Origin of the sequence: Dapis purpurea BLCC-M126 (assembly GCF_050015975.1) — a bacterium.
GTDB lineage: Bacteria > Cyanobacteriota > Cyanobacteriia > Cyanobacteriales > Microcoleaceae > Trichodesmium.
The window spans coordinates 1-57671 of record NZ_JBNHER010000260.1; the positions used below are offsets into that span (position 1 = coordinate 1).

Consider the following 57671-nt stretch of genomic DNA (forward strand, 5'->3'; position numbering starts at 1 on the left):
TTCCTTGGTCTTACCACAAATTAGGAACAGCTTTATTGGAACTAGAAAAATGGGACGAAGCTGTCAAAGTTTATCGTCGCGCTATTGAATTAAAGCCTAATTTATATTTGCCTTACAAAAATTTAGGAGATGCTTTAATGCAATTATCAAAATACTCGGAAGCAGTAACAGTCTATAGCCAAGCAATAAAAATAGACCCGAATATAGATGTAACTTACTACAATTTGGGTAATGCTTTAGTAAAACTTGAAAGATATTCAGAAGCAGTAGTAGCTTACCGTCAAGCCACAAAAATCAATCCTAATTCTTCTTTATCTTACAATCAATTAGCAGCAACATTAGTTAAGTTAGCCGAAGTAGACAAAACTAGAAAATTTGATATTTATACTGAAGCTGTTGCCTGTTATAACACTTTAATCAAATTTCAACCTAAGCAAAGAGAAAATCATCATAAATTAGCAGATATTTTGCAAAAGCAAGGAAAATTTGAGGCAGCAATTGATAATTATATACAGGCGATAGAACTAAAACCCGATATACCTTGGTCTTATAATAATCTAGGGGAAGTATTGGTTAAACTTAAAAGATGGAATGAAGCTATATTCACCTTTTTAATTGCCTTAAATATCGACCCAAATATGCCTTGGATATATCAAAAACTCGGAGAAGCGTTAGGGAAAATATCTCAAAGTAATTTAGAGAATAAAATTACTTATTATTCTCAGGCAATACAAAATTATCGGACAGAGATAATTAACTCTAAATTAGTGCTGAGTCTACCGCGAAATTCAGATTTATATCTATATTTAGGAAATGCTCTGACTGAAAAAGAGCAATATAAAGGAGCAGTGATTATTTATAATATGGCTCTGCAACTTAAGGTAAACGATCGAGAAATTACAAATCAACTCCAGAAAACTTTAGATAAACAAGTTGAGTTAGAACAAGAAGTAGAAAAATGTCATATAGCGATTAAAGAAAATCCAAAGTCTTCTAAATTTTACTATGATTTAGGAATAGCTCTAACTCGGCAAGAAGAGTGGGAACAAGCAAGTCTAGCTTTCCTCAAAGCGATTAAGTTAAAACCAGAAACAAATTGGTCTTATAATCGTTTCTGGAATTACTTAAAACAGTCAGATAAACTTCAAGAAGTCGTAAATTGTTACCGGAGAATTCTGCAAAAGAAACCAGATTCTATTTTCTCTAATTTAAACTTAGGAGAAGTTTTGACTGAACAAGGAAAAATAGATGAAGCTATTGCTTCTTATCGGACAGCTTGTTACCAGCAAACTTTCAAATCTCATCCTGATTTTGTGCATAAATATTGGCATCAGGAACAAGTAGCACATCCTAACTTTATTATTATTGGTACTGGCAAAAGTGGCACTACCTCTCTATATAATTATTTGACTCAACATCCTCAAGTTTTACCTGCCATTAAAAAAGAAATATATTTTTGGTCTCGATATTTTGATAAAGGAATAGATTGGTATTTAGCTCATTTTCCTCCTATTCCAGCAGAAACAAAATTTTTAACTGGAGAAGCAACTCCTACCTATATTAATAGTTGGCATACTCCAGAAAGACTATTTAGTATTTCTCCTAAAATTAAGCTGATTGTAATTTTGCGAAACCCAGTAGATAGAGCAGTTTCTCACTATTATCATGAAGTCAGATTAAAGATGGAAAATAAATCTTTATCAGAAGTAATTTATTCTCAATTAGAAAGACTAAAAAAAATTCCTACTTCTGCCCTCGGAGAAGCTTACTGGAATCATATATCTTATTATGTGAGTTATGGAGTTTATGTTGAATTTATCAAAAAATGGATGACTATTTTTCCCAGAGAACAATTCCTGATTTTGAGGAGCGAAGACTTTTATCAAGAACCAGAAACTACTATGGAAAAAGTTTTTAATTTTCTTGATTTACCAAAACATCAGCTCCAGGATTATCAAAAATTAAATTCTGGCTCTTATCCTAATATTCCTCCATCAATTTACTCTAATTTAAGTGATTATTTTCAACCCTATAATCAAAAACTTGAAGAGTATCTAGGTATGAAATTTAATTGGGAATAATCTATTTGTAAGCATTCAGAAGCTAGCTAGCCTCCTGCGGAGGAACTGCCTCTTGCAGAGGAGCTGCCTCTTACAGAGGAGCTTCGCTAACGCTAACGTTAACAGTTATTAGCTATTAATTAATTGCCTGATCAGCAGGAATTATTGTTGAGAAAATTAAAAGAAAAAAACTGACATTTATCAAGAGAAGTCTATATTCATTATGAATGCAGAACATTTAGGCACGGAAATGCTTATTTTCTTTTTTCCTATTTATTAAGTTAACTTATTCTGATTTGTAAAATTATATTCTGAATTCTGATGATCTGACTCCTGTAATCAAATTTACTGTAAATATTCAGCCTTTAGCTATGAGTCATTAACTCATTATTTTGTCAGGAGGAATTAGTCTCCAAGAAGAATTCAAAGTTATTCAAAAAAAGGTTATCAGCTAACCTTAATAGTTATTACTTTCACTCGTCTGAATACTGACTGGTAATAGTTTGTTAATAGTAAGCATCCAGCTATCAGCTATTAGCTATTAGCTATTAATTCATTACCTGATAAGCAGGAATTAGTTTCCAAGGAGAATTAAAAGTTATGTTTGTGCAGCATTCCGCAGAAAAGAATAAAGATCATTAGCTAACCGAAGTCAAGTTAAGTGCTTAGGCAAAATTAATTACCTAACTTTATTCCCTGTAAAAATTACAGCATTAGATTTGTCGCTGTAAAATATGTGTAATTAATTTTGCAAGCCCTACTTATTATCTTAAAAAGCTGAATGCTTACTTTTAATGAACCATTTAGCTCATATAATTTCTACATAAACTTCCGCTGAATATAAAGATCATAATGGTTATTGTAATAAGGTTTGAGCAGCAATTATTAAGGGCATTATTACAGAGAAATCGTATCAATAGACTCTTAAAGTGAACTGATAGATTTTTACCCATACTTTTAACTTTTTGAAAGCTGTCAACTGCTGTTTCTTCTTTTAAACGTAATGAAGCTGATAGCTAATAGCTGAATGCTGACAATTTACCTGTAAAAATTTACGAAATTCAGATATGTCTTTAAACCAAAATTCTCAATCTTTAGTATTGCCCAAACAACAAGAAGCTGAAATTTATTTATCCCAGGGAAAATTAGAAGCAGCTTATGAAATTTGTCAAAGCATCTTAGCAGATTCACCTAACTTTGCCCCTGCCTACAATACTCAAGGAAAAGTATTACAAGCAATGGGAAAAATAGAATCAGCAATTACCAGTTATCGCCAAGCAATACAATTAAATCCTCAACACATTGAAACTTATACAATATTAGGAGATATCTTAATCAAACAAAAACAATTATCTGAAACGATCGCCTGTTATGAAACAGCCATTAAACACAATCCAAAAGTATCATTCTTTCATCATAAATTAGGGTTAGTCTTCATGCAGCTAAAAAACTGGGATGAAGCAGTCAACTATTTCTGTCGTGCCATTCAATTTAATCCCAATTTTCCCTGGTCTTACTATAAATTAGGAGAAGCTTTAACCAAACAAAAAAAATGGCATCAAGCAGTTGTTGCTTATCAACGTACTATTGAAATTAAACCAGATTTATATTGGTCTTATCAACATTTAGGAAATGCTCTAATTAAACAGGGAAAAATAGATGAAGCGATCGCCTATTATCAAGATACACTTCAACGGCAACCCCACCTTGATATAATTCATAAATTATTAGCAGATGTTTTAGTCGAAAAAGATGAAATTGATGCAGCAATTACTAATTATCTCAAAGCTATTCAGTTAAATCCAGATTCTCCTTGGTCTCATATATGTTTGTGGGAAATCTTACTCAAAAAAAACCAATGGGATGAAGCAATTATTACTTATCAAGAGGCAATTAAACTTAACCCTAATGCTTTTTGGTTATGGACTTACTTAGGAAATGCTTTGGTTAAACAAGGAAATTTAGAAAGGGCAATTACTTGCTATCAAAAAGCTCTTAAAATTCAACCAGAAATATATGAAGTTCATAAATTATTAGGAGATGCTTTTGTTAAAAATGATCGATGGGAAGCTGCGGCAAACTCTTACTTGCAAGCCATTTCCATTAATCCCGAAATTTCCTGGGCAGATAGTGGATTATCAATACTATTAAATGTCTTACATAAAACGAATAAGTTAGACGAAGCTGCAAAACTCTACCAAAAAAAAATTGAACTTAATCCCCAATCTATTTTGACTTATATAAATCTAGGACAAATTTTAACTAGCCAAGAAAAAATTGATGAGGCAACTATTTGTTATCAAACTGCTTGTTACCAAAAAATTTTAAAGTCTCACCCTAATTTTGTGGAAAAGCACTGGAATTTAGAACAATTTCAAAAAGCAGTTAGAAAACCTGATTTTTTAATTATTGGAGTAGGCAAAGGCGGAACAACTTCTCTTTATACTTATCTAACTCAACACCCACAAGTTTTACCCCCTCTTCTCAAAGAAATAAACTTTTGGTCTGGCAATTTTGAGAAAGGAATAAATTGGTATTTATCTCATTTTCCTCCCATTCCTAAATCAGAAAATTATTTCACAGGCGAAGCAAGTCCCGGATATTTTGGTAATTTGGAAGCTGCAACTAGAATTTTTAGTTTCTTTCCCAAAATCAAGCTAATTATTCTTTTAAGAAATCCTATAGATCGAGCAATTTCTCACTATTATCATTGGGTGAGATTAAATAAAGAAAATCGCTCTTTAGAAACGGCAATAAATTATGAATTAGAGATTTTACAAAATTTTCGGTACAACTCAAATTTTTGCTTAAATCATTGGCAGCAAAATTTGTATTATTTAGCTCCAGGATTTTACATAAAATTTTTGGAGAAATGGATGGCTATTTTTCGCAAAGAACAGTTTTTAATCCTCAAAACTGAAGACTTTAATACTAATCCAGTAAATGTTATGCAGCAGGTTTTAAAATTTTTAGATTTGCCAGATTATCAAATTCCAGATTATCAAAAATTAAATGTAGGTTCTTATCCCGATGTCAAAGACGCTATCCGGCAAAAAATGAGCGATTTCTTTCAAGATTCTAATCAAAAATTAGAAGAGTATTTAGATATGAAATTTCATTGGGAAACTTGGGGTGGATGACTAGGAGTTAGGAGGAAAATTTCTGGAACAACAGTTAGGTGAAAGGGTTGCTTTCTCTAACAACTATAAACTGTGTTGAAGCTCTGAAGTTCTGCCAAAAATTATTATGAAATAGAGTCTTTTACTTTCTCGATTTATAGCAGAAGACAGAAGGCAGAAGGAAAAATCTTGCGTTGTCTGAGTTTTAAGCGATCTGTCCGCGCCCTTTGCTTCGACTGCTATATCAAATTGTCAAACATTTTCATTTTATGAAGCTTCTGAAAAAAATCGGCGCCCCAAAGGATTTTCGGTTGCACCACACAAAAATTTTGATATACTAAAATTTACTTGCTTTTACTCGCCTATACACATGAATTTTTATTCAACGCTATTTCCCTACTTCCAGACAATCGAATATTTAGGAATTTTACTCAAAAGGATATGGCAGCAATTTCTCATCCTGTGAAGCTCTCATATATAAACTTATAAGCTTATTCTTTCTCCAACGGAATCTTTACATCTATAAATCCTGAGTAGAGAAGCACCAATATTTTCATTTTATGAAGCTCCTAAAAAAGTCGGCGCCTCAAAAGATTTTCGGTTGCATCCCCACAAAAATTTTGATATACTAAAATTTAGTTGGGTTCATTTGCACATATACATGATTTTTTATTCAACATAGTTTCTTGACTCAAAGATAATAGAATATTTAGGAATTTTACTTAGAAGCAATAGTGTAAGCTTTCAGCATTCCTCGTTTATTGCATTTGGAGTTTTTTCTTAGAAAAAAATTGTTGTATTAAGTACCCACTAATCCTGATATTTACGACTATTTATAGCAGTTTTCATTAACATAGAGTACAGAGATTTTACTTAAAGCCAGAAAGCAGAAGTTTTTTATACTATCCCTTAATTTAATAATTCTGAATTCTGAATTCGTGCATTCTAAATTAATAACAATAAATTTTGTAGTCTACCTTTGTGAAAACCGCTATAATGCTATTTTTTCTTCTTTACTATTTACTATTCCCTATTCCCTATTCCCTGTTCCCTTTTCAATCAGACCCGGTTTCCACATCCCAAATAAAAATGCTATAGAGATGAATTACTACGAATTAGGAGAAAAATTCCTAGAACAAGAAAAGTGGGAAGAAGCAGTTACTAACTACCGCCAGGCAATAAAACTAAACCCTAATTTTTCTTGGTCTTACTATAAATTAGGGCAAGCTTTAACTCAATTACAAAACTGGGAACAAGCCATTATCACTTACCAAAAAGCTATCAAACTAAATCCCAATTTTCCTTGGTCTTATCATCACCTCGGAAATGCTTTACTGCAACAAGAAAAATGGGAAGAAGCAGTTAACGCCTACCAAAGTTTTCTTCAACTTAATTCCGATAATTATTGGACTTACCATAAACTAGGAGAAGCCTTATTCAAACTAGGAGAATTTGACCAAGCAATTCTTTCTTATCACAAAGCAATTCAACTCAAACCAGAAATCAAAGGAACTCATCAAAAATTAGCAGATATTCTCTTTCAAACTGGAAAACTAGAAGCAGCAGAAACAGCATATCGTCAAGCAATAAAACTCAATCCAGAAGTAGTTTGGTATCGCCAATGTTTAGGAGATGTTTTACTTAGACAAAAAAGATTAGAAGAGGCGATCGCTACTTATTTAGAAGTTGCTCAAATTAATCCTAATCTAACCTGGATGCACCTAAAGTTAGGAGATGCTTTTGCTCAACTTAGTCAGTCAAATTTAGACAAAACTATCAATTATTATTGCCAAGCTATTAAAAATCCAGATCGATATCCGATTTATCAAAAATCACTATATCTCATCAAATTTAATCCAGAATTATACCTGGAATTAGGAAATTATCTAGCACAAGAAAATCAAATTTATGGAGCAATCATTATTTATTACCTTTTGCTAGAAATATTACCCAATCAAATAGATATTTATCAGCAACTTGGCAAGATATTCCGAAAAAAAATTTACCTCGAACAACAACTAAATTCATTTTATTCTACCGTTGAAACTGACGGAGATAGTCAATCTTACTATCACCTGGGATTAGCATTAACCAAACAACAAAAATGGTTAGAAGCTACCATTGTCTACCATCGTGCTATAGAACTTAATCCTGATTTTGCTTGGTGGTCTGATATTCGTCTGTGGGAAACTTTTGAAAAGCAAAATAAACTGCAAAAAACAGTTAATTTATTTCAAAAATTTATTGATTATCCAAATAACTCAGTCTGTCGTTATCTCAACTTAGCTGAAGCTCTAACTCAAGTAAATAGAAATACTGAAGCAATAGAAATTTATCAAACTGCTTCTGAACAACAAATTAAACAAAAATATCCTAAGTTTTTTCTAAAATCTCAAAACTTGGCTAAAATATCTGCCCCTAATTTTATCGTAATTGGAGTCAAAAAAGGGGGAACTACATCTATTTATCATTATCTAATTCAACATCCACAAATCTTACCAACGATTAAAAAAGAAATTGATTTTTGGTCTTTCTACTTCCATCGAGGTTTAGATTGGTATCGGGCGCATTTTCCAGCAATTCCAGACTCAGAAAATTTCTTAACTGGAGAAGCAAGTCCTAGTTATTTTGATGCTCCAGATACTCCCACTAGACTATTTCATTTTTTCCCAAAAATTAAACTAATTGTTCTATTAAGAAATCCAGTAGATAGAACTATATCGAACTATTATCACGAAGTACGTTCAAAGGCAGAGAATATGTCTGTTGAAGAAGTAATTAATTCTAAGCTAGAAAAACTGATAAAAATTTCATCTAGTCTCGTCAACGAAAAAGATTATTGGAATTATCAGGGAGATTATATAGCTTCTAGTGTCTATTTAGATTGGTTAAAGAAATGGTTGAATATTTTTCCTAGAGAACAATTGTTAATTTTGCCTAGTGAAGAATTTTATAGTGACCCTAAAACTACAATGAAGCAAGTTTTCAATTTTTTAGGTTTGCCAGATTATCAAATACAAGATTATCCAAAATTAAATGCTGGTTCTTATTCATCTATTAGTGAGTCAGTTCGACAAAAATTAAGCGATTATTTTCAACTTCATAATCAGCGTTTAGAGGAATATTTAGGTATGAAATTTAATTGGTAGAAGTAAGGAAGAGGGAAGAGGGAAGAAAGAAGGAGGAGTAAACATTGAAAAAAAAAGGTAAAAATGATCTAGATAACTGTCTAATATGAATTGAAGCAGCTATTTTTAAGCATCTCAGATCAAAGAAATAATTTCAGCGATAATGCTCCGCATCCCTGTCGTGATCGCCTCTCTTTCTTCCCTGAAAAAAATTAGTTTTGTGCTTCATAACTAAAGACATTTAGATATTATAGCGGTTTTCATTAACATAGACTACAGCAATAGAAGTTAAATTAACTCTAGAGAGAAATGTAGTTTTTTTCTACATAGTCTACCTTTGTGAAAACCGCTATAAGTATCTTAGATAAATACCTTATATCCATCATTTTGTCAAATTAGACAATTTCTTAAATATTTGTACTTATCTGAATTTTGTTTTTTTGAGCTTACTTTTCCTAAGCTAAAAATTGCTAAATTTGAGATGTAATTAACGATAATACTTGATTGTAGAGCTTTAAAGTTAGTCTTTTTTGAGGTTTAGATACAAGATTGGCACAATATCTTATGTACAGGGTATGATACCAAATCTCTGAAATAACGCAAGCTCGTGAAATATTTTGTCACAATCTTGGAAAAATGAGGCTGATTAGATTTATAAAAAAAATTTTAAAAGCTAAGTTAATAAGTAAAACTTATATTAAGCCTTCACTATAAAAGTCTAGAATATAAGGGTAGTGGGGGAGTAACTTTTTTGCTCTTGTCTGCCAAAAATGCTAACTTTTTGAGCGTTTTAGACTGAAAATATGGCACTTTTTTGAAACAAAAAAAGGCTAAAGTCTTTATCTATAAATGCTTTGAGAATTAATCAGCAAGCCATAATGATTCATACTTTTACTTCTCTCCCACTCTCCTACTTGGGTGAGTGAAAAAACCTGTGGGGAACATATAGCTAAAAGCCTTACTTAATGGTGATTTTTTGGATACAACGCTCTCTATCCCACGCAAAATTTCGTTCACCCCTCCTACTCCCTACTCCCTTTAAAATTAGTAACTTTAGCAATTGCTTCTAACTTCATTCCCAAGGGATAACTACCTTCTATTTTGACACGTTTAATTTCCGCTTCTGAAATATTCAGTTTCAAATATTTAGCTATTCCTCGCACAATATCACTTCTATCAATTATTCCTGCTACTGCTCCGGAAGGTGAAAGTACAGTTATTTGCTTTTGTTGATGAAATTCCATCCTCTTAATAACTTCCAATAAACTAACTTTTTCTGACACAGTAACCATCTGATTTAGAGGGCAAATAATCATCCTTAAAGTTTGAGTATCCCGATAACTTCTTTGAATATAACGAATAGCATCATCATAAACTAAACCAAGATAACGACCCATATCAGCAGCAAAATAAATTGAAATTTTAGAACTTTTTAAAAGGTATTTATCAGCAAACTGACTGAGAGTTAAATTTGCATCTACTACACGAAAATTTTGGGTCATTACCTCTACAGCTTTAATATTCATTAACGCTGACTGTAAATCAGTTATGCGCTGATAAATTCTGGCATTACGCAGAGCAAACCAGCTAATTAAAGCAATCCAAAAACTACTATAATCTCTAGTTTTAAAAACTACTATCAACCCTAAACTAATTCCTAACCATCCTAAAGCTTTACCACTTTTAGCTGCCAATCTTATCCCTTGAAAATGACTACCAGTTATTTTCCAAACAGTTGCTTTTAATACTTGTCCGCCATCCAAAGGTAAACCAGGTATTATATTACAAATAACTAAAATTAAATTTATTTCTGCTACTCTATTCATTAACTCCCCAACTAAGCTTGATGTGGGGAATAGTAAACTTGTTAAACCTAATAAAAAGAATAAAACTAAACTCACCAAAGGTCCAGCAATCGCTACTTGAAAAGCCTCTCCAGGATTTTTATAATCTCGATCTATTGAAGCAACTCCACCAAACAAAAATAACGTTATAGAATTAACCTTCATTCCTTGAGAAATAGTAACTAAACTATGACCTAATTCATGTAAGACTACGGATAAAAATAGTAGTATAGCAATTACTAATCCAGCACCCCAAGATAAAAAAAGCCCCCTTTCTTGGTAATCTTGACTATTGATATATGTTGCCCACAATAAAATAATTAACCACGAGTAATCCAGAAATAAAGGGATACCAAATAAATTGCATATTTTCCAACGTGCCTGCATGAATTTTTTTTGATTTTTTCTGAAAATTAGGATTTAATCTATTCTCCTAATAAGAATAACTAGCCATAACTGATTTATACCAAGCGTGACAAAATAATGTTATAAGTAATCAGGGTAATTAAAATAATTTGATTAGGTTTGCCTTTAATTAAAAAGGATCTTCAACCAAATAAGTACTCGTGCAAAATAAATTTCCTAGTTGAGAGAGGCAACAGGCAACAGCAAATCAGTAGGATCTGTGATTAGTTTTGCTTATGCACCTAAATGATGTTTAAACTAAATATTCCTGATTCCTATCTCCTGACTCCGTAGGCGATAACTTTTTTCTTTCCTGCGAATGCTCCCCAAACATAACTCTTAATTCTTCTTAGAGACTATCCTACTTGCAAGATAATTAAGTTAATAACTCATACCTGTTAATCTATTTCTGAATTAGGAGGCTAGCTAATAGCTGACCACTGGCTTACAAGCATCAATAAGTTACAAACTAAAAATGGGGGATTCTCTTTTGTAACAATAGAGAACCCCCTGTATTTTTAACTAAAATCAGGTTATATCTATCTATAGCATACCAGCACTACCAAGCCCTAAAATTATTCCTGCTCCTAAAATATGACCAAAACTTGTAGTAGCTAATAATTCTGGTATTCCAAAGCCAGTAAAAATTGCTGGTAACGATACGGGTAAATCTGGCCCTTGTCCACGATTTTGCTTTGAAATAGCATAGTAGCCGATGAAAATTGCCACTAAATTACAAGTTATCATTATAATTGCTACTTTTGGTGACCACTCTGCAGAGAGAGGATGAGATTGTGCTGCTAGAATTAAACCAGAGTAAATCAAGTTCTTATCTCCTTAAATTAAAAAGATTTGTAGCAAATTTAAAATACCTCGCCTGATTGGGTGGTGTTTAAATCAACTTATGTTTTGCAAATTATCAAGAAACTTTAGCTAAAAGCTACAATTTGTTTTAATAATTAACAATAATTTTAAGTTTTGATACAAAAATCTAAAATTTAGTTAGTAGTAGGTATAATTAATGCGCGTCAAAATTTGTGGAATTACAAAACTAGAGCAAGGACAAGCGATCGCTCAGATGGGAGCAACAGCTCTAGGATTTATCTGTTTTCCTAAATCACCTCGTTATATTACTCCAGAAAACATCATAAATATTGTCGAGAAACTACCAATAAATATTGACAAAATAGGAGTATTTGTTAATCCTGAAATAGATTTGTTATTAGAAGTAATTATTAATACAAAATTCAATGGAATACAACTACATGGCAATGAATCTCCAGAATTTTGTCATCACTTACGTCAGTCAATACCAAATAGTATAGAAATAATCAAAGCCCTGAGAATTAAATCTTCTCAAGATTTAACAAGAGCAAAAATTTATGAAAATTATGTCGATACTTTACTTTTAGATGCTTATCATCCAGATAAATTAGGAGGCACTGGTCAAACCTTAGATTGGAAAATACTTGAAGAATTTTACCCTACTTTTCCTTGGTTATTAGCAGGTGGTTTAACCCCAGAAAACGTCACAGCAGGAATACAACAATTCATATTAGATTCTGAACCTAAAATAGAATTTAATCATAATTTTTGTGGCATCGACTTATCTAGTGGTGTAGAAACAGCGCCTGGAGATAAAGATTTAGTTAAAGTCAAAAAATTATTTGATAGTTTAGCGCAACTTAGGGTTAAAGTGTAGAAAAAGTACCAAGTATTATATCTGGTACAAGTTTATAGCAGCTTCCTCAACTATCCATAAGGAGTTTCCTTTGACTTTCAGAAATTAATCTAAATCTTGACAAAAAAAATATAGCTAAAATATTCAGGTTTTTATTCTTTTTAATTGTGCATAAATTATAACTGAAATAATACTCCAATATATCGGAACAAAAACATATTGGATAAAAACTCTTTGCCAATCGTTTACCATTTCTGCTTTAATCAAAGTAGATGTGATAATTGTTAATGGAAATATTATCAAAAAGCCAACTGCAAATAAAATCAATTTAACTCTGGTAACTAACCAAAAATACCCTTTAGTCAACTCCCAACTATACCTCATTCCATTTACAGGTGAAACACCATCAATTATAACAGTATGCCAATAAAAACCAAGGCGCGTCCCAATATAAAATATTGGTAGAAGAAGTAATAGTAAAAAAAGCTGAATTGGCATTAATTCAATCTCTGGCATAAATGTAATTGGAATAAATATAATTAAAGGCACAATTAATATCGGAAACCACCTTTTTATACCTCTGCAAAATGCTTCTATTAATGTCACCTTGTTTCCATTCAGATATCCCCAAATATAAAAATAACGAATTGCGAATAACCAGGGATTAACAAATCCTATCATAATTCTATATAGCCAATAGTATATCCTGCTAGATTCTGGCAAAAAAATTATAATTATTGCTAATATAATAGCTGGTAAACCTATAATTAAAAGAGGTAAATATATAGCAATAATAGTTTTTAAAGTTTCCTTGAGCAAATTTATATAACTAATATTTCTGTACTCCATAAACTGATAGATTAACAATTAAATTTTATGAAAGAATTCAGCTCTCAGCCCCCATCCCCCAAATTCATAACTCAATCAAGTAGGAATTAGCATTAAGATGCTAAAAAAATTACAGTAAAACTTAAGACATATTAGACTAAGCATTCGCTATTAGCAGTCAGGATTTCCTAGATAATTCTACACAAACAGCTTTTGAAATAATAAAGCAATTACTAAAGTTAGCTAATGAGCTTTTTCTTAATAACTTTTCATCCTTTCTTCCAAAATAATGAATTAATAACTCATAGCTGATAGTTGATAGCTAAAATTTGAATTCTTAAATATTAGCTAATTTTAACTATCCATAACTAATATAAGTTTTTAGTCACAAAAAAATCTGAATATTTAACATCAATAGGAAACAAAATAGTTGAGTTTTAAGTCACGAGTAACTTGTAAGGATAACAGGATATTGAACTCAAAAATCAAATACCAAATATCAAAAAACACAATCTTAAAACCTAGGATATTTGTGTATTTTTCTACAAACCTTACTTTTTCAAATATCCAATGAATAATAATATAGGAGTATCCAAATAATATGGCAAATATTTCAGGAGATAACAATGATAACCTGTTAATTGGCTCTCCAGAACCTGATTTTATGGAAGGTTTTGGTGGAAATGATACTATTTTTGGTGAAGGAGGAGATGATACTCAAGATGGAGGAGAAGGAGAAGATGAAATTTTTGGTGGTATTGGATCTGATTCTTTAATTGGTGGTGAAGATGACGATTTCTTGCAAGGAGAAGATGGACGTGACTCAGCATTAGGAGGTCCAGGAGATGATAGCATTGAAGGTGGTCCCGGAAATGATTTTTTATTAGGAGAAGATGGCAACGACTCTTTATTTGGGGAAACTGGAGATGATTTAGTAATTGGTAATCAAGGATTTGATTTAGTTACTGGAGGAGATGGTAACGATACATTAAGAGGTAGTCAAGGGGATGATAGTTTATTTGGAAATATTGATGATGATGTAATATTTGGCGACCTAGGAAATGATATTGGCAATGGTAGTATTGGTAATGATTCTCTTTTAGGTGGTGAGGGTGATGACTCTTTAGATGGAGGTAGTGGTGATGATACTATTTTTGGAGAAGCAGGGAATGATTTGCTATTTGGAACTATTGGCAGTGATTTTATTAATGGTAATAGGGGTAACGACCAAGTTTTTGGTGGAGAAAATGTAGATAATCTTCGTGGCGGAAAAGGTGATGATACGATATTTGGAGAACAACAGAATGATTCTCTCTTTGGTGACTCAAATAACGACTTAGTTATTGGTGGTATTGGTGAGGATACATTGTTTGGTGGAAAAGATAACGATACCCTTCAAGGTAGTGATGGTAATGACTCTTTGCTGGGCGATCGAGGCAACGATATATTATTTGGAGATGCTGGAGAAGATACATTAACTGGTGGTGAAGGATCGGATATTTTTGTGCTACCTGGAGAAGTAGGTAATATTGATGTAATAAATGATTTTAATCCCTTAGAAGATTTCTTGGCTTTAAGTGGTAATTTGACTTTTGAAGATTTAACTTTTGAACAAGGAACTGGTTTAAATTTCAGAGATACATTAATCACTATTGATAATGGCAGATTATTAGCGATATTGTTGAATGTTCCAGCTTCCATAATTTCAGAGGAAGATTTTGTAGATATTAGTCAACCTTTACCTGAAGTTGATTCTAATAATACTGATGAAGTTCTATAATTCAATTCTCAAGAATTATCAGACCAGTTTTCCAACAGATAGCGTAATCTTAACCGGGGAATATAAGGCCAACCTCCCTTTGTTTCAATATCTTTGAGTAAATTGTAAAGTGCCTGACGATTATCTGGCAATGTTTGTTGAAATGAACCTTCTCTGAGTTCCTGATGTAAGCTTTCCAGAGTTCGTAGAATAGCCAATATTGCCATTGGATCATCCTGGTGATTTTCGGCTATAGCCTTTACTGAATTTACAAAAGATTGTAAATCACTGTGTAAATTTGTTGACTCATTTTCTATATTTGTGTCCATATTACCATTTTAAGACAAACTTAAATAATGCTCAGACTAAAGCCAGAGCAATTATAGGGTGATACTAAACAATAAGATAAATCAGCTTTGCTTAGTTTCTTCACCCACTAACCAAAGAAATATTCTTTATTCTTTGGGAACTCCTCAAAACTCCCCCTGGCTATCCCTCTTTTCCCAGTCTATCTATTATTTCTCTTTGGGCTTGGTTTCTACTCAAGCAAATTCCAAATTCTAGTATTAGGCTTGATGTTGATCAATAGTAGATGTTCGATAATCAGTTAAATTCAATTATAGCAATATATTAACTGTAAGTATATATACTTATGTAATTTTAATTTATAAAACTGAATTTAAGAAAAAGTAACTAGCAATGTAGAATATTATTTTGGGTTAATACTAAAGATAAATCTACTCTCACACCAAGCAAATTGAGAATGTGAAGAATAACTTTATCCTAATTGCCCTAAGTTTATCATCAAATCTAAAATCTAAAATTAGATTACTCATACTGCGTAAAGATATAACGCAGTAGCAATGTTAAATATTGAATGTTGAATCTTGAGGTTGACAATGAGGTATCGCACTTTAATTGCGGCACTATTAGCTGTGTGTTTGAGTTTTTTAACCGCCTGTTCAGAGGGCATTGATAGTAATAAACCACTTACTTACGAAGATATTGTTAATACTGGCTTGGCCAACAACTGTCCTGGGTTACCAGAAACAGCTCGTGGGTCCATTGCCCTTGACCAAGATGGGTCTTACATTTTGACAGATTTGTGTTTGCAGCCAACTACCTATTTCGTTAAGGAAGAACCAACTAACAAACGCCAAGAAGCAGAATTTGTTGAAGGAAGAAAATTAACAAGGTATACTTCTACCTTAGATCAAGTAACAGGTGAGCTTGTCTTTAATGAAGATAATTCTTTGACATTTAACGAACAATATGGTATTGACTTTCAACCCATCACTGTTCTTTTACCAGGTGGAGAAGAAGTTCCATTTCTGTTTACCGTTAAAGGACTTACTGCTAAGAGCCAGCCTGATATTACTGCTATCAATACTTCTACTGATTTTAAGGGAATATACAATGTTCCTTCCTACCGAGGATCTAGTTTCCTAGACCCTAAAGGTCGTGGTGTGACTTCAGGATATGATAATGCAGTAGCTTTACCAGCTAGCTCAGATGATAAAGAGTTTGTCAAAGCTAATGTTAAGTCAGCAGATACTCTTCTCAATGCTGGTGAAATGTCCCTTCAAATTACTAAAGTAGACGGGGAAACAGGTGAAATTGTTGGCTTATTTGAGGCGGTTCAGCCTTCTGATACAGATTTAGGCGCAAAAGAAGCTGTAGAAGTAAAAGTTCGTGGTACTTTTTACGGTCGAGTAGACACAGTTTCTTAGACTAATTGCCATACTTCCCCGACAAATCAAAGATTGTGTCGGGGTGAAATATACTAACCTTCTTGGCAAAGAAGCATCTTGGAATTAAATATCGAAATGTATTTAGCTCAAGTGAACTCGCAGAAGCATAAATCCTAATTATTAAAATTTTCCAGTCTTTACCCTGAAGAGCACATAGTTTATACTAGAGGTGCTTAAGAGTCCTCTATTTTTGTAAAAATATACTTGAAGTAGCTATTAAATAAATAGCGATCCAAAATTAATTAATTACATATACTCTAGAGCTGAAAAGCATAAGTTGTAAAAACTACAAATAAGCTCCAACTAAAACTCTAATTAAATAGTTGTGTTTAATATCACACTCCAGTATTTCTCAACTCACAGCACTTATTATATATATCCGTCAATATAATCTGTATGTGATCTACCATCAGTGGTTGGCTCTCAAAATCATAATATAGCTATGTCTACCACCATCACTCAAGAACTAAAAAGTGAAAACCTAAAACTGTTGTACCAATATCAACAGTCTCCTTCTCATCAACTCCGGAACCAATTAGTTAAACTTAATGTTGGACTTGTAAGAAAGGAAGTTTATCATTGGTTAAATCGATGTACCGAAACCTACGATGATTTACTCCAAGTAGGATGTATTGGATTAATTCGAGCAATTGAACGATTTGATATATCGAAGGGACGAGCCTTTAGTTCTTTTGCTACTCCTTATATCAGAGGGGAAATTCAGCATTATTTACGAGATAAAAGCCCTTCTGTACGCATCCCCAGAAATTGGTTGGCTCTGGATCGGCAGGCCACAAAAGTAATACAAGAGCTGAGAATAAAGTTGAAGCGGAAACCTACAGAGATAGAGGTGGCTTCCGCTTTGGATATTTCTCTAGACCAATGGCATGAAATTCAAATTGCCTGTCGTAACCGTGCCCCTCTAAGTTTAGATGCCCCAGTTCAAGATGAAGCTGATGGAGCTACTTGTTTGGGAGAATTAGTCCCGGATAGTCAGTATCGTAGTTTTCAGTTAGCTCAAGAAGACCAAATTCGTTTGCAGCAAGCATTAGCTAAATTAGAAGAGGGTACTCGTAAAGTTTTGGAGTTTGTGTTTCTCTGTGATTTGACTCAGAAGGAAACAGCCGAGCGAATGGGAATTAGTGCTGTTACTGTTTCTCGGAGAGTCAAGAAGGGCTTAAAATCTCTGCAAAAGATCATGCAATAGCACTTGATGGCTTAAAAGTAAAATTATACTACTAATCACTAAATAAAATATATTGGCTTTATGTAAGCATTAAGGTATTAGCTATTTTCTTGCAGATGAACTGCGTTGACAGCAGTCAGCAATAAAAATCAAGTCAGTTATTGGGTAATTCAGTCTGGATATTTTGTAGAGATTTTTTGGTAAATCTCAGTTTAGGGAATCTACTTTATGTATTTCAATACTTTTAATTCTTGGCCTCTTCACTTATCCTGATGCTAGTAACTGATAGGTAATGAGTGATGGCTGAATACTTACAGCTTAATTAATTAATTATAGTTTTTTTATCATTGCCTAAATCCTAATACTATAAACCCCGCCCGTATCTAGTAATTGGGTGGGGTTAGTTTTTAATACTGACTATATTCCAGTCTTTAGTGAAAGGCATATATTAAATTTTGCCTTTCATCCAGTGCTTGAATAAATTCTCTTTAACCATACTTTGCCGCAACACTTCAACTAAATATTCTTGAGCTTCTTCCCGACTCAAGCTTTTAACTTCGTCCCGTAGAACTTGTAATTTGAACTGTTGCTCCATAGTTAAGCTGCTAGACATTTCCATAGTTGACTCCTCCTTGTTTAGAGCATAGATATTGGCCAATATATTAAGGCCATCACTACCCTAAATGTATATATTTCCTAATATGTAAATTATCGTAACATTTACTTGACATACTGTCCATCATGTACATTATAGAATTAATTTATTCCACAAAAGTTAACATTAATTTAATAAAACTTCGTTCTTAAGGGCAGGGTTTAAATAAAAGCTAGAAGTTCTATGATAATTAGGTTAGGACTAATGTCCTATGAAATTCAAAAATGGAGAAGTGGCTAATGGATGCAATGGAATTTTTTCAAAGAAGTGCTGGTAAATGGCGATCGCAACGTACAACCCATCACTTAGCCTTTAGACAAGCGGAAATGGGCAGCTCAGATATTGAAGTAACCAGCTTGGATGCTAAAGATCCAAAAATAGTAGAAATCTGCAAAATGCACGAAATTGATCCAAATTTGGCTGCTGGAGGAGCTTTTGTAACTTGGGACGGTTCTATGGCATGGGATAAAAATGATGAAAATCATAAGGGGTCAACTGTATTTGCTATTGTTCCTGACCCAGAAAATCCTAGAAAAGGTAGAATGTTGCGAGAGCGTGGCTATGCTGAAATTGTCCCAGTGGTGGGACTGTTTGAGATGGATGATGAAGATGGGCTAAATTTAATTACAGAATATGAAACTATGAGTTCTATTGAAAGATTCTGGTTTCCTAGCCCTAATCTAAGGATGCGAAGCAGTTCAGTGAAGCGGTTTGGTGGATTTAATACTTCTACTTTTTGCACCGAAGTTCGACTAGAAGAAAGTAGCTCAGACTCAGAGCTAGAAACATCAGAGGATGCGACACAATTTTATTCTGCTTTTGGCTGGTAAGTATACCGGAAGTCATAAGTCATAAGCCATAAGTCATAAGCAGGGGAAATGGCTATTCCACCGTACATTCTTGCTGTAACTATATTTGAGAGTCGCGAGAATGTCCTAACTGCCCTGGTGACTACTATAGAAGTTAGAAGTCAGATGATGAATCTTAGACTAGGAAATGTTTTTCTAACTGTTCGCTGTTCCTTGTTCCCTGTTCCCTGCAATATCAAAAATATTACAGATTGTTGCGTAAGTTAATAAAAGTATGATTTGGATCGCCTCAATCCCTTAATCTAAAGGTTGGCTATTGATGCAATTTTCTGAATCACGGTAAAGTTTAGTGTGCTATGGCCACACTTGATAAATCACATTTAATAATTTTAAGGAGATTCTGACGTGGCGATTCCATTATTAGAATACAAACCCATAAGTCAAAATTCACGGGTTGCGGGTTATGAAGTCCCTGGTGACGACCAACCAATTATTTATTCTGCTGAATCTTTACCTTCTGGTTCAGAGTGGGATGAATTAATTTGGGCAGCTTATCGCCAAATTTATAGTGAACATCAGATTCTGAAGAGCGATCGCCAAACCTTCTTAGAATCTCAGCTAAAAAATGGTCAAATTACAGTTCGAGATTTTATTCGGGGTTTGGTAATGTCCGAGCCATTCCGTCGGAATAATTACGAGACGAATAGCAATTATCGCTTTGTTGAGTTATGCGTTCAACGGGTGTTAGGCCGTGATGTTTACAGCGAAAGGGAAAAGATTGCTTGGTCTATTGTTGTAGCTACCAAGGGTATTGAAGGTTTCATTGATGAGTTGCTTGATAGTGAAGAATACTTAGACAACTTTGGCTTTGATACTATACCTTACCAGCGTCGTCGGGTTTTACCCCAGCGTGATGGAGGAGAAACTCCTTTTAATCTGAAGACACCTCGTTATGAGTTCTACTATCGGACTATTCTTGGTTTCCCTCAAATCGTTTATCAAAATGAAATACGTCGCTTTACTCCTCAAGAAAAGAAGCCTCAAGAAGGCGATCCTTCTCGATTCTTGAATTTGGCACGGAGTCTTGGTGTACAAGGAAAATCAGCAACAAAACCAAATCTAGGTAGTATTAACCTGAGTATGGTGCCTTATCGTAAATAAAGTATAATTTACGGCTTGGCTTCAACACTTCTGTAGAGTGGAATTAAGTTTTGTAGGAGTGGAGTATTTGTCCAGAGTATTTAGTAAATTAACCAAAATAGCTGGTGTGAATATTCTGCGCCTACAAAATTTTATGAGTTTTGTAATTTCCTATAAATCTGCATTTTTAAATATATGAACTATGGATAAATAGGAGTTATATAAATGGTATTTAGCGAATAATTAAGTTCTAAAGTTTCTATTTTTAAGGAAAAAAGCAGTCGTTTAGCTAGCGCTAAACGCCATATCCAATCGACCAAGAGAAGAAGAAAAAAACATTTTGGTCAATCCTATCCATTTTAAGTAGAAGTAATTATTAATTGTTAATTATTAATCATTAAATTATATTGTTGATTTAAAGAAGAGAAAAACTTAACTCAGAAAATGGAAAATTACCAATATATTTTACAGATAGGTTTGAAGTATAGATGATTTAGTTTAACTATTTTGATCTAACTATGAAACTCCTAGCAACAAGTTTCAAAAAATGGAAAATTACCAATATATTTTACAGATAGGTTTGAAGTATAGATGATTTAGTTTAACTATTTTGATCTAACTATGAAACTCCTAGCAACAAGTTTCAAAATGACACTCCTTATTCCAGCAGATCAGATCAGAAAAGTTAGTATGTTTCAGTAATTATAAATAATAAGTTTACTAAGAGAGAGCTAGTAAAAAGCTTTGGCTAATATTTTCCTGGGATTTTGAATAGCTTAAATTATTTTCAAGGTAAGTTTGAGTACCTTTACTACAATCTTGATTAAAAAAAACTATACGATCACGCCCCTTTTCTTTGGCATGGTAAAGTGCTTCGTCTGCTTTGGCAATTAGAGATTGTGGAGACTCTAGTTTTGTAGGGATGACACTTGCAACTCCCATACTTATAGTAACATATTTACTTATTCTAGAAGCAGAATGATTAATGTGTAGTTTGTGAATAGCTGTACGAATTAATTCTACTAATTTTTTTGCATTTTTATCAGATGTATTTGGTAAAATTATCGCAAACTCTTCCCCCCCATAACGAGCTACCAAATCTGCAGAACGTTTAACAGTTTGTTTAATCGTTTGAGCAATTTTTCGTAAACAATCATCTCCTGCTAAATGACCATAGCAATCATTGTAATATTTAAAATAATCTACATCACATAAAATTAGAGATAAAGGTGATTTTGTTCTTTTCAGTCTACGCCATTCTTTTTCTAAATATTCATCAAAAGAACGACGATTAGCAATACCTGTTAAGCCGTCTAGTTTGGCAACTTTTTGTAGTTGCTGATTAGCAACAATTAAAGCTGCTTCGGCTTTTTGTAAAGCTAAGTTTTGCTTTGTTAGTTCTGATTCTACTTGTTTTTGAGCTGTAATATCTATAATTAAACCTTTAATTGCTAATACCTCGCCATCGGAACAGTAAACTCCTTTACCTTGTTCCCAAACCCACTTTAGTTCTTTTTTGGCTGTAATTATCCGATAAATTAACTGAAATGGTTGATTATTGACTAAAGCTTTTTGTCTTTCTTGCCAAATATATTTTCTATCTTCAGGGTGAATTAATTGGTTGTAGATAATTTTATTTTGAATCAATTCATCGGATTGATAACCAGTCAGACTGTAAAAATTTTCACTGATAAAGTTCATTTTTAAATTACAATCATTACTACTATAGTAAACCATTCCCGGTAAATTTTCTATTAGACTTTCTAGCATTAATTTATGCTCTTTAAGTTCATTTTCTACCTTTTCTCTTAAATATATTTCTTGTTGTAATTTTTGATTCTGAGATTCTAGTTGTTTTTTCAAAGAATGTATTTGAAGATGGCACTTGATTTTTGTTAAAACATCATCTGCTTGTATAGGCATACTAATATTATCTAAGTTTTCTATATTTTCGATATTTAATTCCTTGACTTGATTTATTTCATTTTGCTTGGCTCCCATGAGAATTATCGGCATATTTTTTGTTGATTCTGAAGTTTGTACAAATTGCCAAATCTGCGATTTCTCTTTTGAGGTCAAATTTATCAAAATTAGATCTACCGATATATTTTGTAATGTATTTATAGCTTCTTCTGCACTATGAGCTACTACAAATTCATAGTTATTCTCTCTCAATAGAATAGATAATAACTTGAGGTTACTATAGTTATTTTCTACTATACAAATTACTTTTTCAGGAGATGCTTGTAAATTTTTCATTTTTATAAAAATCTGAAATTATTAACAATTCAATATATTTTATATAAATATAAATAAGAAAAAACCTCTTGCAAAGTTTGAGGATGATTGTATCCTTTAATCTTTATCTTTCAACAGCACAGATTTTCCTTCCCCACCTAATTATTAAAGGTAAAATTCAGGCTGAAAAATTAAGCAAGAGGTTTGACTTTAGATGCTCCTGATGTACTAACTCCCTAGATATTTCCTACACCCCAAAAGGAGTGGGTTGTAGGATAACTGAACTTACAAAGGTTTTTAATAAGCTTCGTAAAAGTTCATAGTTTGTCTGTACTCTTCTATAATAATACTCTTTTTATCAAATTCACCTGGGTTATTACAATAGCCCGATTTTATTCTATGCTTTCATCAGAGTTAACAGGTAATCTTGAATAGTATAATTTACCTAACAGTAAAATTACTATATAGCAATCCTATTTCAGTTGTAATATTTTGGTGGTAGTTGGTGGTCAAGTAGAGTAGCTACCAGATTGGCGACGTGTAGGAGTCAGAATTTCAAAGGCTTCCAGTTAAAATTAACTTTTGTAAAAAGTTGCACGAATCATTTCATATTGCTATATATAATTAAGAATACTATTCCTGGTTTAATATTCGCAACCATATAACAACTGTAGTACCACTATTAATTGCTAAATCTTGCTCTTTTAAATAACTGGGTAACCATTGAGTATCTACAGGAGAATAGACTTGAATTTTACCTTGCATTTCATCTATCAAATTACGAGCAATTACTAATCCTAATCCTGTTCCTGGAATATTTGTTTTAGCTTTTTCTCCCCGATAGTTTCGTTCAAATAAATGTTCTAAATCTTCTGATGGAATGCCATAACCTGTATCACTGATAGCTATTGCCAGCATTGCTTCTGTTTTACTATGAATTGATTTATGATGATTTAGTTGGGGAGCTAAAGTTGCTAATTTAATATAAATATTTCCTTCTGTTGGAGTATACTTTAAAGCATTATCGATAATATTACTTAAGACTTCTCGCAAAGCTTTATAATTAGCTTTTACAATTGGTAAATCATCAGGAAAATCAACTTGTAAATCTATATTACTTTCATCAGCAATTGCTTTAGCAGAAACTAATAAAGGTTCTAAAACTTGTTGTACAGAAACTGACTCTAAAAAATTAGTTCCAGGTAGAAGTCGCAGAGGTAATAGTTTTTGATTAGTTTCTTGATGAGCATCTATTATTTCTTCTGTATCTTCATTTCGAGTTGTGCTTTGAATATACTCACTTTGAGCAGTAATACTCAATATGTCTTCCCCAACATCAACAGTTTCATCAATTTGTTCAATTAGTTCTGTAAGGCGATCGCTTTCCCGTAAAATACTATTAGCTATATTCCAGTTTTTATCTTCTGATAAAAATCTTTTCAGTAATAACTTACTAAAAGTTCGTAGTGCAGTTAATGGACTTTTCAACTGATGCAGTATATTGTGCATCGTATCAAACTGTTCAGATTGCAATTGTTGTTGTTGCTGAAATTGCTGCTTTAACCATTCAGAACGTTGATCTAAAATGCAGGCTATGGCAATAGTATGAGCTACTTGTTGAATTTGAGTTTTTTCTTTTTGATTCCAGGGTCGGTCTTCTCTTGCTGTTACTAGTAATCCCATGACTACTCCATCATGGATTAAGGGTAAAACAATTTGACGTTGTTGCCAAGGATAATTTTTTTCCCATCCAGGATTTGACTCTGTTGTACCGTTACTTACTTCTAAAATCGGAGAATTTTTCCCGATCGTTAAGGATGCTGCTGATAATTTCGGAAGGTTATCTAATGTTTGTATTTCTGGGGTGACTTTTAACGCCGAAGTTGTTTCTACACCTAGGGGTATTTCTGGATCTGCGATAATGGGAATTAGCTTGGTTTCACCCCCTTCTGCCAGTTTTTCTGTCAAGTAAACTATGCTTAAGGTCGCACCCCAACTAGATATGAGAGCGATCTGGGATCTGCAAAGTCCAATAAATTCTGTACTTGTGGGCATTAGCATTGGAGCTATTTGTGGGATTGTCAACTGGACATCAGTTTGTTTTAGATTTTAGATAACAAAGTGTATATTTTGTATCAAAATATTAAAAACACTTGAGTTTTTCAGCTAAAATTTATATAATCTTATCAAATTTGGTAGCCATAACTACACCCATCGGCTAACACAGGAGGTAAGGAAATTGGCTAGAAGACGTAAGCGCAAAAGTCGTCGTAGACAAGAAGGACGCAGGATTCTTGAGCAAGTGGCTCAGTATAGCATTGAAAGTGGTGAAGATAAACCAGTTACTGCTGCTCGTAAGTTTATTCATGCACAAGGTATTGTTCCACCTGCTGTACTTCTAGTTAGAAGAAATGAGCATACCACAGATCGGTACTTCTGGGCGGAAAAAGGTTTATTTGGAGCCCAATACGTTGAAGAAAATCATTTCTTGTTTCCGAGCTTAAAAGTTTTGATGGAACTTAAGACACCCGATAAAAAACCGGTACTTAGTTCTACTCCAAGTATAAATCAAGTTTAAGGATGTTGTATGAAACGTTTTTTTTCTGGGTTATCTAGAATGCTTTTTTTGAGTTATGACCAATAAGTACCAGGTGCTACATAAATTAAGCAAGCCGGTCATGCTTAAGTAGCATTCCCATTTTGTTTAATTTATGTAGTTATAATCGCAGATTTTATTGCCCTTGAAGGCTGAAGTAACTAGGATTTTAAGTTTCCATCTGCCAATGGATTTGAAATCTTAGTTATTTTTATTTTTTATAGCTTACCAAAATAAATTACCAATACTATTTTGATAACATTTTTTAACAAAATGCTATAGAAATGCCCAAGGATGGGTTTGGTTCTCTCCCAAATGTCTGTGGTAATTTTTCAGAAACTCTTTCATTTTTTTTGTCTTGGTTATCAGGATCTGAAAAACAGAGAGATTAATTAATTCCTTGAATCACTCTTAGGTAACTTATCAGGATAGAGGTTAATGTCTGGCCTATTTTTTGCCAAAAATTACTATGTACCCAGGAATCTTAGCCACAAGGTAAACTCTTGATGTTTGTTAATTTTTCTTACTCAATAGGCAAAAGTTAATCAATACCCTAAACTTTTATATTTTTAGTTTTATTCTTGGTATGCTTTCAAGTTTAGAGCTGTTTGTAAAGCTGCTAATTCATCTCTATGAGCTGTTATGGAAAGTAAACTTTTGGTTTGAGAACCCTCGGTCAATATTCCTTCCAACTTCAGATCGACTTGTTCTGGACGTTTAGACTTTTGCCAATAAAAAATACCTGCTAGGGGCGATACCAAAACTAGCCATATAAAGTATTGACTAAATTGAGGAACTAACATTGATATAGCTAACCCAAAACATAAAGCACCTAATGCTGCTAATAGAGTCAAGAAAAATGCTAAGAACCAACTAGGACGAACTATTCCTTCAAATGTAAGTTGATTCTGAGCTGCATTAACATTAACAATTCGGTAAGCCCGATAGCTAAAATATTCTTTTAAAGTAGTTAAAAGTGAGTCAGCTTCCTGTTCAGCTATCAGTTTCAGATTTTTAGTCCGAGCTTTGACTGATGCCTTGATAAAAAAAACTAGACCAATGGTAGATAAGAATGTCAGTATAAATGACGATATTAGAGCTGTATTATTCATACAATTTTAGATTTGAATAGTTGTTTGATATATTCTCTTTTACAATAGTTTACAAGATTAAAAAAAAAACTAGCTGCTTTGTGACTAACATCAGCTAGGGCTTATATTTCTATTTAGATTTTATAATTGAAAAATTGTCACAGAAAAATTGGCAACAAAAACACTATATTTTTTAGTCTTTGGCCAAAAATAGCAGCAAAGTTGCCCCCACCTATCCTATAGAATTTGTTTACAAGCTGGATGGTTGAATTTGAGGCCGAATATGAGCATGATTAGTATATTCATACCACAGTCTTGACAAATCTATAGCTTGAGGTCGCCATTGGGGAATAATTTGATACATTCTCCGTGGACGTCCTCTTCCTTCCACCTTTTTCCAATAGCCAATAATTGTCCCTTGGTCCTCCAGAAATTTCAGAGCGCTATACAACACAGTGTCAGAAAGTCGATAAATAGGATAGTCCCTTTCTAATTGACCAATCAATTCAGTTCCATAAGAGTCTCTTTGCAATAATACAGATAGGATATAGCACACCGCTAGTTCTTTATTTAGATAGACCGGAGGGGGACTTTGGAAAAATTGATAAATGTCCTCGAAACAAGTCATCTGAATTTACCCACTCACTCTACCTTCCAATCTATCGTGCTAATCATTAGACTGACCACTCATTCTCGGATTAAGTCAAAAGTCAAAAGGTAAAAAACAAAAGTCAAGATGTGCTGCAAGCATTCAACTGTTATAGTAATCCTAGATGATTTTGGAGAAAGGTTTTGTGTCAATACCTTACGCTGTCTAGAGTGCTTCTCTATTTTCATTTAGGACTACTATAGTTATCAGTTATTAGTTTCTGAGCATATATTAAGGATGTCTAAATCAATATTGAAATACTGATGGATAATTAACAGAATGAGTAGAAGAACATCGGTTTACCGGAGGTTATCTACCAAAAACATTCTAGATTTTTTTCGGAAGAATTTTAGAAACTGATATGACTTCAACCAATTTGTATTTCATTTTTCTTGCTCAGGTGCTAATAGCTAATAGCTGAATGTTTATGTTTTGAGGTTAGTTAAATTGGATTTATGCCTAACATAGCTTGTAAAGTTAAAGTTAGGAAAATAAATGTCCCAATAATTAAGCCAATGAGAGCGATTGCCGTGATAGGTTTATTTAAAAGTGGTTTTAGTTGGTCGAATAGAAAGAAGAATATGCCAAGGGTTATGGTGATAAAGTACCTTGGGTAGCGGGAGACATTATTAAAGAAATCTTGCATGATTTTGTTAGATAAAAATTCAACTCTAAACAATGTTATTAGTTTAATATCTGCTTAGTCAATTTGTGACCAAATCCAATATATCCATCCTTTTACAGTAGAAGCTCGTCTGTCTATTGTTGTATTTTTGATTTTTAAATTACTTTCAGACATGATTTTAGTAATTTGTTCTTTTGAGATAATATCCCCAGTTTTTAAGGATAACTTAAATACTTGATGAAATATTTCGTGTACCAAAATTTTTTCAATTAATTTTAAATATTTCAGTTTGTGTGGTTGGCGCAAAAGATATTTTGCTTCATGGGTTAATGTAAATATTTTTCCCTGCTTTTCTATGAGTCCTAAATATTTTCCAGCACTTGTATAGTAATCTGTTTGTCTCTTATCAAATTGATAATTTTCTGTAATATTATTTGGAGTTAAATCATTTTCTAGTAGCAAGGAGATTAAGTCTATTAGTCTGTCAAATTTGTCTGCTTGTGGAAATGGTATTTTTTGCGGTTCGGGAATTATTTTAATCTGAGTTAGTAGTAATTCTACCTCACTTTTCTGTATTTGTTCTGAAGCAATTTGATAATTTTTCTGTTCGACCAAAGTGATCGAGTTATAGTCTGATATATCTGAAAATTCATAAATAAAAAAGCTGAAAATGTCGTTAGAGTATGTCATTAATACTGGTACAACTTTTTTACTTATTTTTGTAGACCATAATCTACAGGGATAATATAGTTGTCTAATTAAAAAATCCTCAACTCTGTAGTTTTTAGCCTCAATTAAAATTAAACAATCATCAGTTTCAAAACCTCCATCTATTTCACACTGAGAATTAGTAACATTAATTGAATATGACTGGTTATTAATAGAATTTTCAATGAAGAAGTCAAAAGTTCGAGTAGACATCCTACCTGAGACGGTGAATTTAGTTTTTGAGTCTACTAAATCATCAATAATACCAATATTAAATGCACAAAGTAATGCAGAACTTTCAGAATATAAATTAGTGTAATCTATAGTTTCTATTTGTCTGGGAAATTGCCAATAAATAGTTTGAATTTCCAGATTGTATCTGACTGGTAAGTGTGTATGAAAGTTACCGATAATATATTGAGAACGAGAAAGTGGTAGGATTGATAAATTATTATCTCTGAATATTTTTGGCAAGTTAACAATATGGTCAAATTTTGCCATAAGTCTACTTTCTCGTTCCTGATTAATTTGAGATGCTTCTATTTTGAAACAGCCGTTTTTATTGACCTTCTCTAATATTTGATATTTCTCGAATAGCTTTTCCCATGCTTCATCATTTTTAGTCATCTGAAAAATTTAATACTATAATTTCATCAATTTTTCCTCTTTTGAATCCTTTGGAATTAATATTTCTTGCTGCCCTTACTATTTTGATTTTATCTTGATAATCTTGATACAAATCCATAATAAAATCTGTTTGAGAATTGCTCAAAATAACCAGGCAACCTCTCTGTGTTAACTCATCAAAAACTTCCTTTAATCTTTTCTGTTCATTCCTGTTAAAACCATTGGCATCATATCCAGTGAAAGATGCCGTATCAGAAATAGGATCATAAGGAGGATCGAAATAGATAACATCACCTTTTTTTGCATTTTTAACCGCCTCTTCAAAATCTATATTTAATAATTTCACTTGAGATTTGTTTAAATAAATACTCACAGCTTTTAAAACAGCTTCATCTAAAATATTAGGTTTTTTGTACCTACCAAAAGGAACATTAAACTGCCCCTGAGAATTTACTCTAAATAAACCGTTATAACAAGTTTTATTCAAATAGATAATTCTGGCTGCCTTTTTTACTTTTGAGAGTTTTTTATATTCTTTTGGTGAACGGTCTAAATCTCTAATTTCATAAAAATAATCGGCACTATTATTTTCTTGATGGTTTCTTAACTCCTCAATCAAATCATCCAATGAATCTCTAACTACCTCGTAACAGTTGATTAATTCCTGATTTTTATCATTAATAACTGCTCTGGTTGGTTGCAATTCAAATAGAAGCGCACCTCCACCAATAAAAGGTTCATAATATCTACATTTTTTGAGGGATTTTTGATCGATATATTTGATTAATTCAGGTAATAATTGCCTTTTGCCTCCTGCCCATTTCAAAAAAGGTCTAACTATTGAATTTTTGCGCACTAAAAAATACCTCTATTCAGTTATCAGTTATCAGTTATCAGTTATCAGTCAATCTGCCTTTTTACGCAGCATGACCTAGGAAAGCCAGAGGCTTGAAATATTGAATATAATATCTTTTCATCCCCTTGAAAAGTTTTCTGAAAAAGCCTTATATTTTTCTGCCCTTGTCTGCCAAAAATGTTAACTTTATGCAGCTTTTTAGACATACGCCCCTACTATTATTTTTGGCTTTTCGGTCTATTATACCAATTAAAAAATAGTAAGTCATTGCGACTGGAACGGAGTGGAAACAAGCAATCTCAGAGTTTGCCCGATATTGCTTCCTATCGTCGCAATGATAACAACTCCAACTCATTATTTAAGTAGGTAGGCACAAATAAACGCCACTATTAAAGGAAATGTTTAAGCAGTTAAAATCCTTTTTTGAGATTGCTTCCTTCCACGGAGTGACCGTCGCAATGACAGAGTTTTTTTGTACTTCTATTCTCTGGTTAAAAATATAGTAAGGAAATATTAAAGCAGTTAAAACCCTTGAGATTGCTTCCTTCCACTCCGTCACAGTCGCAATGACAGACTTTTTTTTGTACTTCTATTCTCTGGTTAAAAATATAGAAGAAGTGAAAAGAGTGCTTGCTTAATTTATTAAAAAATAGTCCTAACTGATAACTGATAACTGATAACTGATAACTGATAACTGACTTACAACCCATTTCCAATTAACAGAAATGGTGCCCAATAATAGGGATGACTATACTCACTATTAATCATAGAAATTTGTGCTTTTTGTATTGCCGCTGCCTTGCTTGCTCCATTCTTCAAAGCTGCATAAAAATCATTCATAAATTCTTGAGTACCTTGATCATCAACTCGCCATAAAGTTGCAATACTTGCTTTTGCTCCAGCTTCTTGTATTTTATAACCAAAACCAAGTATTTCTTCTCCATTTCCTAGCTTTTTTCCCAAAGCAGTTTGACAAGCACTAAAAATGACTAATTCTACATTATTTAAATTCCAATCTTCCACATCTCGTAAAGTAGCGCGATCGCCATCTCCAAATAATATAAAAGATTCTTCTGGATGACCACTTACAAAAGCAGAATGAGTAGCAAAATGTAGAATATTATAGCTATCCAATTGTGCTTCTATAGCTTCTTTAGTAAAAGCATTACCTAATAATCTATTGGTTTCAGGAAATACCTTTTGTATCTCCTTTACCTCTACTCCTGAAAAGGGCAATGATTCAAATTGAAATTGGCGCTGACCCACCTTAAAATTATAACTTCCTTCTGTTAAAGCACCTGCTAAAATTACAGGTTCAAATTTACCCCTACGTTCTAATTCCATTAAACTTGCAGCAGTAATATTATTAATTTTAAACCTTTCTGCCAACCATTTTTTTCCATCATGTAGCCCTGCTAAAGGAATATAACGTAGTTGACTATCAGGTGCATAAATAATTGTTTTAGCTTGAGTAAGTTTTAGGTGAGGTTCAATAGGTTTAATTAACCAATTGTATAGTTTTAATCCTGCCTGCATAACTCTTTGGTCAGATTGATTTCTATTTGTTAATTGTCCTCTTAATCGAAAGATAGTTTGATTAAATTCTTTCTGATTTACTAAAACAGTGCGATGAAATGGAGGAGAATTAGCAGTAACTAATATTAATTCTAGTCGCTCTTCTAAAAGTAATGGATATAAGACTACAGTATTTTGAAGGTTATTTTCCTTTAGTTCAGACTGTAGCCAAACTGCTATATTTGAAGTTAGCTTTTGACTCCTAGAATTTTTCTCTAATTCTGAAACTATAGATTTGACTTCTTGACTATCAAAAAATTGCTCAATTTTTACTAATTGTTCCTGTAAGTTATTTGGATTTTTACTATGGCTTTTAGCAGCTTCATCTATTAGCTGAGTATACTTTTCCCAAAACACCTGTTCTGGCTCTAGTAATGGAATTTCACTATATTCATAATCATCGGTTTGTAAGCTCCCAATATATTCAAATGTCTCTTGTATGTGCAGTAAATCTAAAATTTGGTGTGCTTCTAAAGCCCGTTTTTTTTGCAGCAATAAGTCAGCCAAAGTGCGATATATTTCAGCATTGTTTTCTATATATAAATTTTGCTGTTCTACTGGTAATTTTTTCAAATCTTTCCGAATATTTTCAGTAATATTAACTGATTTTTTATAGAAAATTATTGCCAATTCATCCTGATTTTTTCTTTCTAATAATTTACCTATATCAGCAAGAATAATTCTCTCTCTATCTTGGTTTCCAAGCTGTTGTGCAATAATCAAAGTATTAGTAAAAAAAATTCGAGATTCTGAATGTTGATTTGATTCTCGATGAACTCTGCCAATATGATGAAGAGTATCTGAATTATTATGTCTATCGCCGATTTCTTGTTGAATAGCTAATGCTTCCTGATGATATTTTAATGCCTCAGAATATTTCTCTTGTTCTCTATAAATTACACCTATATTATCTAGAGTTTTGGCAATACCAATATTGTCTTTATTTTTCCGATTAACCTCCAAAGCTTGTTGATAATATTTTAAAGCTTGAGGAAATTCCTTTAAGTGATAATAAATTGCTCCAATATTATTTAAAAGTTTCGCTTTTTCTGGATAATTTTTATTTAAAGCCTGCTGATAAAAATTTATAGCTTGCTCATACTGCCCTAACTGGGAATATACCAAACCAATATTACTTAAAATAGCACTGATATTTTCATTATCTTTCTCCTGTTGAGCATTTTTCAAAGCTTCTTGATAAAATTCTAAAGCTTTAAGATATTTACTTTGAGCATCATAAACAACAGCAATTTTATTTAAAGTCCTGATAAATCCAGAGCGATCACTCTCTTGAGTATAAATTTCTAATACTTGTTTGAATTTTTCTAGAGCAACTTCAAATTGACCATTATTAAATTCTTCTGTTGCCTGTTGCTCAAGTTGTTGTGCTTCAGTTTTTAGATTGTTTTGTGAAATGGAATAACTCTCATTTTTTGTAAGTTTTGCCAGTGCTTGTGAATTTATTTTCACCTTTTTCTCAACTACTATAAATGGAGGAATCATTAATAAACATATAGTAGGTATAATTAAACTCAAATTTTTCCAACTTATCATTTTACTAACTAAATTTTTTGTGTGTCTTGATTTCTATTATATATAGATATGAGTTATATTAAATTCAGATGAATAGTCATAAAATTTGATATCGGATTTTTCATACAGTTGAGGTATATAGTTTTCCTTCCCTCTTGTTAATTTTTCCTTCTTCCTTAGCAAATTATACCAATTACCAAAAAAATTGCTATACCTGAATTTTCTATTTAGAGGTTGGTGAATTAAAGATAGATCCCTTATATATCAGAGGTTAAAATTATAAAAAAGTCCCATGAAATTACTACAAACAGCTCACAAACTGGGAATTTTTGCCAAAATATAGAGAACAGAAAAAATACTGTACCTCATTAATATGATAACCACTATATAATTATATAATCAAATCAATAAAATCAAAAAATAGGGAATTGAGCTATAAATTTACTTTCCAATTCCCTCAAAATTTTTTATTTGTTATGATGAATTTTTTGCTTTTTAGCGTGTTAAGTTGTGATATTACTCGTCTACCGACTTATTTTTACTCTCCTTGGATAAATCTGATGCTGAATTATCAGCTTCACTTTTTTCCTCAGCAGAAACAGAAGTAACTTTTTCTTCCCCATTATCACTATCTCCAGTAGTTATTTTTTCTGGTGATTTTAGGTTATCTTGAACTTCAGAAACTTCTGCATTTATTGGAGTTTCTGCAATAGCTTTTTCAGTAGATATAGATTCTGCTTCTGAGGATAAAGTTGGTTCTTTTTCAACTTCTGCCAAAGTAGTTTCCTCTACCTGAATATCAGATATGACAGACTCTTCTTTTTCCATTAAAGATTCTTGCTCAAATTGAGTATCTTCGGTCTGACTAATAGTCTCATTAATTTCTGAAGTAACTTCTTCACTAGACGTTAATTGCTCACTATCAGCTTTAATTTTTGTAGATGTTGAGTCAGAATCAGTATTTTTAGTATCTCTACCTTGAATGGCATTTTTAATATTGCTCAAGATTCCACTCACAGGTGTCAATAACTGAGAAAAACCACTAGCTTTTTTAGATGAACTTGTTTGTAATTCCTGAGATGTTTCTGATACAGTTTGGGAATCAGTTAAAACATTATCTTCTGTCATACTTTCAGTTGTATCTGCTTCAGACTTTTCTGTCACTTTGCTGGAGTCCAAAGTAGTTTCATCTGATAATAATTCCGATTTATTTTCTCCTGCTTTAACTTCATTAACAAACTCTTCAGTAGTAATATTTTCTAACTGTTGAATAGAAGTTTCTGTTGACTCAGCCAAATCTAATTTAGGCATAGTCTCTACTTCTGGTGTAGATGTTGTCTGAGGAAGAGTTGTTGATTTTTCCTGAGTATTATCTTGAGTACTTTTCTGAGTTGATATTTTGGTTTGCTCTGCAACTGGAGTCACTTGGCGACGCAACGTCAGGGTTTCCCAACCAAACCAACCTATTAAAGCAACACCTGCCACTTGACCTAATAGCACTGCACCTGTAATTCTACCAGCACAGAACCATAATACTAGGGCATAGAAAAGACCTACACCACTCCAGATAAAATCATTTTTCCGATGGACTTCTGGAAAGAAAAAGGCCACCATATATAAAGCTAAACTACCAAGACCAACAGCTAAGGCCAGTATGTTTGTAAGCATAAGTTTAGGTACTCCCACTATACATTTGTATATGGCGTCATTTTATCGTTCAATAACTCCTAATAACTTCTGCATTTTCAATTTCAACCCATCATAGCTAACTCAGTAGAGAATATGTAGTGAGATAATGCCCAGTTTAGAACTTATTGTTTGACTAATCACATTTTATATACTAGATATAGTTCAGAGTTAAAGATTTGTTAATTCAATCGTGAGTTTAATCACTTTTTTACCTACTTTCAAGTCACAGACGATTACTAAAGTTGTCTCTTAAGATGTCAGTGTTAGAAAAGCCTCAAAATAAATTGTTCTATATTTTCATCAAAATGAAAGGAGGGTGTGAAATGTGGGAAAAAATTTTGTTAGCTGCTGCTGTTACTTTCTCTTTACATATTTTTGCAGGGATAGATTTATCTGATATTAAGTCACCTGTTTCCTCTTTATCTCCTTCTGTAACTACCGCAGACAATAAACTGCCAAATTTATCTTATGTTGAAGAAAGTTTTCAGTTTTCAACTATGACAAATCTCAAAACTTTTATCGACCAATAATTTAAGATTAATATAGTATTTCTGAACTTCTAATAAATTAGAATAAATGTGTTTGAGATATTACTAATTTTTTTGATAGGCATAACTCCTTGCCTAGTTTCTTTATGGATTCTCCACAAACTTGAAGCAAGGATTACAGAAAGACTTAACTCAATCAGATTAGCTGTAAACTATAGAGAAATAACAGCTATATCTAGCCAACCAGAACAACAATATATTCAAGGTGTAGGATATATAGTAGGAGACATAACTTGTAAGTTTAATGCTAGGTCTTCTCAAGTCCGTTGTGCTGTTAATCCCCTTGGCCCATGTAAAGATTGTCGTGATTATCAGTCAATAGATATTGATTAATTGAAGTCATTTCCTAGTCTTTTGATGATTTTCATTTATTGTGAAGGTAGAGAACAGGTAACAGGAAATAGAAAATACCTCTAATTATAAGTTTTAAAGCAATAAATTTTGTCAACTACTTAAATTTTTTTTAGCATATCACTACTTATACACCACTACCAGTAATTTAATATCAAATTCCCACAAAGTAGTTACTTATAGATTTATTATTTATGCCTACAACCTAACACTTTATAAATCATATAAATTGTTAAAATTAAATATTTTTATTCTTTTTGTAGATATTTAGCGACAAATTAAAGTTTAAAGCCTCTCCTTGGCTATGTCACTGGCTGTCGCCAATATAAAAATTATTAATTATTGAACTTTTCTCTGGCTATAGCAATATTTTATGAAATTGGTATAACAGCCCAACAGATAGTACGATTCAAAATTTAGACTTGTGGAAATATTCTAATCCTAAAAATATAGCTGTCACAGTTCCACAAACACTTATGTCTCCCATCAAAACTCTCTGAATAACCTCAGAAACAGGTATTAAAACTACTTCAATTTCTTCTGTAATATCAAGATCTTGTTGTTGAGACTTAATAACATTTTCAGCAATAAATAAATGAATAGAATTAGTATCTTTAACCGGATTATCATATAAAGTTGCTAACTTAATTAATTTCTCAGCAACATATCCAGTTTCTTCAGTTAATTCTCTTGCTGCAGCAACTTCCCCAATTTCTGCTTTAGGGTTAAAAGATCCCGCAGGTAGCTCTAATAGAACTTCACTAACTCCATGTCTATATTGACGGACAAAGACAATTTCTTGTTGAACAGTTACAGGAAAAACAAGAGCAATATCTGGTCTAACATTAATAAAAAAATCATCTATAATTGTGCCATTCGGTAACTCAACTTCATCCTGTCTTACCTGACACCATTGATTATTAATTACTAACCTAGATTGTAAAAGATTCCATTTTTTCAACTCAGTCATAAATCAATAGATATGAGTAACCATTTAATCAACTCAACTAGACTAACTCAAGAGTTACAAAAAGTAACCTCAGACTTGCATCAAATTAACTCCTTTGCTGGACTACTTCGCTTTCTTGTATTAGGTTTTGCCTTCCTCATTTTAGTCATAATAGCCTGGTCAACATCCAATAACTATTTATTTTGGGGTACTAGCATTTTCGCGGGACTCTTGTATGCTTTCTGGCTAATTTGTACCCATGATATGACTCATCACACCTTAACTGGGTGGAGATGGTTTGACAGTATTATGCCTCGACTAATAAGTTGGCCGATGCTGTGGCCCTACAGTGTTTACGCTGTACTGCACCAACTACATCATGGATGGAATGGTAGTGACTTACGAGATCCAGAAAGGGTGCAGTGGACATGGCAAGAATATCAAAATTCTTATCCTCTTGTGCAATGGTATGTGCTTCATCAATGGAGTATTGATATTTTTCTGGCAGGAGGAGTGGGTTTAATTTTGAAAACTTTTATTCATGGTTGGCGCTACCGAAAGTTAGTTTCTCGTCTCCCCCAACAAATATTTCTAGATTTAGGAGGAATGGTATTAGTGCATGGAGTTATGCTAAGTTTTGCGATGATAAATGGGGCATTATTACGCTATTTACTGTTTTGGTTAATATTAGAAAGAGTAATTGGTATCGTGATGCAAACCCGTGACCATCTAGAACATTATGGACTTTGGAAAAAATCAGAAACTTATCAACTTACTCAACTTTATGCTGCTCGTAATCTTCAGGCAAGTTATTTTGTAGGATGGTTGATGGGAGGGTTAAATTATCATGCAGTTCATCATGCTTTTCCTGGGATTCCTTTCAATAATTTGCCAGAGGCTTTTCAGCGTATTCAAGGAGTTTTGAAGAGTCATAATTTACCTTTGATGAAAGTGGATGATGGTTATTGTCAGAAAACTTGTTTTTTGAGTATTCATCCTACTTTGATTTGTGAGGGTAAGTCTTCTGAGATTAGAGAATATGATCAAATCATTTTGACAATAAATAATGTTGTTTCTAATTAATATGTTTTCCTATTTTGATTCTAATTATTGGCTATAAATTAATCTACATTTGTATTGTGAAGAGTAAAAATAATTAGCCTAGGTAACAGGGAAAGACTTTGAAGTCGAAGGGCTACTTTTTATAGTTATATAAAATCTGGTTGTACCATTTATCAAAAACTTTTCTAGATTTTCTTTAGCCGGGAATTAGGGTCGGAGGGACGTTGGATGCAACGTCTGTACAGAGTAGTAAACATAAGAATAATTAACACGCTTGGCTAATTGCTGATAGCTAACTTCTGAATAATTACAATTATTCTAGCTAAATAAAAAACCCTAGAAACACTAATAAAATTACCGAATAATTAATAATTATGAATTAAATATCTTGGTTAAAAACCTCCCCTTGCAAGGAAAAAAAAGAAATAATATTTCCTGATATTCAATTCCCGTAGGGTTTTAACCAGAAGTAATTATCAATTATCAATTATCCATTATCCATTACTTAGTTCCTACTATCAATTAGAAATTTAACCACTGTATTACCATCTTTGGTGCGGGCAATAAAATCATTACCAATAAACCTAACATTAACAATCCTAAAAAGTCACGTTTATTATCTAGTTCACTAACATCATTAAGAGCAGGTTCATCAACAAGAGGCAGTAAAAATAAAAAGATTGCTAAAAATAAAAATTCCTTATTTATAAAAGCTAATAGTAATAACAAAAAACGGGAAATTTGACCAATAACCATGCCAGTGCGTTGACCAAACATGGCGTGTACTATATGACCTCCATCAAGTTGCCCAATAGGCATTAAATTATATGCGGTTACTACTAAACCTATGTAACCAGCTACTGCTACTGGATGTAAATCTATACCTTTGTTATAAGTTAATTCTGTACCTAATGCTAATTTACTTAATACAGCTAATAAAAAAGAAAAAGTCGGATTTAATGAATCTATAGATAATATTCCTGAATCTTCAGAAAGAGGCACAATACTAGAGTGAGATAAACCCCAAATTAATAGAGGTATTGTGACTACTAATCCGGCAATAGGGCCTGCTATACTAACATCAAATAAAGATTTACGATTAGGTACAGGACTTTGCATCCTAATAAATGCGCCAAAAGTTCCTAAGAAAAACGGTACTGGAATAAAATATGGTAAAGTTGTACGAATTTTGTATAATTGAGCTGTTATATAATGACCGAATTCATGGCATCCTAGAATCAAAATCAGAGCGATGGCATAAGGCAAACCTTGGATTAATAAATTAGGGTTATATTTTATGGCATCTTCAGAAATACCAGCTATTTCTCTCGCCCCTACTAATGTAGTAGTGAATAAAGTGATTAATAATAATCCTAAAGCCAACATTACAGGTTTTTTATATTCTTCAGACTCTTGAGTTTTATTATTACTACAACGTGGGTTAGGAACTAGAGCAAAGAAAGGTTTACCTTGAAAGCTATTTTGAAATACCACTAAGAAGCGATCGCCAAATTTTCCTTCTACATTTTCTCGTACTGTTTGATAAGCTTTTTCCGGGTTGGATCGTAACTGACCTCGACAAATAACTGCTTGAGCTCTATACTCTAAATTCCGCAGATAGTAGACTGTCCAAGGAAAACAATTTCGTAAGCCAGCTTCTTCTGTTTTGTCTATTGCTAGTTTTGGTGGAGTTTGGTTGATAATTTGAGTAGGGTCAATTTCTGGTTTACTCTGGGAGTTACTATTTTCTATTTTTGATTTATCTGATTTACTTGGAGCATAACGTCCCTGCTGTACCAATAACCAGTATAGGTAAGGACAAAAAATAAAAGGGATGATAATTAATCCAGGAGGTAGTTGTTTTTGACCATAGATTAATAACCAACTCGTCCAGATTAAAGCAGGTGTCATCATTACTAGCCATAATATCCAAATAGGAGTTCTAGTAATTTTACTTACACTACGCTGCAATATAAAGTATGTAATCAACCCTAATAAAATTAATAAAAAGAGCATAATAGTTTACTGAATTCTGTCTATTTCTAATTAAGTAAGAATACTGCCTTGACACAACAGCCTTTTGTCTCCAAACCTCCCCAGTTTGTCCTAGAAAATATTTTTGCTTTTTCCCCAAATCGGGATATTTTAGGAGGAACTTCTTATTTTATTGTAGAGAATCAGATCAACATTCTGATTGATTGTCCTGCCGATAATGAAACAAATCTAAAGTTTCTCATGGAACACGGAGGAGTAAAGTGGTTGTATATTACCCATCGTACTGCTATTGGCAAAGCAAAGGAAATTCAAGCAGCCTTCAAATGTGAGATTCTGATTCAAGAAGAAGAAGCTTATTTGTTGCCTGGGCTAAAAGTAACGACTTTTGAGCATGAGTTTAATTTGAGTCCACATACTAATGTTCTCTGGACTCCTGGACATTCTCCAGGTTCATCTTGTCTATACTATTCGGGGAATGGAGGTGTATTATTTACAGGTCGTCATTTGTTACCGAATAGTCAGGGGGAACCTGTTCCGTTGCGTATTGCTAAGACTTTTCATTGGCCTAGACAGGTTCAAAGTGTTAAATTTTTGATTGAGCGATTTTCTTCAGAAAATTTACAGTATATTTGTCCTGGTGCTAATACTGGTGCTTTGAGAGGTAAGCGAGTAATTGACTCAGCTTATGATAAGTTAGCATCTTTGAATTTAGATACTTACTCTCAAGTTAAATCATTGTTTTGACTGTCTTGAGGATACGTCACACCTTATGGAAAGTCACAGATAAATTTTTTTGAAGATAAAACTGATATTCTCAGGCATCAAGATAATAATTTTATTACTTAAATAATTGAGACAGGCTGAGGTTTAACCTATTTAAGTTTTGCTTTTGAAGTTCTGGATTTTTTTTAATTAACGAAAAAACTTTTCTTTATATTAATCATAATACTTTTTCCCCAGACTCTGGATATCCAAAAATTATAAGATATTTTGGTGGTCTTAGTCCTTATTTGATTTTGATGAATTGACCCGGCTATTATGGGAGCTATACTTTAAGCAAAATAATCTACCATGGATATTTTTTGTCAAAATGAGGGCTAGGTTAACTTAATAATATTAATTCTGACATAAATTGCTGCGACGCTTCAATTTGAAAATGAAATTTTTTTGAGGACTTGGTTCCCTCAGTTGGTAAAATAATACTTAAGTATCTAAGAACTAAAAATTACAATAGCCTATGGCAACTGTTACTACTTATCCTAATGCCCCAGATTTATCTGCTGATGATTATTTGGTTATTGGTTTAGCAACCTGCTTTGTTAAAGAAGATGGGGAAGTCTCTCAAGTAAAAATTGTTGAACCAATACCCTCAGCAGCTCTTGAAGCTATTGTTAAAGGAATACCTACTTCCTATCAGATAGCTTGTGGAACAACTTTGGGCAAAGTATTATCTGGAGAGACACCCCTACTACCTACAGATTTTCCTCCAGAATCTCAATTTTCTGATAATTTTGCTGAGAGAGCGATCGCTGCTACTCGCACATATAAAATTCATCCTGAAGTTAAATCTTTGGTTCCTCTAGGAAGTCGTCGTGATGATTTAAACTATTCTCTGGAACGTAAGAGAATATTAAATGCAGAAAATATTGTTAGTTCAGAAGACAATGTGAAGCAACACGAATATACTCACAAAGTTCTTTAATAGTAAAAGTATTCAGCTATCAGCTATTAGGTATTGCTTTTAGTTTTAGGTCAAGACTTTATTGATTAAGTGAGAACTAAATCTTACTACAAAAGTCGGCTTTAAAGTATATTATTTATTTTAACCTTTTACTTAAGGTTGGGGTATTATTGCTGATAGCTTACAGCTAATAACTAGCAAAAATTACAGTTATCTAAGATTAGGTATTTAATCGTGCTAAAACTTTATGGTGGTGCTCGTAGTCGGGCATCAATTGTTCATTGGTATCTTGAAGAAATAGAAGCTACTTATGAATTTATTACTCTTGATATGCAGTCAGAAGAACATCTCAAACCAGATTTTTTAGAGATTAATCCGACGGGAAAAGTACCTGCTATTGTGGATGGAGAATTTAAGCTTTGGGAATCAGGTGCTATTTTGTTGTACATTGCAGAAAAATATGGCAAAATGCCTGATTCTCTAGAAAAGAAAGCCGAAATTTTTCAGTGGGTATTGTTTGCCAATGCGACTCTCGGACCAGGAATTTTTGTAGAAGCAAGTCGGGAAAAAGAAACTCCCCGTTTATTAACTCCATTGAATAAAATTTTTGAGAATCAACCTTATTTAATGGGTGAAGAATTAAACGTTGCAGATATAGCAGTAGGTTCAATTTTAGCTTACGTTCCTATGATGTTAAAGCTAGATTTAAGTTCCTATGCTAGTGTTTTGGAATATATTAAACAGATTTCTGAAAGACCTGCTTTTCAAAAGACAATTGCTAATCGTTCTTAATATGTAAGCATTCAGCAGTCAGTTTTTAGTTATTATTTATTAGCTTCAAGCTAAGAGAGTATTGAGATAATGAGGGGCAATTAAATATATAGAGAAAAGCAAGTTTGCTAATCATAGCAATCATCAGGCTATCTTAAAATTTCAAAATCAAGAATTGTCTGGATAGACTTTCTAAATTTGTCGTTCATTTTTCTTGCTGAATGCTTATACTAATTCTCTAAATTAGCTATATTCAATAATTCAACAATATATTTTCAAACTGTCAATCAAGGTCTCTAGCAACTCAAAAATTTCTATTCTTGTACTTCTGACATCGACTTTTATGATGACGAGCAATCGATACTAATTATCAATTTATTTTTGAGAATTAATATTACTTTAAAGCAAGCAGAATAAATCACACAACAATCAACCAAAATAGACAATCTAAAAATAATTGATTTCTCTAGATTAAAAAGTTAGGGTACTCCTAAATATGCAAGGAGATCGATTGGTTTATCCCTTTAATTTTCAGAAAGTAGGTAGCAAAAATAATTACTTGTTTAGCATTAGTAAACTTAGTAGCTATCAGCTTCCAAATTATTATCAGCATATTGCTAATAATTTACAATGGAAGTTAATAGCTATATTTGGAGATTTGATTTTTATCTGAAACCTACTGCTGCTTGCCATACAAAAGCTAGCAACAAGAAGAAAACAGGAATTACTGGTAAAACATCAACTAACGGATCAAAAACTGAGTAAGCTTCTGGCAATTTTGCCAATAGCATTGCTAATTCCATGAAATCAACCTACCTTTTTTACACAAAATTTTTATAATATTAGTATATCTTAACATGATCCATTAACATCAAAATTCATCTCTTCAAATCTAAATCTCAACTAATGGGAATATTGGCCTTGCTGAATACAGTAATGAATCTTTGAGGGACAGAAACATCTCAAAACGTGAGGTAGTGAATTCATACCCAACTATCATGTTTGAGCATTTCTACCAAGGGATTAGCAAAAAAATAATGTACCAGTGTCTAGCTTTCTCGGTGGGCAAAATATTCTTTCGAGATTTTTCATTAGTTTATCTCTTGGTTTTGCTCACCCTTACTTTGGTACTTTAATTTAGACGCAAGTACCCAACTAGGAATAACACAAAGTCTTGGGATTTAGTCAAGCTAGAATGTTTACCATTGATTTGATGAAATATCAAATATAAAAGGAATGTCTAAGCAAGAACCAAATGAGTGGTTGAAGTGAATCTGCTCAAGTCAAAATTTTGATGAATTATACGAAAGGTATGATTAACGAATACTGCAATCCTTGTGAGATTATTCATAACGATCGTAAAATAGAGGCAATACCCTTGGAAGAGGTGGAGCATTTCATTTCTCCATAGATGGGATAAATTACTAAGCATTTAATACTTCTGTTGGCTTGGGGACTCTCTGCGAAACCCTTGAAGGGTAGGTGGGTACTCTCAACTACAAAACCATGCGTTATCAAGCTCATCAGTATCTAATGAAATTTTTAACCAAAGAATTGCGCTTGAGCGATCGTCGCGAACTTCTTCAAGAAATATTGAACAATTCCATCCCTATCACTAAGTCAAGATGTGGTACTTATCTTCTGTACTGTAACTGGCTCGAGAAACGGTTATCTTGAACAAATCAGGGATGTCTGCAAGATTTATCCCCTCAATTTGTATGGACAAACTTGAAGTTCCATTCAGCTTGCAACTGGTGCCTCCCTGTTGTGCTGTTTTTGATATGTATCTTAACAGGGAAATTTCCCACAGTGGTTTCCTAAAACAAGAGGATATTAGCCTAGATAGCTTCCTAGCCAATCGTTTTGGTTGTTACTATACCGATAAATGTAGAAATCTAGTAAGTCCTAAAATGTAATTTTCTTCTATATATAAATTTTTACCTTTATAAGGTATACAGGAATCCTGTTTGATTTGTGTGAACAAAAAATTCAATCCTAGTCCATTTTCAACTCTCAAGTCAAACGGGATTATTACAGGGATGAAAAATTTAAGGAAGGTATCTAGACAATTTTAGTAAATTTAATATTTCTTTTATTTATCTTATTCAATCTTAATTTATAAACCTGTATTTTGATTGCTCTTCTTGAGAGACTCTGAGCAAATAGGAATTAAAATCCAAGCAAATACCAAAATTAAAGCAACTATACCAAATTGTGCAACCCAGCTTACTAATTTTTCGAGAGGTACAACTTGTCCGATAAAAAAAGATAAACTTACCATTGTCAATGCCCAAATAGTTGCTCCAGCAAAATTACATAATAAGAATTTCCAGTAAGGCATTTGAGCAATTCCAGCTAAAGGTCCAGCAAAAATTCGTAATAAAGTGATAAACCTACCAAAGAATACTGCTTTAGCTGCATTTTTACTGAACTGATTTTTCACATCTATCAATTTTGTTTCTTTAATCCGGAATATTCTACCTAACTGCAACATAAATGGCCAACCGCCATACTTGCCAATCCAATATCCACAACTATCCCCGAATATAGCTCCCATAATTGCAGAACCTAACACATACCAATACATTAGCTTTCCACTACCAGCCAGAAATCCACCTACAAGTGTTATGGTTTCTCCAGGTAAGGGAATACCTGCATTTTCTAAGGCTATTCCTAAGAAAACTGCTAAATAACCATATTTATGGGCTATGAACTGAATTGTTTCTAATGATACAAATTCTAAGGACATTAGACGCTAACCTCTACCTTTAAGCTTACTTAATAAAATTTATCATTTTTTTATATTTTACCGTCAGGTAGTTTAAGATCGAGGGAACTTCTTTATTACTTGGATCATCTTAAATATTGGGAAAGGGATAAAGGAGATAGGAAGTATTTTTCAACCTCTTTCCTGTATTGCCTCTAATTACCTTCTAATTTCTACTAAAAAATTTATAGAGTTTTTGATTAAAAATAGGCTATAACCATCTCCTTTGTAAGTTATAAATAATCAAGCATACTGATTTTATTTAGGGTTTGCTGATTAAATATCAAAGTATTGATAAATAGGAGTGTCAGGCTTTTTGAGTTGTGAAAAAGTACCAGATTTTAGCCTGATCAAGCTAAAAAAGTGAGTATCTTGGGTTTGGTAGGGGCACCCAAGTTAAGAGATGATTTTTCCTTTGTAAGTCTTCTAAAACTCCTGATTCCTCTTGAGTTTTCACTACTCCCTACTCCCTGCCTTAGCAAAAAGACTTTTAAGCGCAAGCCCTATTTATATAGTCTAAAATTTATGAAAAGATCAAAGTATTGGCAGAGATAGTAGATAGGTTTTATATAGAAATTTTCCTACTACTTAGGTACAAAATTATAGGTTTTATAACAATAAAAAAAATGTTACTAATAAAAAAGAGGAATTAAAGGATTTTGCATTATATGGATATTTGAGCAAAAAGGGATGTTCATACTAATAACTAATAAATGATATTTAAACTATCTTATTGTCACTCCTAAACTCTAGCGAAAAAATCCAAATATTTATAGAAAAAATTTATCAAATTGTTATTAGGAAACAGATAACAGACAATAAAGATTACAAGTTTTTCTTACTAGCCTGAGAAACATTATATTAAGAAAAAAATAGCTCCGTCCTGATTTTTTTTATACATACAAAGGATTAATTGCATAGTATAAAAAATCAACTGTGTATAATGAAGGGCAAACTTTATCAAATTCACACTTTGTGGTTTTAATTCTCATTTTCACAAAATATTAGGAAATTTATGTCTCTAAATTTAGTATAATTTCCGGAATCGAATCAAAGTTTTTTGATTTTTGATAATTAGGCTATAGAAATTACTCTCCATAGCACCCATTTTTTTTAGAGTAAACTAAAAAAACTAAACTTCTTCTTTTTAATTAATGGTGATACCTATGAAAAATGTTGATCTCAAAAAACATATTATTTTAATTCCACACCACCGCTTAGACTTGGTTGAAGCGAATGCTATGAAGCAGAAATTTATATCTCTTCTAGAAAAACAATGCAATCTTTGGATTATTGATATGGCAAATGTTGAATTTATCGATAGTTCTGGTTTAAGTGCATTAGTTATTGGTTTAAAAACAGCTCGTGAACATGGTTATCGCTTAGTGATTTGTAATTTGAATCCTACAGTTAAGCTGACTTTTGAGATTACTCAATTAGATAGAGTCTTTCAAATTTTCAATAACCTTGATGAAATTTTTTCGGACTCTGATTTAAAATTAGCTGTAGCTTAGTTTATTATTAATTATATAATCGGCTCAGATGCTAACTTCAATAGCAATTGAGCTGATTTTATGACTTGCAATTAATAACTATTTCCTAGAAATTCAAAATTATCAAAATACTATTTTTGAGGCTGAAGTTTATACTTATGCTGATATAAAAATTAGTATTAATTTCAAAGCATATTTGCTAAAATTAAGCTTATCACTTAATTAGATTCCATTCAGCTTTTGAGTATATTCAAATAACTACTAAAGTTAGCTGATGACTAACTTCATCTATAACTTTTAATTCTTCTTGGACACTAATTTATCCTTGAGTTTAATCATTAGTTAGTTAATAACTCATAAGCTAATAGCTGACGGCTGAATGCTTACAAATTAAGCATTACCAAATGTAGGCATTTCTACAGAAGAACTAGATTGACCAGAACCAAAAGCAGGTAAGTCAAGACCATTAGCTCGACGGTTTCTAACTGCTAGACGATAACTAACACTCTGTAGCTCTGCATGAAGTTGACGGTTTTCTTTCTGTAACATTTCAACTTTTTCGAGCACTTCTGCAAGTCGCTCAGAAAATTTCTGACGATAAACTTCTGGTAGTTCTTGTACTACTTGTTCTAACATTTGGGAGCGATCTGTTAATTCTTGTACAGAATGACGCAAATTATATATTTCTGCATCTCGTTCAGAAATTTGTTGTTGATAAAAAGTTACTTGTTGTTCAACTTCGTTTAGCTGTTCTTTTACACTTTGCATTTGAGACTGGTAACGTTCCGGTACATTAGATGTTGGTACGATACTTGTATTGCCCTTAACTAAGCGAAAAAGTTCTTGAGACAATTGTTGGATTAATTGGTCTCGCATTTGTAATTCTTCGTTAAGACGAGACACTTCAACTTGGAGTTGTTGCGAATTTAACTTTTGGATCTGATTCACTGTAGTTTTGCTCCTTATTATTCAGTAGTTCGTTGATTTTATTTAAAAATACTATAGACTGTATGAACTAAATAGAATTATAAATTATGAAAAGTGGGGAGAATTCTCCCCTGGTTCCTAAGATTACTTTGATTTTTGAGCTGGGCAAAAACATCTAAAAATTCTGGAAGTCTTTGAAATTAAGTTTGATAGTATTTGGTCGCTATAAACACTCAAAAACATCATATCTAAGACCAGTCAGCAGTGTCAAAGTAAGATGCCTTTGCCCTGGATTTTCGAGTTAAGCAAAAACTCTTAAACCTTAAGATATTGCTATTCTACTGATGCTGCTACTGGTTCTGATGGATTTTGAGTATCTGTTTTGGTGACTTTGGGTATTTCCTGTTTAATTGTTAAGTAACGAATAACTTCTTCACTTAAACGCATTGCCCTTTCTAAAACTGCTATTTGAGTAGGAGGACCTTGATAGTTCATCTGGATATATGTACCTTCACGATGATCCTTTATCTCATAAGCTAAACGACGTTTACCACGATGTTGAATTTCTAGCTCATAAGCTCCCTGTTCCTGCAACATCTCTTTATATTTTGTAATTGCCTGCTCTACTTGTTCTTCAGTCAGATCCGGACGCAGGATATACATTGTTTCATACATGAATGGTCTCATAGAAATAACCTCCTTTTGGACAATATGGCTTCTACTAAAACTTATAATTAGAAGAAGCAAGGATCTTCTATCATACAAAATTTTTGCTAAACATCCTAGTGCTAATTTTAAAAATCTTTAGCGGACTTGCATATAAACAGCATCAGAAATAGTTGGTATTTCTGCGTAACGCCCCATTGCTGACTGAACTACTGTATAGATACATGAACCTAAAATTCCTAGGAATATCATATTAGAAAGAGTTTCCATAATAAATCCTCCTAAACTACCCCCTAGTATTGATAAAATTAGACCACACAAAATCAAAACAATGTCTAACAGAATTGCCTGCATCGTATTAAAACGAATAAAGTGAGATATATTATTATTTCTCACTACCAGTAAAAACAGAGCAAAGAAAACTATGAAGCCAAGGAAAGGTATACCTCGGTAAATTTGTAACAAAGGTCCAAGAGGAATTAAAATTAGTTGTAAAGGAGGAAACTGTTGAAATAAGTATCTTCCATACACTAATCCATCTAGTAAGGGTAAGAGGTAGGGTAAACAAGCAAAAATTCGGTCTTGAATTGTTGTGGAACCACGCCAAGTCATTATAAAATACTCCTGAATTTAGTAAGATATAAACAGATATAAATTCAGGATAGCGCATTGACATATATAGAATCCCTCAAGTCAATGGATTCTCCTAGACTCTAGTATCAGAGATTAATGATTATTTCAGAGCGCTTAACTAACTATGCGCTAGCAAAAGTTAGCCAGAAACAGGGCTTTACTAAGTCGTTTAGGTAGTTAGCCTAAGTTTTCGGATGCCCAACCATAATGTAATGGTTAATAAAATTTTTGAATCGTGATAGTTTGTTAATTTTCCTAGCTTACTTTCTCCCAGTATTCGCAACTGACATACATAAGCCCACTAATCAGCATTAAAACATCTTTATTTATATACCCATAATGGGGAGTCTAACTCAAAGGTTTCGTGCTTTTTATTCGGACTTTTTATTTGATAGCAAGAGTTGTCCTAAAAAACTAAGGCTTTAAAACAAAATTATCGGTAACTTAGATAACTTTCATTCGATGAGAATGATATTTGCCACTCTGCAAAAATTCCAAATTTTAATTAATCAAATCAAAAGTAATTATTCTATACTTGCGATACGAAAACCCATTTCACATTCATAAAGTAATTATTCTATACTTGCGATACGAAAACCCATTTCACATTCATACTGATCTGGTTGAGTATCTGCTAATTTAGGAACTGGATGACCACAACGTAGTTGACCACCTTTCCATCGGGGTTGACCACTTTGATTAGCTAATAAACAACCTTGACAAACTCGTTGAGGATCAACAAGCTCATTTTCCATTAAGATAACTAACATAATTACACCTCCAGGGATATCCCATCTGGTGTTTATATTTTAAGCTACGATTATAGTATATAAGAGCAAATTGCTACAGAATTTAATATTTATCAAATATCCTAGAGTCAAAATTTAGAAAAATTTCTATTAATTTCTACTGATTAAAAATGATTAAAAAAAATTTCTGATGGTTAATTATTTATTCCCACACAAGAGACCAAATTTAATTAAGCCTCGTTCATATCCACGACTCATTAACTCTAGGGAAAGAGCAGCTTGAATTGTTGTCCAACCACTGAATAGTAAACTAACAAGAACTTTAGGGTCAAAAGCTGATTCAATCACTACATCCCAGAAAGGAGCAACAGCAGTTGACCAGTCAGCAGTACAGATATTTTGAAAACCGATATCTTGGGCGATCGCTTCATACTCTGGCAAAGAAATAACATAAGGTAAGGCATAAACCCGATAAATATCACCTAAGTGTCTTCGTTCATCATCAGTAAGTTGTCCATCAAGCCCATCTACTGGACGATGACACCAAGTAGCCATAATTATTGTGCCACCAGGCTTTAGGACTCGATGGCATTCTTGCAAAAATTTTTGTTTGTTGGGCATATGTTCTCCACTTTCGAGAGACCAAACCAAGTCATAAGACTCATCAGCAAAGGGCATCTCTAAGGCATTGGCCACTATGAAATTAGTCTGTTGACTTAAGTTGGCTAACTCAGACCGTTCCTTGGCTCTTTTGGCCTGCACAGGAGAAAGGGTGATGCCAGTAGCACTGGCATTAAACTTTTCGGCTAAGTAGAGTGTACTACCACCGATACCACAACCTAAATCAAGGATTGAGGTAGGAGGCCACAAACTTGATGCTTCATTTCGTGCTCCCCAGTGAAGTAGTTCCTCAATCATATCTATTTGAGCTTGTCGCCTGTTTTTTTTCTGTTTACCATCTAGCCCATAGTAGCCGTGGTGCATATGTTCGCCCCATACTTGTTCCCACAAACTAGAGGAAGCATCATAGAATTGTTGAATTTGTTCAATTAGGGTTGAGGTCATTTCAGTTATCAATTATCAATTATCAATATCTCCAGCAATAGGGAGACTTAAAAACCGGAATTTTATTTTTAATTTACCTTGTAGAATGAAAGCTGATAGTGCAGCCAAGGGGAGGCTTTATACCTTATTTCATGCTCATAATTATAGATTAATTAGGGGTGGCTGATTAAATCTCAAAGCATTGAAAAATAAAGGTTTGAGCTTTTTTAAGTCTGGAAAAAGTACAAGGTTTCCTTCTAAAAAGCTCAAAAAGTGAGGATTTTGGGTTGACTATTGGCTGAAAAATCAAGAGATAATTCTGACTCCTGCCTTCTCTAAATTCCCCATTCCTCCTGTCTCCCATCTTCTGTCTCCTGACTCCTACTCTTACTCATAAGACTTTTGAGCGCAAACCCTAATTAAGGTTCTAAATTTATGAGTTGGACTTATACAATTTCTTTATAACAATTTCCTTTGCATAAGTCCTATTTATTTTATTAGACTATTATATCTTTAGTAAAAATATAAAAAATTCAAGGTTATTGTTCCTTCAACAACTCACTAAAAATATAAACATACATACTAAAAAATTGCAATGACTGTAGCTCGAACTATTTGTCAAGGTTTTATAGTTGTTATTGGTATTGGAACTATATTACTAATGTTACCTATCTCTATGAGTGATGGGAATTGGAGTCATCCTGTAACTGCTTTATTCACAGCAACTTCTGCCGTTTGTGTAACTGGACTGTCAGTCGTGAATGTAGGAGAATATTATTCATTTTGGGGGCAGTTTTTCCTATTATTATTAGTTCAAATTGGAGCTTTTGGTTATATGACTGCTACAACTATTCTTTTGTTGTTGCTGGGTCGTAAATTTAGTCTAAAAGAAAAAGTCGCTCTTCAGCAATCTTTAGAACAGGTCGGATTAGCAGGTGTGGAAGGTTTAATCAAGTCAATTTTAGCGACAACAATTGTGTTTGAATTGACTGGTATTTTGTTATTATTATTAGTTTTTGTGCCAATTCATGGTATTCAAGAAGGTTTTTGGTATTCTATTTTTCATAGCGTTAATGCTTTTAACAATGCTGGTTTTAGTTTGTATTCGGATGGGTTTGTTCAATATGTTAAGTCTCCGTTGCTAAATTTTGTAATTACAGGCTTGATTATATTTGGTGGGTTGGGCTATCAAGTTATTATGGAAATGTTTTTATGGCTTAAAAGACGTTGGCAAGGAAAACAACCATGTCACACTTTTTCTCTACATTTTAAAGTAGTGACTAATACTACTATTTTTCTATTAATAGTTGGTTTAATTGCTTTTTTTATTGCCGAATTTAATAATTCTAATACTCTAGAAAATTTAAACCTAGGAGAAAAATTAATTGCTGCTTGGTTTCAATCTGTTACTACTAGAACTGCTGGTTTTAACACTATTGATATTGGCAATTTGACTGATGCTGGTTTATTTATCACTATTGCTTTAATGTTTATTGGTGCTAGTCCTGGAAGCACTGGAGGAGGGATTAAAACTACAACTTTTAGAATATTATTCAACAGTACAAAAGCAGCTCTAGAAGGTAGGGATGAAGTATTATGTTATCAGCGAAAGATTCCAATTATAGTTATTATTAAAGCTATTGGTATAGTTTTTGCATCAACTATATTGGTGGCTGTTGCTACTACTGTAATTGTATTTACTGACCAAAAATTGGAATTAACTCAGATTTTCTTTGAGGTTGTATCTGCTTTTGCTACGGTTGGTTTATCTAAAGGTGTTACTTCTAATTTTACAATTCCCGGACAATTAGTTTTAATTGCAACAATGTATATAGGTAGAGTAGGTGTATTATTGTTGGTTTCAACTGTTTTTGCTGAAAAAAAGCCTAGTGTAGTTGAATATCCAGAGGAAAATTTATTTGTATAATTATTTGTATTTTGCGTTGTATAATCCATTGAATGAGATTAGAAATGATCAATTCTTTAACTGATAATATTTCCCCACATTTGTTGAGAATAGCAAACAGGGAAGATCAAAGAGATAAAAGGAACAGAAATTGATACATTTGATAAATGTTACAGAATAGAGTTCATTAATTGATAATTGATAATTACCTCTGGTTAAAACCGAGAGGATTGAATATAAGGAAATATTATTTCTTCTCAAGGGGAGATTGGATATGGCGTTTAGCTAGCGCACAACTTCGTTAACGGCTAAAAGCCGACATGAAAAGCGGAGCGGCTCTGTTAAGAGCGGGAAACCTCGCCATCTCTGGACCGCTTTTTTCCTCTTAAAAGAGCAGGCTTTAAACCTGAATTATTTAATTAATAATTAATAATTAATAATTATTCAGTAAAAGCCAATAAAATTCTTGGATATCCAACGATTTTCTTTGACTGTAAACTTCAATATTAAGTTGATTAACAGTATCATAAATTACAGCAATCACCACTTAAAACTTTTTCAATTATTCCATAAATCTGCAATGGGATTATTTCACTTATTGATGCTTAAGCCAAAACTAAAACAAAATTAGGGCTACCTAAATTTTCTAAATTCACTTGTTCAAAACTTTTCTTTGATTGGTAGAATCTGAAAATAGATATTTGGAGGCAGCGTTGTCTTGGCTATTAAATCAAATATAACGCTGAATTTATAGTGAAATTATCATCTTTGAATTTTTGGCAAAATTTGCGCCCGGAAAATAAACAATTTGCTGTAATTGGTTTAGGCAGATTTGGTAGAGCTGTTTGTGAAACATTACACAATTTAGGTTATGAAGTCTTAGCTATTGATAGAGAAGAAAAAATGGTAAATCAGGCTCTAACTGATGAAATTTCTTCTCATGCTTTTAAATTAGATTCAACAGAAATTAATGCGATTAAACAGGCTGGTATTTTAGACTTTGACACAGTAATTGTCGCAATTGGTAATTATTTGGCAGAAAGTATTACTACTACTCTTAATCTCAAAGAAGCAGGAGTAAAGTTTGTGGTAGCTAAAGCTTCTTCTAAAACTCATAAGAAACTGTTAGAAAAAGTTGGAGCAGATTATGTAGTTTTTCCTGAAAGAGAAATGGGTTTGGAATTAGCACGATTACTAACTAAACCCAGAATAATTGAGAAATTTGACATCGACCCAGATCATAGTATTGTAGAAATTATTGTACCGGATAAATTTGATGGTAAAACTATTGCTGATTTAGAAATACGGAATAAATATGGTTTAAATTTATTGGCAGTTAGTGCTCAGGGTGAAAAATTTACAATTAATCCCAAGCCAACTACAATTTTACAAAAAGGAATAGCAATAATTGTGCTTGGCTCTAATCAAGATATTAATCGTTTGCCAAAGTAATAGGAAAATGATAAAAATTTATAGATATTTTTGATAAGGTAAATTTAAAAAATGCTTACGGTAAGAGAAAGATAAAAATAGGATTGAATTCATAACTGAAATATAGCTACTTCTATGTAGTGCTTTGGCAACAAAAAAACTACCTTAGGGATAGCCATAGATTTACAGCAGATTCGGTAATTAATATGATAAAACTAACAGGGTAAATATTTTTTTTCCTTTCTTCCTACTGATATCCCCTACCTATTTTCTGCTGCCTAATACCATATATATTTGTACTTCATCAAGTAAGAAACTCCTGTAATATTTACGGCTTATTGAAAAAGTATTATTGGGTGAGGGTAGGAAATGGGGAATAAGCTGCGTGGCAAAAATCTGATTATTAATTTTTCTACATTTTTTCCTCAACTTACTAGGAAAATTTCATATTTTTGAGCTTGATTTAATCCTATATCTGTCACTTTTTTATAATTCCATAGCAATTAAATATCTGATATCTATCTGTTATAAATTTATTCAGCTAGCCCAATTTAGTCTATAAACAATCAAGGGAAAAATAATTTAAGGTAATTATGGGAGAATTTTCTGGTTATCAAGAGGCAAAATTTACAACTAATTTGGTGCAAAAATATTTGCCGTGGCTTTATAGTTTTTGGAAGTTTGCTCGTCCACATACAATTATTGGTACAACATTAAGTGTGCTGGCTTTATATCTAATTGCCATAGGCGATCGCTCGGATTTTTTTAATCAATCTTCGTTTATATATAGTTTAATTCTATTATTGGTAACTTGGATAAGTTGTCTATGTGGAAATGTTTATATAGTAGGATTAAATCAGTTAGAGGATGTGGAAATAGATAAAATTAATAAACCTTATCTGCCTATAGCTGCTGGTGAATTTTCTCGCTTTTCTGGTCAAATGATTGTGGCAATAATGGGTGTTTTGGCTTTAAGTTTAGCTCTGATTAGCGGACCGTTTTTATTATGTACAGTTGGAATAAGTTTGGCAATTGGTACAGCTTATTCTTTGCCTCCTATCCGATTAAAAAGATTTCCTGTTTTGGCAGCGTTATGTATTTTTACTGTGCGGGGAGTAATTGTCAATTTAGGCATATTTTTAAGTTTTTTTTGGGGATGGGAAAAATTTGAAGAAGTCTCAGGAAGTTTAAATAAATGGATGGGAGAAATAGGTGAAATAATTTTACTCAAAAAAAGCTTGATAATTCCAGAAATTCCTCCGACAGTATGGGCGCTAACTTTGTTTGTGATAGTCTTCACTTTTGCCATTGCCATTTTTAAGGATATTCCAGATATTGAAGGAGACCGTCAATATAATATCAATACATTTACGATTAAGTTAGGAGCATTTGCTGTATTTAATTTGGCAAGATGGGTATTAACAATTTGCTATATCGGTATGATTATATTTGGTGTAACTTGGTCGGCAAATATTAATCTAATTTTTTTGCTAATAACTCATTTATTTGCTTTGGGTATAATGTGGTGGTTTAGTCAAAAAGTAGACCTACAAGATAAAAAGGCGATCGCTGATTTTTATCAATTTATTTGGAAATTATTTTACCTAGAATATCTAGTTTTTCCCATAGCTTGCCTTTTATCGTAGTCATAGTGAAGATAAAAATTTAGGAGTTTATCTAACCATAAATTTATGCCATTAAGAGCTATCTTAAATAATCAAGAATTATTAGCCCCACTACTATCTGATAAGCAATGGAAAGAATTAAAACGAAAAAAAGTTCAAGTTGTTTTATCTTGTTGTAAAGCAGTAGGATATCTAAGAAACTCAAAATTGAAAACTAAGCATTTTGTTCATAATAATAAAAATTAATATATAGCAATCCTAAATAGGTTGTGACAAATTAAAAAGTAAATAAAAAAGTTGAAACTCTTACCTGTTGCCTGTTGCCTGTTCCCTGTTCCCTAAAAAGCAGTAAGATTTTTGCCACGAATAAAATAGGATTGCTATATATCATATGTTATTGTGATGGAAATTGAATTGACCTAAACTATGTGAATTGCTATACTCATTATGTAAACAAAAAGAAAATAACACAAAAAAGTTTTTATGTGCGGCATAGTAGCATTGTTATCAAATGATTATCTAATTTCCGAGTCATCTTTTGAGGTTAGCTCAAAAGAGACTGGTTCCCAAGAGGTTGATTCCAAAGAGGTTTGCTCCAAAAAAGTTGCCTCCAAAGAAGCTCTAACAATTACCAGATAATTTTATGATCAGTTAGTTTAGTTATATTGGCATCATCTCAAATTACAGTCTTTGGCTTGATATGAGATGATGCCAATTTGATGAGTTTTATTCTTTTTTGGTAATAGATAATGGTTCAAAAGGTGAATCATAACAGAAAGAACTAACTCTTGGATGGAGAAATTTAAAAGCTTGGCCAAAAACTTTGAAAGAACCCTGGAAAATGCTACTGCCAAGATTAATCATTTTTTGACTCGACTAATGCTCAAGATATTAGCTTTGGCTAACTCTAATGACAGCTATATCACCAAAGTTTTTAAAGATACCAAATTAGTTCTATAATTAGGTAGAGCATTAATCCTATCTGATCAAACGATGAATCACACAGAATTAACACAAAAAGATAAGATTATTCTCTCAGTCATTATTCCCTGTTTTAACCATGGTCAGTACCTATTAGAAGCCATAGCAAGTGTAGAAGCTTGCACAGAAAATTTCTACGAAATAATTATTATTAATGATGGTTCGACTGACCCTTTGACTTTAGAGGTGATAAATTCCTTAAAACAGAAGAATTATCTTGTACTTGAGCAGCCAAATCAGGGACAAGCCAAAGCTCGGAACACCGGAATTAAAGCAGCTAAAGGTCATTATATTTTACCGCTGGATTCTGATAATAAAATCAGAAAAGAAATGATAATTAAAGGAGTTGAAATTTTAGAAAGTAACCCAGAAGTAGGAGTTGTATATGGTGATATAAAATTTTTTAATAATGATGGAAAAGTTTATAAGTTTCGTGTTCCGAACGGCTACGGTGTTGCCCAATATATTAATGAAAAAGAATGGATATGGAGGCTGCCAGATTTTCACTTGTACCGTATGGTTATTATGTATTATTTAGATGCTTGTGCCGTATTCCGGAAATCAGCTTGGCAAGAATGTGAAGGATATGAGACGAAAATACCCGTTAATGGTTTTGAAGATTGGGAACTGTGGTTAAATATAGCTCAGAGAGGATGGAAATTTCATCATATACCTGAAGTGCTACATGATTATCGCTTCATCTATGACCCGGCACAGAAGGAATGGCACGTTCGTGAAAAGCAAAAATTAGCCAAGAAGTATATCCAAGAAAAACATCGCGATCTCTTTTTAAAAGCAGCAGTATGGATAAAATCTATGACAGCAACCTCAGTAGACATCTCCAAAAATTTGTAAAGTCTTTCATCACAAGATAAAACGTCGATCGCTGATTTTTATCAGTTTATTTGGAAATTATTTTACCTAGAATATCTAGTTTTTCCTATCGCTTGCCTTTTGTAAGTTATAAAGTCAAAAGTCAAAAGTCAAAAGCAAGAAAATTTATAATTTTGTCTGACTTTGAACAACTAGACTCCCCAGAAATTGGAGATAGATATCTACTACCAATGTGAAAAAAGAATATGATAAATTATGCAATTACTGATTTTATTTATTGGTGAAAACGAAGGATTATAGTTTTAAGTTAAAAGTCAAAAGTCAAAAGTAAGAAAATTTATAGGAAAACTAAATATTGCTCATTGGTGCTATTCTCCAACTAAAGATTTTTGTTGCAACTACTAATTTAGATTTACTTACTGATATAAATATGACTAAATTACTAGGAAAAGTATATATTGTTGGAGCTGGCCCCGGAAATAAAGAATATTTGACAATCAAAGCACATTCCCTAATTACTGAAGCAGAAGTCTTAATTTATGATGCTTTAGTTAGTGACTCAATTCTACAATTAGCACCAGAAAATTGTTTAAAAATAGAGATGGGTAAACGTGGCGGTAAACCCAGTATCTCTCAGTCAGAAATTAATAACTTATTAGTAGAAAAATGTCGTTTAGGCAAACAAGTAATTAGACTAAAAGGAGGA

48 protein-coding genes (1 of these 48 running past the window's edge) are annotated in these 57671 nt (G+C 32.7%); 25 read left to right on the forward strand and 23 right to left on the reverse strand.

The window, feature by feature from the left end; translation table 11 throughout:
* The 3 genes from ACP6PL_RS23410 to ACP6PL_RS23420 all read left to right on the forward strand — a co-directional run.
* Nucleotides 1–2081: tetratricopeptide repeat protein (locus ACP6PL_RS23410; protein WP_426547698.1), on the forward strand; the 2081-nt coding region annotated here is incomplete at its 5' end.
* A 1046-nt stretch (nt 2082–3127) separates the two neighbouring features.
* Nucleotides 3128–5200: a tetratricopeptide repeat protein gene (locus ACP6PL_RS23415; protein WP_426547699.1), complete on the forward strand. Its 2073-nt coding sequence runs from the start codon at nt 3128–3130 to the stop codon at nt 5198–5200.
* A 1079-nt stretch (nt 5201–6279) separates the two neighbouring features.
* Nucleotides 6280–8328, forward strand: a complete 2049-nt coding sequence (locus ACP6PL_RS23420) for a tetratricopeptide repeat-containing sulfotransferase family protein (protein WP_426547700.1) — start codon at nt 6280–6282, stop codon at nt 8326–8328.
* Nucleotides 8329–9329: 1001 nt separating this feature from the next.
* Here the strand turns inward: ACP6PL_RS23420 and ACP6PL_RS23425 are convergent.
* Together ACP6PL_RS23425 and psaK are read right to left on the reverse strand one after the other, a co-directional pair.
* Entirely contained in the window at nt 9330–10538 is a 1209-nt protein-coding gene (locus ACP6PL_RS23425) for a site-2 protease family protein (RefSeq protein WP_426547702.1), read from the reverse strand.
* A 561-nt stretch (nt 10539–11099) separates the two neighbouring features.
* Nucleotides 11100–11381: a photosystem I reaction center subunit PsaK gene (gene psaK, locus ACP6PL_RS23430; protein ID WP_426547703.1), complete on the reverse strand. Its 282-nt coding sequence runs from the start codon at nt 11379–11381 to the stop codon at nt 11100–11102.
* 196 nt (nt 11382–11577) lie between these two features.
* Here psaK and ACP6PL_RS23435 point away from each other — a divergent pair, with 196 nt between their 5' ends.
* Nucleotides 11578–12258, forward strand: a complete 681-nt coding sequence (locus ACP6PL_RS23435) for a phosphoribosylanthranilate isomerase (RefSeq protein WP_426547704.1) — start codon at nt 11578–11580, stop codon at nt 12256–12258.
* Between the two features lie 123 nt (nt 12259–12381).
* Here ACP6PL_RS23435 and ACP6PL_RS23440 read toward each other — a convergent pair whose 3' ends face one another.
* Nucleotides 12382–12918 (reverse strand): DUF7847 domain-containing protein, encoded by a 537-nt coding sequence (locus tag ACP6PL_RS23440; protein WP_426547705.1) that lies wholly within the window; start codon nt 12916–12918, stop codon nt 12382–12384.
* 748 nt (nt 12919–13666) lie between these two features.
* Between ACP6PL_RS23440 and ACP6PL_RS23445 the strand changes: the two genes are divergently transcribed.
* On the forward strand, nt 13667–14845 hold the full coding sequence (locus tag ACP6PL_RS23445; RefSeq protein WP_426547706.1) for a calcium-binding protein: 1179 nt from the start codon (nt 13667–13669) through the stop codon (nt 14843–14845).
* Between the two features lie 8 nt (nt 14846–14853).
* Here the strand turns inward: ACP6PL_RS23445 and ACP6PL_RS23450 are convergent, their stop codons facing one another.
* Entirely contained in the window at nt 14854–15153 is a 300-nt protein-coding gene (locus ACP6PL_RS23450) for a hypothetical protein (protein WP_426547707.1), read from the reverse strand.
* A gap of 570 nt (nt 15154–15723) precedes the next feature.
* Between ACP6PL_RS23450 and psbO the strand changes: the two genes are divergently transcribed.
* Complete coding sequence (psbO, locus tag ACP6PL_RS23455; protein ID WP_426547708.1) at nt 15724–16554, forward strand: photosystem II manganese-stabilizing polypeptide; 831 nt, start codon at nt 15724–15726, stop codon at nt 16552–16554.
* Between the two features lie 463 nt (nt 16555–17017).
* A complete protein-coding gene (locus tag ACP6PL_RS23460; RefSeq protein ID WP_426547709.1) occupies nt 17018–17782 on the forward strand; it encodes an RNA polymerase sigma factor SigF in 765 nt (254 codons plus the stop codon).
* Nucleotides 17783–18209: 427 nt separating this feature from the next.
* Here ACP6PL_RS23460 and ACP6PL_RS23465 read toward each other — a convergent pair whose 3' ends face one another.
* Nucleotides 18210–18380 (reverse strand): NblA/ycf18 family protein, encoded by a 171-nt coding sequence (locus ACP6PL_RS23465; RefSeq protein ID WP_094673865.1) that lies wholly within the window; start codon nt 18378–18380, stop codon nt 18210–18212.
* 275 nt (nt 18381–18655) lie between these two features.
* Between ACP6PL_RS23465 and ACP6PL_RS23470 the strand changes: the two genes are divergently transcribed.
* Both ACP6PL_RS23470 and ACP6PL_RS23475 read left to right on the forward strand, forming a co-directional pair.
* Nucleotides 18656–19246: a phycobiliprotein lyase gene (locus ACP6PL_RS23470; RefSeq protein ID WP_426547843.1), complete on the forward strand. Its 591-nt coding sequence runs from the start codon at nt 18656–18658 to the stop codon at nt 19244–19246.
* Nucleotides 19247–19630: 384 nt separating this feature from the next.
* The gene (locus ACP6PL_RS23475) at nt 19631–20386 is read left to right on the forward strand and encodes a phycobilisome rod-core linker polypeptide (protein ID WP_426547710.1); all 756 of its coding nucleotides are present in this window, start codon (nt 19631–19633) and stop codon (nt 20384–20386) included.
* A 699-nt stretch (nt 20387–21085) separates the two neighbouring features.
* Here the strand turns inward: ACP6PL_RS23475 and ACP6PL_RS23480 are convergent.
* The gene (locus tag ACP6PL_RS23480; RefSeq protein ID WP_426547711.1) at nt 21086–22624 is read right to left on the reverse strand and encodes a diguanylate cyclase domain-containing protein; all 1539 of its coding nucleotides are present in this window, start codon (nt 22622–22624) and stop codon (nt 21086–21088) included.
* Between the two features lie 612 nt (nt 22625–23236).
* Entirely contained in the window at nt 23237–24664 is a 1428-nt protein-coding gene (locus ACP6PL_RS23485) for a GAF domain-containing sensor histidine kinase (RefSeq protein ID WP_426547712.1), read from the reverse strand.
* A gap of 178 nt (nt 24665–24842) precedes the next feature.
* On the opposite strand from ACP6PL_RS23485, the gene ACP6PL_RS23490 reads away from it, so the two are divergent.
* Nucleotides 24843–25181, forward strand: coding sequence for a DUF3155 domain-containing protein (locus ACP6PL_RS23490; RefSeq protein ID WP_426547714.1), 339 nt, complete (start codon nt 24843–24845; stop codon nt 25179–25181).
* Between the two features lie 593 nt (nt 25182–25774).
* Here ACP6PL_RS23490 and ACP6PL_RS23495 read toward each other — a convergent pair.
* The 7 genes from ACP6PL_RS23495 to ACP6PL_RS23525 all read right to left on the reverse strand — a co-directional run bounded on the left by ACP6PL_RS23495 (nt 25775) and on the right by ACP6PL_RS23525 (nt 34531).
* On the reverse strand, nt 25775–26311 hold the full coding sequence (locus tag ACP6PL_RS23495; protein WP_426547715.1) for a cofactor assembly of complex C subunit B: 537 nt from the start codon (nt 26309–26311) through the stop codon (nt 25775–25777).
* Between the two features lie 229 nt (nt 26312–26540).
* Entirely contained in the window at nt 26541–26918 is a 378-nt protein-coding gene (locus ACP6PL_RS23500) for a PadR family transcriptional regulator (protein WP_426547716.1), read from the reverse strand.
* Between the two features lie 463 nt (nt 26919–27381).
* Nucleotides 27382–27585, reverse strand: coding sequence for a DUF751 family protein (locus ACP6PL_RS23505; RefSeq protein ID WP_426547844.1), 204 nt, complete (start codon nt 27583–27585; stop codon nt 27382–27384).
* A gap of 54 nt (nt 27586–27639) precedes the next feature.
* Nucleotides 27640–28899, reverse strand: coding sequence for a type II restriction enzyme (locus ACP6PL_RS23510; RefSeq protein WP_426547717.1), 1260 nt, complete (start codon nt 28897–28899; stop codon nt 27640–27642).
* The gene (locus tag ACP6PL_RS23515; RefSeq protein WP_426547718.1) at nt 28892–29755 is read right to left on the reverse strand and encodes a DNA adenine methylase; all 864 of its coding nucleotides are present in this window, start codon (nt 29753–29755) and stop codon (nt 28892–28894) included. Before ACP6PL_RS23515 ends, ACP6PL_RS23510 begins: the two co-directional genes overlap by 8 nt.
* Nucleotides 29756–30454: 699 nt before the next feature.
* Nucleotides 30455–32800, reverse strand: coding sequence for a CHAT domain-containing protein (locus ACP6PL_RS23520; RefSeq protein ID WP_426547719.1), 2346 nt, complete (start codon nt 32798–32800; stop codon nt 30455–30457).
* Between the two features lie 579 nt (nt 32801–33379).
* Nucleotides 33380–34531, reverse strand: coding sequence for a Ycf66 family protein (locus tag ACP6PL_RS23525; protein ID WP_426547720.1), 1152 nt, complete (start codon nt 34529–34531; stop codon nt 33380–33382).
* 344 nt (nt 34532–34875) lie between these two features.
* On the opposite strand from ACP6PL_RS23525, the gene ACP6PL_RS23530 reads away from it, so the two are divergent.
* Together ACP6PL_RS23530 and ACP6PL_RS23535 are read left to right on the forward strand one after the other, a co-directional pair.
* Entirely contained in the window at nt 34876–35082 is a 207-nt protein-coding gene (locus tag ACP6PL_RS23530) for a hypothetical protein (protein WP_426547721.1), read from the forward strand.
* Nucleotides 35083–35130: 48 nt separating this feature from the next.
* Nucleotides 35131–35433, forward strand: a complete 303-nt coding sequence (locus ACP6PL_RS23535; protein ID WP_426547723.1) for a DUF6464 family protein — start codon at nt 35131–35133, stop codon at nt 35431–35433.
* Between the two features lie 427 nt (nt 35434–35860).
* On the opposite strand, the gene ACP6PL_RS23540 is transcribed toward ACP6PL_RS23535, so the two are convergent.
* Complete coding sequence (locus ACP6PL_RS23540) at nt 35861–36421, reverse strand: NUDIX hydrolase (protein ID WP_426547724.1); 561 nt, start codon at nt 36419–36421, stop codon at nt 35861–35863.
* Between the two features lie 12 nt (nt 36422–36433).
* On the opposite strand from ACP6PL_RS23540, the gene ACP6PL_RS23545 reads away from it, so the two are divergent.
* On the forward strand, nt 36434–37483 hold the full coding sequence (locus ACP6PL_RS23545; protein WP_426547725.1) for a fatty acid desaturase family protein: 1050 nt from the start codon (nt 36434–36436) through the stop codon (nt 37481–37483).
* Nucleotides 37484–37984: 501 nt separating this feature from the next.
* Here ACP6PL_RS23545 and ACP6PL_RS23550 read toward each other — a convergent pair.
* Nucleotides 37985–39478 (reverse strand): site-2 protease family protein, encoded by a 1494-nt coding sequence (locus ACP6PL_RS23550; protein ID WP_426547726.1) that lies wholly within the window; start codon nt 39476–39478, stop codon nt 37985–37987.
* 48 nt (nt 39479–39526) lie between these two features.
* On the opposite strand from ACP6PL_RS23550, the gene ACP6PL_RS23555 reads away from it, so the two are divergent.
* The 3 genes from ACP6PL_RS23555 to ACP6PL_RS23565 all read left to right on the forward strand — a co-directional run bounded on the left by ACP6PL_RS23555 (nt 39527) and on the right by ACP6PL_RS23565 (nt 41930).
* On the forward strand, nt 39527–40201 hold the full coding sequence (locus tag ACP6PL_RS23555) for an MBL fold metallo-hydrolase (RefSeq protein ID WP_426547727.1): 675 nt from the start codon (nt 39527–39529) through the stop codon (nt 40199–40201).
* A 493-nt stretch (nt 40202–40694) separates the two neighbouring features.
* On the forward strand, nt 40695–41159 hold the full coding sequence (locus ACP6PL_RS23560; protein WP_426547728.1) for a hypothetical protein: 465 nt from the start codon (nt 40695–40697) through the stop codon (nt 41157–41159).
* Between the two features lie 213 nt (nt 41160–41372).
* Nucleotides 41373–41930 (forward strand): glutathione S-transferase family protein, encoded by a 558-nt coding sequence (locus ACP6PL_RS23565; RefSeq protein ID WP_426547729.1) that lies wholly within the window; start codon nt 41373–41375, stop codon nt 41928–41930.
* A 644-nt stretch (nt 41931–42574) separates the two neighbouring features.
* Here ACP6PL_RS23565 and ACP6PL_RS23570 read toward each other — a convergent pair.
* The gene (locus ACP6PL_RS23570) at nt 42575–42712 is read right to left on the reverse strand and encodes a photosystem II reaction center protein K (protein WP_094677471.1); all 138 of its coding nucleotides are present in this window, start codon (nt 42710–42712) and stop codon (nt 42575–42577) included.
* 703 nt (nt 42713–43415) lie between these two features.
* On the opposite strand from ACP6PL_RS23570, the gene ACP6PL_RS23575 reads away from it, so the two are divergent.
* The gene (locus tag ACP6PL_RS23575; protein WP_426547730.1) at nt 43416–43586 is read left to right on the forward strand and encodes a hypothetical protein; all 171 of its coding nucleotides are present in this window, start codon (nt 43416–43418) and stop codon (nt 43584–43586) included.
* A 439-nt stretch (nt 43587–44025) separates the two neighbouring features.
* On the opposite strand, the gene ACP6PL_RS23580 is transcribed toward ACP6PL_RS23575, so the two are convergent.
* Nucleotides 44026–44658, reverse strand: a complete 633-nt coding sequence (locus ACP6PL_RS23580; RefSeq protein ID WP_426547731.1) for a DedA family protein — start codon at nt 44656–44658, stop codon at nt 44026–44028.
* Nucleotides 44659–45842: 1184 nt separating this feature from the next.
* Here ACP6PL_RS23580 and ACP6PL_RS23585 point away from each other — a divergent pair.
* Complete coding sequence (locus ACP6PL_RS23585) at nt 45843–46190, forward strand: STAS domain-containing protein (protein ID WP_426547732.1); 348 nt, start codon at nt 45843–45845, stop codon at nt 46188–46190.
* A 369-nt stretch (nt 46191–46559) separates the two neighbouring features.
* Here ACP6PL_RS23585 and ACP6PL_RS23590 read toward each other — a convergent pair whose 3' ends face one another.
* From ACP6PL_RS23590 to ACP6PL_RS23610, 5 genes are all read right to left on the reverse strand, one after another.
* Nucleotides 46560–47117: an Npun_F5560 family protein gene (locus tag ACP6PL_RS23590; RefSeq protein ID WP_426547733.1), complete on the reverse strand. Its 558-nt coding sequence runs from the start codon at nt 47115–47117 to the stop codon at nt 46560–46562.
* Between the two features lie 312 nt (nt 47118–47429).
* The gene (gene rpsF / locus ACP6PL_RS23595; protein ID WP_426547734.1) at nt 47430–47783 is read right to left on the reverse strand and encodes a 30S ribosomal protein S6; all 354 of its coding nucleotides are present in this window, start codon (nt 47781–47783) and stop codon (nt 47430–47432) included.
* A gap of 117 nt (nt 47784–47900) precedes the next feature.
* Nucleotides 47901–48374, reverse strand: a complete 474-nt coding sequence (locus ACP6PL_RS23600; protein ID WP_426547735.1) for a Tic20 family protein — start codon at nt 48372–48374, stop codon at nt 47901–47903.
* A gap of 593 nt (nt 48375–48967) precedes the next feature.
* Nucleotides 48968–49165: a hypothetical protein gene (locus ACP6PL_RS23605; protein ID WP_426547736.1), complete on the reverse strand. Its 198-nt coding sequence runs from the start codon at nt 49163–49165 to the stop codon at nt 48968–48970.
* A 177-nt stretch (nt 49166–49342) separates the two neighbouring features.
* On the reverse strand, nt 49343–50209 hold the full coding sequence (locus tag ACP6PL_RS23610; RefSeq protein ID WP_426547737.1) for a methyltransferase domain-containing protein: 867 nt from the start codon (nt 50207–50209) through the stop codon (nt 49343–49345).
* 574 nt (nt 50210–50783) lie between these two features.
* Here ACP6PL_RS23610 and ACP6PL_RS23615 point away from each other — a divergent pair.
* From ACP6PL_RS23615 to cobA, 7 genes are all read left to right on the forward strand, one after another.
* Nucleotides 50784–52115 carry a TrkH family potassium uptake protein gene (locus ACP6PL_RS23615; RefSeq protein ID WP_426547738.1) on the forward strand — a complete coding sequence of 444 codons (1332 nt, stop codon included), beginning with the start codon at nt 50784–50786 and terminating at the stop codon, nt 52113–52115.
* A 732-nt stretch (nt 52116–52847) separates the two neighbouring features.
* Nucleotides 52848–53546 (forward strand): potassium channel family protein, encoded by a 699-nt coding sequence (locus tag ACP6PL_RS23620; RefSeq protein WP_426547739.1) that lies wholly within the window; start codon nt 52848–52850, stop codon nt 53544–53546.
* Nucleotides 53547–54118: 572 nt separating this feature from the next.
* Nucleotides 54119–55171 carry a homogentisate phytyltransferase gene (locus ACP6PL_RS23625; RefSeq protein ID WP_426547740.1) on the forward strand — a complete coding sequence of 351 codons (1053 nt, stop codon included), beginning with the start codon at nt 54119–54121 and terminating at the stop codon, nt 55169–55171.
* A gap of 45 nt (nt 55172–55216) precedes the next feature.
* Nucleotides 55217–55396 (forward strand): competence protein CoiA family protein, encoded by a 180-nt coding sequence (locus ACP6PL_RS23630; protein ID WP_426547741.1) that lies wholly within the window; start codon nt 55217–55219, stop codon nt 55394–55396.
* Nucleotides 55397–55960: 564 nt separating this feature from the next.
* Nucleotides 55961–56110: a hypothetical protein gene (locus tag ACP6PL_RS23635; protein ID WP_426547742.1), complete on the forward strand. Its 150-nt coding sequence runs from the start codon at nt 55961–55963 to the stop codon at nt 56108–56110.
* A gap of 33 nt (nt 56111–56143) precedes the next feature.
* On the forward strand, nt 56144–56986 hold the full coding sequence (locus ACP6PL_RS23640) for a glycosyltransferase family 2 protein (protein WP_426547743.1): 843 nt from the start codon (nt 56144–56146) through the stop codon (nt 56984–56986).
* 409 nt (nt 56987–57395) lie between these two features.
* Nucleotides 57396–57671, forward strand: the beginning of a protein-coding gene (gene cobA / locus ACP6PL_RS23645) for a uroporphyrinogen-III C-methyltransferase (RefSeq protein WP_426547845.1). It continues 1278 nt past the right edge of the window; 276 of the gene's 1554 nt are visible here — the first part of the coding sequence; the start codon lies at nt 57396–57398; its stop codon lies off the right edge, out of view.

Coding starts and splice junctions, on each gene's coding strand:
- ACP6PL_RS23415 (WP_426547699.1), top strand. CDS start 3,128: ATGTCTTTAAACCAAAATTCTCAATCTTTAGTATTGCCCAAACAACAA.
- ACP6PL_RS23420 (WP_426547700.1), top strand. CDS start 6,280: ATGAATTACTACGAATTAGGAGAAAAATTCCTAGAACAAGAAAAGTGG.
- ACP6PL_RS23425 (WP_426547702.1), bottom strand. CDS start 10,538: ATGCAGGCACGTTGGAAAATATGCAATTTATTTGGTATCCCTTTATTT.
- ACP6PL_RS23435 (WP_426547704.1), top strand. CDS start 11,578: ATGCGCGTCAAAATTTGTGGAATTACAAAACTAGAGCAAGGACAAGCG.
- ACP6PL_RS23440 (WP_426547705.1), bottom strand. CDS start 12,918: ATGATAGGATTTGTTAATCCCTGGTTATTCGCAATTCGTTATTTTTAT.
- ACP6PL_RS23445 (WP_426547706.1), top strand. CDS start 13,667: ATGGCAAATATTTCAGGAGATAACAATGATAACCTGTTAATTGGCTCT.
- ACP6PL_RS23450 (WP_426547707.1), bottom strand. CDS start 15,153: ATGGACACAAATATAGAAAATGAGTCAACAAATTTACACAGTGATTTA.
- psbO (WP_426547708.1), top strand. CDS start 15,724: ATGAGGTATCGCACTTTAATTGCGGCACTATTAGCTGTGTGTTTGAGT.
- ACP6PL_RS23460 (WP_426547709.1), top strand. CDS start 17,018: ATGTCTACCACCATCACTCAAGAACTAAAAAGTGAAAACCTAAAACTG.
- ACP6PL_RS23465 (WP_094673865.1), bottom strand. CDS start 18,380: ATGGAAATGTCTAGCAGCTTAACTATGGAGCAACAGTTCAAATTACAA.
- ACP6PL_RS23470 (WP_426547843.1), top strand. CDS start 18,656: ATGGATGCAATGGAATTTTTTCAAAGAAGTGCTGGTAAATGGCGATCG.
- ACP6PL_RS23480 (WP_426547711.1), bottom strand. CDS start 22,624: ATGAAAAATTTACAAGCATCTCCTGAAAAAGTAATTTGTATAGTAGAA.
- ACP6PL_RS23485 (WP_426547712.1), bottom strand. CDS start 24,664: ATGCTAATGCCCACAAGTACAGAATTTATTGGACTTTGCAGATCCCAG.
- ACP6PL_RS23495 (WP_426547715.1), bottom strand. CDS start 26,311: ATGAATAATACAGCTCTAATATCGTCATTTATACTGACATTCTTATCT.
- ACP6PL_RS23500 (WP_426547716.1), bottom strand. CDS start 26,918: ATGACTTGTTTCGAGGACATTTATCAATTTTTCCAAAGTCCCCCTCCG.
- ACP6PL_RS23505 (WP_426547844.1), bottom strand. CDS start 27,585: ATGCAAGATTTCTTTAATAATGTCTCCCGCTACCCAAGGTACTTTATC.
- ACP6PL_RS23510 (WP_426547717.1), bottom strand. CDS start 28,899: ATGACTAAAAATGATGAAGCATGGGAAAAGCTATTCGAGAAATATCAA.
- ACP6PL_RS23525 (WP_426547720.1), bottom strand. CDS start 34,531: ATGCTTACAAACATACTGGCCTTAGCTGTTGGTCTTGGTAGTTTAGCT.
- ACP6PL_RS23530 (WP_426547721.1), top strand. CDS start 34,876: ATGTGGGAAAAAATTTTGTTAGCTGCTGCTGTTACTTTCTCTTTACAT.
- ACP6PL_RS23540 (WP_426547724.1), bottom strand. CDS start 36,421: ATGACTGAGTTGAAAAAATGGAATCTTTTACAATCTAGGTTAGTAATT.
- ACP6PL_RS23545 (WP_426547725.1), top strand. CDS start 36,434: ATGAGTAACCATTTAATCAACTCAACTAGACTAACTCAAGAGTTACAA.
- ACP6PL_RS23550 (WP_426547726.1), bottom strand. CDS start 39,478: ATGCTCTTTTTATTAATTTTATTAGGGTTGATTACATACTTTATATTG.
- ACP6PL_RS23560 (WP_426547728.1), top strand. CDS start 40,695: ATGGCAACTGTTACTACTTATCCTAATGCCCCAGATTTATCTGCTGAT.
- ACP6PL_RS23570 (WP_094677471.1), bottom strand. CDS start 42,712: ATGGAATTAGCAATGCTATTGGCAAAATTGCCAGAAGCTTACTCAGTT.
- ACP6PL_RS23575 (WP_426547730.1), top strand. CDS start 43,416: ATGCGTTATCAAGCTCATCAGTATCTAATGAAATTTTTAACCAAAGAA.
- ACP6PL_RS23580 (WP_426547731.1), bottom strand. CDS start 44,658: ATGTCCTTAGAATTTGTATCATTAGAAACAATTCAGTTCATAGCCCAT.
- ACP6PL_RS23585 (WP_426547732.1), top strand. CDS start 45,843: ATGAAAAATGTTGATCTCAAAAAACATATTATTTTAATTCCACACCAC.
- rpsF (WP_426547734.1), bottom strand. CDS start 47,783: ATGAGACCATTCATGTATGAAACAATGTATATCCTGCGTCCGGATCTG.
- ACP6PL_RS23600 (WP_426547735.1), bottom strand. CDS start 48,374: ATGACTTGGCGTGGTTCCACAACAATTCAAGACCGAATTTTTGCTTGT.
- ACP6PL_RS23605 (WP_426547736.1), bottom strand. CDS start 49,165: ATGTTAGTTATCTTAATGGAAAATGAGCTTGTTGATCCTCAACGAGTT.
- ACP6PL_RS23610 (WP_426547737.1), bottom strand. CDS start 50,209: ATGACCTCAACCCTAATTGAACAAATTCAACAATTCTATGATGCTTCC.
- ACP6PL_RS23615 (WP_426547738.1), top strand. CDS start 50,784: ATGACTGTAGCTCGAACTATTTGTCAAGGTTTTATAGTTGTTATTGGT.
- ACP6PL_RS23625 (WP_426547740.1), top strand. CDS start 54,119: ATGGGAGAATTTTCTGGTTATCAAGAGGCAAAATTTACAACTAATTTG.
- ACP6PL_RS23630 (WP_426547741.1), top strand. CDS start 55,217: ATGCCATTAAGAGCTATCTTAAATAATCAAGAATTATTAGCCCCACTA.
- ACP6PL_RS23640 (WP_426547743.1), top strand. CDS start 56,144: ATGAATCACACAGAATTAACACAAAAAGATAAGATTATTCTCTCAGTC.